The sequence below is a fragment of the Streptomyces rhizoryzae genome, assembly GCF_023155275.1.
Lineage (GTDB): Bacteria > Actinomycetota > Actinomycetes > Streptomycetales > Streptomycetaceae > Streptomyces > Streptomyces rhizoryzae.
On record NZ_JALMUV010000030.1, the window covers coordinates 1 to 55033 of the forward strand.

At 75.6% G+C, this 55033-nt stretch carries 57 protein-coding genes and 2 pseudogenes (1 of these 59 cut by a window edge); 38 read left to right on the plus strand and 21 right to left on the minus strand.

All coding sequences use genetic code 11. The features are described 5' to 3' along the window. Positions 1–64 precede the first annotated feature (64 nt). The gene (locus MUU72_RS22405) at positions 65–1135 is read right to left on the minus strand and encodes a DMT family transporter (RefSeq protein WP_248015149.1); all 1071 of its coding nucleotides are present in this window, start codon (positions 1133–1135) and stop codon (positions 65–67) included. A 74-nt stretch (positions 1136–1209) separates the two neighbouring features. On the opposite strand from MUU72_RS22405, the gene MUU72_RS22410 reads away from it, so the two are divergent. Further along, positions 1210–2142, plus strand: coding sequence for a LysR family transcriptional regulator (locus tag MUU72_RS22410; protein ID WP_248015150.1), 933 nt, complete (start codon positions 1210–1212; stop codon positions 2140–2142). A 525-nt stretch (positions 2143–2667) separates the two neighbouring features. Here MUU72_RS22410 and MUU72_RS22415 read toward each other — a convergent pair. The 3 genes and pseudogenes from MUU72_RS22415 to MUU72_RS22425 all read right to left on the minus strand — a co-directional run. Further along, positions 2668–4077, minus strand: a pseudogene (locus MUU72_RS22415) (carboxyl transferase domain-containing protein); the annotation flags it as partial. Further along, positions 4070–5575 carry an acyl-CoA synthetase gene (locus MUU72_RS22420; protein ID WP_248015151.1) on the minus strand — a complete coding sequence of 502 codons (1506 nt, stop codon included), beginning with the start codon at positions 5573–5575 and terminating at the stop codon, positions 4070–4072. The pseudogene MUU72_RS22415 and the gene MUU72_RS22420, both read right to left, overlap by 8 nt. 163 nt (positions 5576–5738) lie before the next feature. Further along, positions 5739–6239, minus strand: a complete 501-nt coding sequence (locus MUU72_RS22425; RefSeq protein WP_248015152.1) for a pyridoxamine 5'-phosphate oxidase family protein — start codon at positions 6237–6239, stop codon at positions 5739–5741. A 185-nt stretch (positions 6240–6424) separates the two neighbouring features. Between MUU72_RS22425 and MUU72_RS22430 the strand changes: the two genes are divergently transcribed. Further along, positions 6425–7069 carry a cysteine hydrolase family protein gene (locus MUU72_RS22430; protein WP_248015153.1) on the plus strand — a complete coding sequence of 215 codons (645 nt, stop codon included), beginning with the start codon at positions 6425–6427 and terminating at the stop codon, positions 7067–7069. Positions 7070–7100: 31 nt separating this feature from the next. Here MUU72_RS22430 and MUU72_RS22435 read toward each other — a convergent pair whose 3' ends face one another. Then, positions 7101–9275, minus strand: coding sequence for a S9 family peptidase (locus MUU72_RS22435; RefSeq protein ID WP_248015154.1), 2175 nt, complete (start codon positions 9273–9275; stop codon positions 7101–7103). Positions 9276–9653: 378 nt separating this feature from the next. Here MUU72_RS22435 and MUU72_RS22440 point away from each other — a divergent pair, with 378 nt between their 5' ends. Beyond that, on the plus strand, positions 9654–10619 hold the full coding sequence (locus MUU72_RS22440) for an Lrp/AsnC family transcriptional regulator (RefSeq protein ID WP_248015155.1): 966 nt from the start codon (positions 9654–9656) through the stop codon (positions 10617–10619). Here MUU72_RS22440 and MUU72_RS22445 read toward each other — a convergent pair. Further along, entirely contained in the window at positions 10585–11436 is an 852-nt protein-coding gene (locus MUU72_RS22445; protein WP_248015156.1) for a hypothetical protein, read from the minus strand. The two genes, MUU72_RS22440 and MUU72_RS22445, sit on opposite strands and share 35 nt — an antisense overlap. After that, positions 11433–12191, minus strand: a complete 759-nt coding sequence (locus MUU72_RS22450) for an AfsR/SARP family transcriptional regulator (protein ID WP_248015157.1) — start codon at positions 12189–12191, stop codon at positions 11433–11435. Before MUU72_RS22450 ends, MUU72_RS22445 begins: the two co-directional genes overlap by 4 nt. Before the next feature lie 473 nt (positions 12192–12664). On the opposite strand from MUU72_RS22450, the gene MUU72_RS22455 reads away from it, so the two are divergent. From MUU72_RS22455 to MUU72_RS22500, 10 genes are all read left to right on the plus strand, one after another. Continuing rightward, the gene (locus MUU72_RS22455; protein ID WP_282504458.1) at positions 12665–13993 is read left to right on the plus strand and encodes a beta-ketoacyl-[acyl-carrier-protein] synthase family protein; all 1329 of its coding nucleotides are present in this window, start codon (positions 12665–12667) and stop codon (positions 13991–13993) included. Beyond that, a complete protein-coding gene (locus MUU72_RS22460; protein WP_248015159.1) occupies positions 13990–15231 on the plus strand; it encodes a ketosynthase chain-length factor in 1242 nt (413 codons plus the stop codon). The genes MUU72_RS22455 and MUU72_RS22460 overlap by 4 nt, the downstream gene beginning before the upstream one ends. A 33-nt stretch (positions 15232–15264) precedes the next feature. Then, positions 15265–15525 carry an acyl carrier protein gene (locus MUU72_RS22465; protein ID WP_248015160.1) on the plus strand — a complete coding sequence of 87 codons (261 nt, stop codon included), beginning with the start codon at positions 15265–15267 and terminating at the stop codon, positions 15523–15525. Between the two features lie 69 nt (positions 15526–15594). Then, a complete protein-coding gene (locus tag MUU72_RS22470) occupies positions 15595–16563 on the plus strand; it encodes an SRPBCC family protein (protein WP_248015161.1) in 969 nt (322 codons plus the stop codon). Beyond that, a complete protein-coding gene (locus MUU72_RS22475) occupies positions 16563–17171 on the plus strand; it encodes a malonic semialdehyde reductase (protein WP_248015162.1) in 609 nt (202 codons plus the stop codon). The genes MUU72_RS22470 and MUU72_RS22475 overlap by 1 nt, the downstream gene beginning before the upstream one ends. Positions 17172–17276: 105 nt before the next feature. Further along, on the plus strand, positions 17277–18428 hold the full coding sequence (locus MUU72_RS22480) for an acyl-CoA dehydrogenase family protein (RefSeq protein WP_248015163.1): 1152 nt from the start codon (positions 17277–17279) through the stop codon (positions 18426–18428). Continuing rightward, positions 18425–19273: an aromatase/cyclase gene (locus tag MUU72_RS35645; RefSeq protein WP_248015164.1), complete on the plus strand. Its 849-nt coding sequence runs from the start codon at positions 18425–18427 to the stop codon at positions 19271–19273. The genes MUU72_RS22480 and MUU72_RS35645 overlap by 4 nt, the downstream gene beginning before the upstream one ends. Next, positions 19270–20022, plus strand: coding sequence for a cyclase family protein (locus tag MUU72_RS22490; RefSeq protein ID WP_248015165.1), 753 nt, complete (start codon positions 19270–19272; stop codon positions 20020–20022). Before MUU72_RS35645 ends, MUU72_RS22490 begins: the two co-directional genes overlap by 4 nt. Then, entirely contained in the window at positions 20012–20449 is a 438-nt protein-coding gene (locus MUU72_RS22495; RefSeq protein ID WP_248015166.1) for a lipocalin-like domain-containing protein, read from the plus strand. Before MUU72_RS22490 ends, MUU72_RS22495 begins: the two co-directional genes overlap by 11 nt. Before the next feature lie 75 nt (positions 20450–20524). Beyond that, entirely contained in the window at positions 20525–22084 is a 1560-nt protein-coding gene (locus MUU72_RS22500) for an FAD-dependent oxidoreductase (protein WP_248015167.1), read from the plus strand. A gap of 70 nt (positions 22085–22154) precedes the next feature. On the opposite strand, the gene MUU72_RS22505 is transcribed toward MUU72_RS22500, so the two are convergent. Beyond that, positions 22155–22991: an NAD(P)H-binding protein gene (locus MUU72_RS22505; RefSeq protein ID WP_248015168.1), complete on the minus strand. Its 837-nt coding sequence runs from the start codon at positions 22989–22991 to the stop codon at positions 22155–22157. Positions 22992–23156: 165 nt separating this feature from the next. On the opposite strand from MUU72_RS22505, the gene MUU72_RS22510 reads away from it, so the two are divergent. From MUU72_RS22510 to MUU72_RS22555, 10 genes are all read left to right on the plus strand, one after another. Further along, positions 23157–23648: an aromatase/cyclase gene (locus MUU72_RS22510; RefSeq protein WP_248015169.1), complete on the plus strand. Its 492-nt coding sequence runs from the start codon at positions 23157–23159 to the stop codon at positions 23646–23648. A gap of 135 nt (positions 23649–23783) precedes the next feature. Further along, positions 23784–24629, plus strand: a complete 846-nt coding sequence (locus MUU72_RS22515; protein ID WP_248015170.1) for an SDR family oxidoreductase — start codon at positions 23784–23786, stop codon at positions 24627–24629. A gap of 56 nt (positions 24630–24685) precedes the next feature. Further along, a complete protein-coding gene (locus MUU72_RS22520) occupies positions 24686–25747 on the plus strand; it encodes a methyltransferase (RefSeq protein WP_248015171.1) in 1062 nt (353 codons plus the stop codon). Beyond that, positions 25744–26970: a cytochrome P450 gene (locus MUU72_RS22525; RefSeq protein ID WP_248015172.1), complete on the plus strand. Its 1227-nt coding sequence runs from the start codon at positions 25744–25746 to the stop codon at positions 26968–26970. The genes MUU72_RS22520 and MUU72_RS22525 overlap by 4 nt, the downstream gene beginning before the upstream one ends. A 61-nt stretch (positions 26971–27031) precedes the next feature. Then, the gene (locus tag MUU72_RS22530) at positions 27032–27859 is read left to right on the plus strand and encodes a helix-turn-helix domain-containing protein (RefSeq protein ID WP_248015173.1); all 828 of its coding nucleotides are present in this window, start codon (positions 27032–27034) and stop codon (positions 27857–27859) included. 109 nt (positions 27860–27968) lie between these two features. Beyond that, positions 27969–29501: a methyltransferase domain-containing protein gene (locus tag MUU72_RS35650; protein WP_248015174.1), complete on the plus strand. Its 1533-nt coding sequence runs from the start codon at positions 27969–27971 to the stop codon at positions 29499–29501. Between the two features lie 53 nt (positions 29502–29554). Continuing rightward, the gene (locus tag MUU72_RS22540) at positions 29555–30136 is read left to right on the plus strand and encodes a nitroreductase family protein (protein WP_248015175.1); all 582 of its coding nucleotides are present in this window, start codon (positions 29555–29557) and stop codon (positions 30134–30136) included. Next, positions 30093–30419 carry a DUF6092 family protein gene (locus MUU72_RS22545; RefSeq protein ID WP_248015176.1) on the plus strand — a complete coding sequence of 109 codons (327 nt, stop codon included), beginning with the start codon at positions 30093–30095 and terminating at the stop codon, positions 30417–30419. Before MUU72_RS22540 ends, MUU72_RS22545 begins: the two co-directional genes overlap by 44 nt. Before the next feature lie 30 nt (positions 30420–30449). After that, positions 30450–31181, plus strand: coding sequence for a tRNA-dependent cyclodipeptide synthase (locus MUU72_RS22550; RefSeq protein ID WP_248015177.1), 732 nt, complete (start codon positions 30450–30452; stop codon positions 31179–31181). A gap of 205 nt (positions 31182–31386) precedes the next feature. Next, positions 31387–31593 carry a DUF2795 domain-containing protein gene (locus MUU72_RS22555; RefSeq protein WP_248015178.1) on the plus strand — a complete coding sequence of 69 codons (207 nt, stop codon included), beginning with the start codon at positions 31387–31389 and terminating at the stop codon, positions 31591–31593. A 99-nt stretch (positions 31594–31692) separates the two neighbouring features. On the opposite strand, the gene aac(6') is transcribed toward MUU72_RS22555, so the two are convergent. Together aac(6') and MUU72_RS22565 are read right to left on the minus strand one after the other, a co-directional pair. Then, the gene (gene aac(6') / locus MUU72_RS22560) at positions 31693–32166 is read right to left on the minus strand and encodes an aminoglycoside 6'-N-acetyltransferase (RefSeq protein ID WP_248015179.1); all 474 of its coding nucleotides are present in this window, start codon (positions 32164–32166) and stop codon (positions 31693–31695) included. A gap of 63 nt (positions 32167–32229) precedes the next feature. Then, positions 32230–32592, minus strand: a complete 363-nt coding sequence (locus MUU72_RS22565) for a hypothetical protein (RefSeq protein WP_248015180.1) — start codon at positions 32590–32592, stop codon at positions 32230–32232. 200 nt (positions 32593–32792) lie between these two features. On the opposite strand from MUU72_RS22565, the gene MUU72_RS22570 reads away from it, so the two are divergent. The 10 genes from MUU72_RS22570 to MUU72_RS22615 all read left to right on the plus strand — a co-directional run bounded on the left by MUU72_RS22570 (position 32793) and on the right by MUU72_RS22615 (position 38153). After that, positions 32793–33110, plus strand: a complete 318-nt coding sequence (locus MUU72_RS22570; RefSeq protein ID WP_372503241.1) for a gas vesicle protein GvpO — start codon at positions 32793–32795, stop codon at positions 33108–33110. A gap of 66 nt (positions 33111–33176) precedes the next feature. Further along, positions 33177–33614 (plus strand): gas vesicle structural protein GvpA, encoded by a 438-nt coding sequence (locus MUU72_RS22575; RefSeq protein WP_248015181.1) that lies wholly within the window; start codon positions 33177–33179, stop codon positions 33612–33614. A gap of 3 nt (positions 33615–33617) precedes the next feature. Next, positions 33618–34331 (plus strand): GvpL/GvpF family gas vesicle protein, encoded by a 714-nt coding sequence (locus MUU72_RS22580; RefSeq protein ID WP_248015182.1) that lies wholly within the window; start codon positions 33618–33620, stop codon positions 34329–34331. Between the two features lie 54 nt (positions 34332–34385). Next, positions 34386–34643 carry a gas vesicle protein GvpG gene (locus tag MUU72_RS22585; RefSeq protein ID WP_248015183.1) on the plus strand — a complete coding sequence of 86 codons (258 nt, stop codon included), beginning with the start codon at positions 34386–34388 and terminating at the stop codon, positions 34641–34643. 151 nt (positions 34644–34794) lie between these two features. Then, positions 34795–35391, plus strand: a complete 597-nt coding sequence (locus tag MUU72_RS22590; protein WP_248015184.1) for a hypothetical protein — start codon at positions 34795–34797, stop codon at positions 35389–35391. After that, entirely contained in the window at positions 35384–36205 is an 822-nt protein-coding gene (locus MUU72_RS22595) for an SRPBCC family protein (protein WP_248015185.1), read from the plus strand. The genes MUU72_RS22590 and MUU72_RS22595 overlap by 8 nt, the downstream gene beginning before the upstream one ends. 28 nt (positions 36206–36233) lie before the next feature. Continuing rightward, positions 36234–36632 carry a gas vesicle protein gene (locus tag MUU72_RS22600; RefSeq protein ID WP_282504469.1) on the plus strand — a complete coding sequence of 133 codons (399 nt, stop codon included), beginning with the start codon at positions 36234–36236 and terminating at the stop codon, positions 36630–36632. After that, positions 36629–37495, plus strand: a complete 867-nt coding sequence (locus tag MUU72_RS22605; protein ID WP_248015187.1) for a GvpL/GvpF family gas vesicle protein — start codon at positions 36629–36631, stop codon at positions 37493–37495. Before MUU72_RS22600 ends, MUU72_RS22605 begins: the two co-directional genes overlap by 4 nt. Continuing rightward, positions 37492–37761 carry a gas vesicle protein gene (locus MUU72_RS35655; RefSeq protein ID WP_248015188.1) on the plus strand — a complete coding sequence of 90 codons (270 nt, stop codon included), beginning with the start codon at positions 37492–37494 and terminating at the stop codon, positions 37759–37761. Before MUU72_RS22605 ends, MUU72_RS35655 begins: the two co-directional genes overlap by 4 nt. Positions 37762–37790: 29 nt before the next feature. Then, positions 37791–38153, plus strand: a complete 363-nt coding sequence (locus MUU72_RS22615; protein ID WP_248015189.1) for a gas vesicle protein K — start codon at positions 37791–37793, stop codon at positions 38151–38153. 26 nt (positions 38154–38179) lie between these two features. Here the strand turns inward: MUU72_RS22615 and MUU72_RS22620 are convergent, their stop codons facing one another. The 5 genes and pseudogenes from MUU72_RS22620 to MUU72_RS22640 all read right to left on the minus strand — a co-directional run bounded on the left by MUU72_RS22620 (position 38180) and on the right by MUU72_RS22640 (position 43245). Continuing rightward, positions 38180–38845: a response regulator gene (locus MUU72_RS22620; RefSeq protein ID WP_248015190.1), complete on the minus strand. Its 666-nt coding sequence runs from the start codon at positions 38843–38845 to the stop codon at positions 38180–38182. After that, positions 38842–40014 carry a sensor histidine kinase gene (locus tag MUU72_RS22625; RefSeq protein WP_248015191.1) on the minus strand — a complete coding sequence of 391 codons (1173 nt, stop codon included), beginning with the start codon at positions 40012–40014 and terminating at the stop codon, positions 38842–38844. The genes MUU72_RS22620 and MUU72_RS22625 overlap by 4 nt, the downstream gene beginning before the upstream one ends. 713 nt (positions 40015–40727) lie before the next feature. Then, positions 40728–41801: pseudogene (locus tag MUU72_RS22630) on the minus strand (RNA polymerase sigma factor); the annotation flags it as partial. A 27-nt stretch (positions 41802–41828) separates the two neighbouring features. Then, the gene (locus MUU72_RS22635) at positions 41829–42194 is read right to left on the minus strand and encodes a DUF1330 domain-containing protein (RefSeq protein WP_248015192.1); all 366 of its coding nucleotides are present in this window, start codon (positions 42192–42194) and stop codon (positions 41829–41831) included. 82 nt (positions 42195–42276) lie between these two features. Next, on the minus strand, positions 42277–43245 hold the full coding sequence (locus MUU72_RS22640; RefSeq protein ID WP_248015193.1) for an alpha/beta fold hydrolase: 969 nt from the start codon (positions 43243–43245) through the stop codon (positions 42277–42279). Positions 43246–43402: 157 nt separating this feature from the next. On the opposite strand from MUU72_RS22640, the gene MUU72_RS22645 reads away from it, so the two are divergent. Next, a complete protein-coding gene (locus MUU72_RS22645; protein WP_248015194.1) occupies positions 43403–43951 on the plus strand; it encodes a hypothetical protein in 549 nt (182 codons plus the stop codon). Further along, positions 43948–46203, plus strand: a complete 2256-nt coding sequence (locus MUU72_RS22650) for a M56 family metallopeptidase (protein WP_248015195.1) — start codon at positions 43948–43950, stop codon at positions 46201–46203. The genes MUU72_RS22645 and MUU72_RS22650 overlap by 4 nt, the downstream gene beginning before the upstream one ends. Before the next feature lie 15 nt (positions 46204–46218). Here the strand turns inward: MUU72_RS22650 and MUU72_RS22655 are convergent, their stop codons facing one another. The 5 genes from MUU72_RS22655 to MUU72_RS22675 all read right to left on the minus strand — a co-directional run bounded on the left by MUU72_RS22655 (position 46219) and on the right by MUU72_RS22675 (position 50155). Continuing rightward, positions 46219–46863 (minus strand): hypothetical protein, encoded by a 645-nt coding sequence (locus MUU72_RS22655; protein WP_248015196.1) that lies wholly within the window; start codon positions 46861–46863, stop codon positions 46219–46221. Between the two features lie 19 nt (positions 46864–46882). Next, positions 46883–47278, minus strand: coding sequence for a hypothetical protein (locus MUU72_RS22660; RefSeq protein WP_248015197.1), 396 nt, complete (start codon positions 47276–47278; stop codon positions 46883–46885). 246 nt (positions 47279–47524) lie between these two features. Beyond that, positions 47525–48283 carry a PE-PPE domain-containing protein gene (locus MUU72_RS22665; RefSeq protein WP_248015198.1) on the minus strand — a complete coding sequence of 253 codons (759 nt, stop codon included), beginning with the start codon at positions 48281–48283 and terminating at the stop codon, positions 47525–47527. Between the two features lie 94 nt (positions 48284–48377). Further along, positions 48378–49097, minus strand: a complete 720-nt coding sequence (locus MUU72_RS22670) for a DUF6585 family protein (protein ID WP_248015199.1) — start codon at positions 49095–49097, stop codon at positions 48378–48380. Then, positions 49094–50155, minus strand: a complete 1062-nt coding sequence (locus tag MUU72_RS22675; protein ID WP_248015200.1) for an AfsR/SARP family transcriptional regulator — start codon at positions 50153–50155, stop codon at positions 49094–49096. Before MUU72_RS22675 ends, MUU72_RS22670 begins: the two co-directional genes overlap by 4 nt. A 160-nt stretch (positions 50156–50315) precedes the next feature. Here MUU72_RS22675 and MUU72_RS22680 point away from each other — a divergent pair, with 160 nt between their 5' ends. Further along, entirely contained in the window at positions 50316–52742 is a 2427-nt protein-coding gene (locus MUU72_RS22680; RefSeq protein ID WP_248015201.1) for an NACHT domain-containing protein, read from the plus strand. A 65-nt stretch (positions 52743–52807) separates the two neighbouring features. Here the strand turns inward: MUU72_RS22680 and MUU72_RS22685 are convergent, their stop codons facing one another. Next, the gene (locus MUU72_RS22685) at positions 52808–53488 is read right to left on the minus strand and encodes an adenosylcobinamide amidohydrolase (protein ID WP_248015202.1); all 681 of its coding nucleotides are present in this window, start codon (positions 53486–53488) and stop codon (positions 52808–52810) included. Positions 53489–53706: 218 nt separating this feature from the next. Between MUU72_RS22685 and MUU72_RS22690 the strand changes: the two genes are divergently transcribed. Further along, the gene (locus MUU72_RS22690) at positions 53707–54264 is read left to right on the plus strand and encodes a PadR family transcriptional regulator (protein ID WP_248015203.1); all 558 of its coding nucleotides are present in this window, start codon (positions 53707–53709) and stop codon (positions 54262–54264) included. A 74-nt stretch (positions 54265–54338) separates the two neighbouring features. Further along, positions 54339–55033 carry the start of an acyl-CoA dehydrogenase family protein gene (locus tag MUU72_RS22695; RefSeq protein WP_248015204.1) on the plus strand. The gene runs 1027 nt beyond the window's last position, so 695 of the gene's 1722 nt are visible here — the first part of the coding sequence; its start codon is at positions 54339–54341; the stop codon falls past the right edge of the window.

The window sequence follows — 55033 nt, forward strand, 5'->3', positions numbered from 1 at the left end:
GGTCTGGAGTGGGTGGGGTGAAGGCGCAGGGGAGAGGAGGGGAGGGAGGGGGAGGGGAGGGGGGTTAGGGGGTGCGGGGTTTGCTTTGGGTGAGGGCGGCGCCGGCGAGGATGATGAGGGCGCCCACGGGGGTGTTCCAGGAGAGGTGTTCGTTGAGGAGGGCCACGCCGGAGGCGGTGGCGATCACGGGGACGAAGTAGGTGACCATCTGGGCGGTGGTGGGGCCGACCTCCGCGACCAGCCCGTACTGGAGGAGGAAGGCCACGCCGGTGCCGAAGGCGCCGAGGGCGAAGACGGCGAGCACCGGGAAAAGTGGGAAGGCGGTCGGGGCCGGAGTGAACAGGGCCGCCACGACGGCCAGTTGGGCGGCGGCGAGCAGGAGCTGGGTGCTCGACATGGAAAGGTGCGAGTGCCGGCTGCCGGCGAGGGTGCGGCGGACGTAGATCCAGCCGACCGGGTAGCTGAGGGAGGCGCCCAGTGCCATGGCGGTGCCGGTCAGGTCGGTGCCGGAGAAGCCCTGCCAGGCGCCGAGGACGGTGAGGACGCCCAGGAAGCCGATGCCGAGGCCCGCGACGCGCCGCCGGGTGGGCCGGTCCTCCGAGAGCGCCACCACCGACAGTGCCATGCCCCACAGCGGTGAGGTGGCGTTGCAGATGCTGGCAAGGGTGGAGGGGATGGTCAGCTCGGAGTAGGCGAAGAGGGAGAACGGCAGCGCGTTGAGGAGGAACGCGGCGACGGCGAGGTGGCCCCAGGTGCGGGGCGAGCGGGGGAGGCGTTCGCGCTTGATCGCGAGGATCGCCAGGAGCACCAGTGCGCCGAACGCGACGCGGCCGAGGGTCACCTGGAGCGGGGCGAATCCTTCGGTCCCGACCTTGATGAAGAGGAAGCTGAAGCCCCAGACCAGGCAGAGGAAGGCGAAGCGGAGCTGCCAGGCGACGGTGCGGCGCGGAGTGGCGGGCGGGGCCGTGTCCGGGGGTGCGGCGGTCGTTGCCCGTGCGGTCGCGGTCGCGGTCGCGGTCGCGGTCGCGGTCGCGGTCGCGGTCGCGGGCCGGGGTGGGGGACCGGTGGGGGGCGCCGGCACGGGTGCTGGGCTGGTGCTGGGGGAGGTGGCGGCGGGCGCGTCGGTGGAGCTCATGGGACCTAAGATGCATGCCGCAAATTCGTAGAACAAGCGAGTTTTCGTTCTAGATATCGCTTAGCATTGCTTACATGTTGAATCTTGATCGGCTAAGGACGCTGTCCGCGATCGCCCGGCACGGTTCGGTGAGCGCGGCGGCCGAGGGACTGCACGTCACGACCTCGGCGGTCTCCCAGCAGATCGCCAAGCTGGAGCGCGAGACGGGGCAGCAGCTGCTGGCCAAGAACGGGCGCGGGGTCCGTCTGACGGACGCCGGACGGCTGCTCGCCGACCATGCGGTGCGCATCCTCTCGCAGGTCGAGCTGGCGCAGGCCGAGCTGGAGGCGCACCGCGGTCAGCCGGTGGGCGAACTGCGGATGGGCGCCTTCCCCACGGCGGCGCGCGGGCTCTTCCCGTCCGCGCTGGCCGAGCTGCGGGCCGAACACCCGCAGCTGCGGCCGCGGTTGAGGGAGAAGGAGCCGGACGACTCGGTGCGCGGAGTGGTCCGCGGCGATCTGGATCTCGCGGTGGTGCTGGACTGGTACAACCGGCCGCTCTCCCTGCCGGACGGGCTGGCGAAAGCGCCGCTGCTCGACGATCCCTCCGATGTGGCGATGCCGTCGGACCATCCGCTGGCCGGGCGGCGGTCGGTGGAGCTGGAGGAGTTCGCGGATGACGAGTGGATCTCGTGGCCGCAGGGGGAGTTCTGTCATGAGTGGCTGATGTTCACCCTGCGCAGCAAGGGGGTGGAGCCGCGGATCGCGCATCTGGCGGAGGAGCATCACACCCAACTGGCGTTGATCGCCGCTGGTTTGGGGGTTGCGGTGGCGCCGCGGCTGGGGCGTGGGCCGGTGCCGGAGGGGGTGAGCGTGGTGCCGGTGCGCCATCCGATGCGGCGCCATGTCTACGCCATCTGGCGCGCGGACGCCGACCGCCGGCCCTCGATACGGGCTGCCGTCGCGGCGCTCCGGAGGGCCGGGGAGCGAGTGGAGGCCGGGATGGGCGGGGAGCCGGTCGGACGGTGAGCGGGGCGGATGGCGAGCCAGTTGGATGATGAGCGGGTCGGACGGTGAGCCGGTTGAAAAGGGAGTCGGTCGGGCGGTCGGTCAGGCGGCCGGTGAACCGGTTGGAGGCGAACCGGGCGAGGGGCGAACGGGCCGGACGGTGAGGGGGTGGGGGCGTCGGGGGCCCGGTGGGTGAGGGTCCGGTGAGGTGGGTCTCCGGGAGCCGGCCCCTTGAGCGGCCAACGTCAGCGTTGCTTCCAGCCCCAGCCCCAGCCCCAGCCCCATCTCTCCCTACGGCCCCCCTCCGGCGCCCGGTCCGGAGCCGGCCCCAGGCCACCGGTCGGCATCAGACTCGCCCCCAGCCCCACGCCCACCCCCAGGCTCGCCCCCAGTCCCAGTCCCAGTCCCAGTCCCAGACCCAGCCCCAGGCCCAGGCTCGCCCCCAGTCCCAGTCCCAGTCGCAGCCCCAGACCCAGCCCCAGGCCCGGCCCCACCCCCACCCCCAGGCCCAGATCCAGCCCCGACCCCGGTCCCGTCCCCGTCCCCCCGGCCGGTCTCAGGTTGTGTGATGCCGTGGATGAGGTTCAGGTGGAGCAAGTCCTGGGGGCGGATGTGGAGTTGGTTGGCGGTGTGTCGGGCTTGGGTCGGGGGGCGTTTGAGGATGGCGGTGGCCAGTTCGGGGGCGATGACGGAGAAGTAGCTGTCGGGGGTGGCCCAGAGGCGGTCGGGGGCGCAGAGCGCCAGGGCGCCGCCGGAGCCGCCCTCGCCGATGAGCAGGGAGGTGACCGGGACGCGGGCGGAGGCGAGCGCGGCGAAGGTGTCGGCGATGGCCGCGCCGGCGCCCGCGCGCTCGGCGTCCGCGTCGTTGGCGGCGCCCGGGGTGTCCACGAGGGTGAGGACGGGGATGCCGAGCCGGTCCGCGAGCCGTATCAGGCGGGTGGCGGTGCGGAAGCCGGCGGGGCGGGTGGCCGTGCCGCACTGGGCGGCGAAGGCGAGGGTGCGGCCGTCGCGGTGGCCGAACCCGCAGCGCATCCCGGGATCGCGGCCGCCGCACCGGTCGCCGCTGAGCTCCGCCCAGTCGTCGAAGTACGCCCGCAGATACGCCTCGGCGCGCGGCCGGCGGGGGTCGCGGGCCCGGCCCACCGCGTCCCAGCCGGTCTCCGGCAGCGCGGCCGTGCCCAGGGCCGGCGGTACGGGCGCGGGTGCGGCGGGCGGTGCCGGGGCGGGGGAGAGCAGGCGGAGCCAGTGGCGCAGGGTGGCCCGGAGGGCGTCGGCGGGGACCACGGCGTCGACCTGGCCGGCCGCGAACTGGCCCTCGGCGGAGTAGGCGTACGGATCGGCGTCCGGGGGCCGCACCCGTGAGCCGGCGAAGCCGACCTGGGCGTCGGGCAGGGCCAGGATCACATCGGCGCCGGCGCCCAGGGTCGCCCACCCGCCGCCGGTGGTGGGGTCGCGCAGAACGGCGATCTGGGGCAGGCCCGCGGCGCGGTTGAGCGCGGACTGCCGGGCCACGCGCTGGAGTTGGGCCAGGGCGCGCATGCCCTCCTGCATGCGGCTGCCGCCCGTGGCGATCAGGGAGACCAGTGGCAGGCGGCGTTCGCGGGCCGCGGTGTAGGCGGCGACGAGGCGGTCGCCGGTGCGTTCGCCGAGGGAGCCGCCGAGGAAGCCGAACTCGAAGGCGAGGATCACGAGGTCGGTGCCGCCGGTGGTGGCGAGCGCGGTGACCACCGCTTCGTCCTCGCCGGTGCGGGTGCGGGCGCGCTCCCGGGCGGTGCCGTAGCCGTCCCAGCCGAGGGGGCCGTCGGGCGGGTGGGCGCCGTCCGGTGCACCGGGTGGGCGGGGGGCGCCGGCGGGGGTGAAGGGGGTGGCGGTGTCGGTGACCGCGGCGATGGCCTGGCGGGCGGTGAGGCGGAGGCGGGGCAGGGGGGCGGCGCCGTACCGCGGGTGGTCAGGCATCGGGGGCGCCGGCCGGGGGCTGGGCGGGGCGGAGGTCCCGCTTGAGGACCTTGCCCATGTCGTTGCGGGGGAGGGCGGTGAGGAAGTGGACGGTGCGGGGGCGTTTGTGGGGGGCGAGCTGGCGGGCGACGTGGTCGGTGAGCTCCTGGGCGGAGGGGGCGGGGGCGGCGCCGGGGCCGGTCTCGGGCACGATCCAGGCGACGATCCGTTCGCCGAGGTCGGCGTCCCGTTCGCCGGTGACCGCGGCCTCGGCCACGCCGGGGTGGGCCAGGAGGGCGTTCTCGATCTCGCCGGCGCCGATTTTGTAGCCGCCGCTCTTGATGAGGTCGGTGGCCTTGCGGCCGACGATGCGGTAGTTGCCGGCCGGGTCGCGGACGGCCATGTCGCCGGTGCGGAACCAGCCGCCGTCGAAGGCCGCGGCGGTGGCGTCGGGGCGGTTGAGGTACTCGGTGAAGAGGTTGGGGCCGCGGACCTGGATCTCGCCGACCGTCTCGCCGTCGCTCGCCTCCACGGCCCGGCCCGCGTCGTCGACGAGCCGGACGTAGACCCCCGGGAGCGGTACGCCGACGGTGCCGGTGGCGTCGGGGCCGTCGGCGCGGACGCTGGTGTTCATGAGCGTTTCGGTCATGCCGTAGCGCTCGATGACGCGGCGGCCGGTGGCGGCGGTGAGCCGTTCGTGGTCGGTGAGCGGCAGCGCGGCCGACCCGGAGACCAGCAGCCGGGCCCGGGCCAGCGCCTTGGCCAGCGCCGGGTCCTCCCCGGCGGCGAGGGCCAGGCGGTGGTACATCGTCGGTACGCCGAAGAGCATCGTGCCGTCCGCGGAGAGTTCCCGGGCGACCGCTTCGGTGCTGAAGCTGCCGAGGTGGTGGACGCTGCCGCCGCGGCGCAGCGGGCCGAGGACGCCCAGGATCAGGCCGTGGACGTGGAACAGCGGCAGGGCGTGGACCAGGACGTCGTCGGCGGTCCACTGCCAGGCATCCGCCAGGGCGTCGAGGGTGTGGGCGAGGGCGCGCCGGGGGAGGACGACGCCCTTGGGCGGGCCGGTGGTGCCGGAGGTGTAGACGATCAGGGCCGCGGATTCGTCGCCGGGCTCGACGGGGAGCGGGCCGGGCGGGGTGTCCTCGCCGGGGGCGGTGGCGGCGGGGGCGAGGCGGGGGAGGGCGGCGAGCGGGCCGGGGAGTTCGGTGTCCGCTGCGGCGAGGACGAGGGCGGGGGCGCTGTCGGCCACGATGTGGGCCAGTTCGCGCTCGCCGATTCTGGGGTTGACCGGGACCGCGGGCACGCCGGCGAGCAGGGCGGCGACCACGCCGACGGCGGTCTCCGGCGTCGGCGTCGCCCAGATCGCGAGCGGGGCCCGGCCGCCGGGGGCCAGCTCGGCGATCCGCTCGGCGAGGGGGCCCGCCACCGCGGCGAGTTGGCGGTGGCTGAGCGCGCGGTCGCCGAAGCGCAGGGCGGGGGCCGGGGAGCCGTCGCGCAGTGCGGGGAAGAGCACGTTCACCAAGGTCTCCTTCGTCGTCGGGCGCCGGCCGGGGCCGGGCTGTCGCCGTCCGGCCCGCGCCACCGCGCGGAGCGGGCCGACGTACTCCACTCTCGCAGAGTCCGCCGGTCCCGCGTCCGACGCGCCGCCGGCCTGTGGACAACCCCGCCCGCCCCCCCCGCCCTCACCCCGGGATCTTGCGGAAGTCCCAGGTCACCACCGTCTCCGGAACGAGCCGGAGCCAGGCGTGCCGGCCGTCGTGCGGCATCGCGGCGAGCCCGAAGTACTTCGCCGCGAACAGCCGCTCCGGCGCGGCGAGTTCCGGGCACGGTTCGCCGGTGCGCGGTGCCTCGCCGACGGGCTCGGCGCGGCCGGTCAGTTCGGCGCCGCGCAGTTCGCCGTAGGTGTGGCCGTCGTCCACGAGGACCGCGGTGCGCGGGTCGCTGCGCAGCTGCGCCCAGCGCTTGCTGCGGGTGATCGAGTAGAGCCAGAGCGCCGTGCCGTCCCAGACGAACCACAGGGCGCCCAGGTGCGGTGCGCCGTCCCGGCCGATCGTGGCGACCCGGCAGGTGCGCCGTTCGGTCAGGAAGGCGTCCAGTTCGTGCGGGGTCATCATGATCCGGCGGCCGTGCCGCTGCGCCGCGGTCGCCCGGTGGGTGCCGGCCGTGTCCTGTGTGCCGCTCATCGCTCGCCGCCTCCCGTACGTACCTGACGGAGCGTCAGGAATGGTGGGGGAATCATCCGGGCTCTTCCGGCCGGACGCAATGGGGGATACCCTCGCGCCTCCCGGACCCGCCGCCGGCGCCGGGCCGCGCCGCCCGCGCCCGGCCCCACCGGCCGCCGGCGCGCCTGCTCCTGAAGGGACTGCCGATGCCTGCGGACACCCGGCCCGACGCGCAGCTGGACCCGGCCACCACGGTGCTGCTCACCGTCGAGTGCCAGCGCGGCGTGGTCGGCGCCGACAGCGCGCTGCCCGAACTCGCCGAGGCCGCCCGCACCTCGGGGGCGCTGGTGCGGATCGCCCGCCTGGTGGCCGCGGCCCACGACGCCGGCGTCCAAGTGGTGCACGCGATCGCCGAACGGCGCCCCGACGGCCGCGGCGCCAGCCGCAACGCCCGGCTCTTCCGGGCGGCCGAGCGGCTGCCCGTACGGCAGCTGACCGGCTCCACCGCGGTCCGGGTCGCCGAGCCGATACCGGTGTCGGAGGACGACCTGGTGCTGCGCCGGCTGCACGGGCTGTCCCCGCTCGCCGGTACCGGCGCCGACGCGCTGCTGCGCAACCTCGGGTGCCGCACGCTCGTCGTCACCGGGGTGTCGGCGAACGTGGCGGTCCCCAATGCGGTGTTCGACGCGGTCAACCTCGGTTACACGGCGGTGGTGCCCGCGGACGCCATCGCGGGGGTGCCCGCCGCCTACACCGCCGCGCTGGTCCGCCACACCCTCTCGCTGGTGGCCACGGTGACCACCACCCGGGCCGTGCTCGAGGAGTGGCGGCGGCCGCGCCGGGCCCGCTGACGGGCGCGGAACCGGCGCGGGCGCCCCGGGGTCAGGGCCCCACCGGGCCGTCCTGCGGGGCGGGCAGCGCGTCCCGCAGGAAGTCCCGCTGGACGCGCAGCAGGTTGGCGTTGACCGCGTCGTCGGCCGGCAGGTGGGTGGCGCCCGGCAGCGGCAGGACGGTGTGCGGCCGCCCCGCCGCCAGCAGCTCGGCGGAGAACCGCAGGGTGTGCGCGACGGCGACGTTGTCGTCGGCCAGCCCGTGGACCAGCATCAGCGGGCGGCGCAGCAGGGCGCCGTGGCCGGCCAGGGAGGAGCGCGCGTAGTGCTCCGGGTGCTCCTCGGGGTGGCCCAGGAACCGCTCCTTCCAGTGGGTGTCGTACAGCCGCTGGTCGGTGGGCGGCGCGCCGGCCACCGCGGCGTGGAAGACGTCCGGGCGGTGCAGGACGGCCGCCGCGGCCAGGAACCCGCCGAACGACCAGCCGCGGATCGCCACCCTGCTCAGGTCCAGGTCGCCGAACCGCGCCGCGGCCGCCCGCACCGCGTCCACCTGGTCCTCCAGCGCCGGCCATAGCTGGTCGCCGTGCACCGCCTTCTCCCAGGCGGGGCCCCGGCCCGGGGTGCCGCGCCCGTCCGCCACCAGGACCGCGAACCCCTGCTCGGCGAACCACTGGGACACGCAGCCCGTCCACCCCCGTCCCCGTACGGCCAGTTGCGTGCCCGGGCCGCCGTACGGGTCGAGCAGGACCGGCAGCTTCCCGGCGCCCGGCCGGTGCCCGGAGGGGAAGTGCAGCTGCGCGCGCACCTGCCGCTCCCCGAGGGAGAGGTGGAGCGGCCGCGGGGTCACCAGGGGCTCCTCGGCGAGCGAGGCGATGGCGCCGCCCGGCTGCGGGGCCGGGGCGCCGTCCCGGACGACGCGGGTCTCCGGTCCGTGCGGGGTCCGTCCGGTCAGGACGGTGGTCCCGCCGCGCCCGGTGCCCGTCCAGACGCCCGGGTCGGAGCTGAGCCGGCGGCATCCGGCCCCGGGCGCGTAGCGCCACACATGGGTCTCCTCGGGCTCCTCGCTCGCCGTGAACAGCACCCGCTCGCCCTCGATGCCCAGGACCTCGCGGAGTTGGAGTCCGGCGGGCGTCACCCGCCGCCCGCCCACGGCCAGGTGGCGGGTGCCGCCGTCGTCCTCCGGGACCACCAGGGCGCCGGCCGCCGTACGGGCCGGAGTGCCGGGCACCAGCTCCACCCAGGCGGGGTCGGTCCGCTCGTGCCGGAGTGCGGTGGCGCCGGTCGCCGGGTCCACCGCGAGTGTCCGCAGCACCCGCTGGTCCCGGCTCTGCACGGCCAGGTACGGGCCGTGCGCGTCCCAGCCGGCGGCGGTCAGGTACTCGTACGCCGCGCGGTCCCAGGCCACTTCGGTGCGGTCGCCGTCCACCGTGACCAGGTGCGCGGTCACCTCGGCGTTGGCGGTGCCGGCCGACGGGTAGCGGATCACCCGAGGGGGCCGGGACGGGTCCGCCGGGTCGCTGAGGTGGCGCCGCGCCACCGGGGAGGTGTCGACCCGCGCCACCAGGAGCCGCCGGCTGTCCGGTGCCCACCAGTAGCCGCGCGACCGGCCCATCGACTCGGCGGCGACGAACTCGGCGAGTCCGTAGGAGACGTCCGGGCCCTCCGCGCGGGCCAGTTGGCGGCCGCCGCCGCTCCCGTCCAGGCGGGTGACGTGCAGACCGCGCCCGCTCACGTAGGCCACGTACCGCCCGTCGGGCGACGGCCGCGGGTCGACCGCCGGCCCGGCGGCGGGCACCGGGAAGGGCGCCCCGCCGTCCGTCCGGACCGCCCACAGCGCACCGGACAGGGCGAACACCACCACCCGCGCAGCGGCGTCGGCGGCGTACCCCGTCACCCCGGTGGACCGGTCCCGGGCCCGCTCGCGGCGCAGCCGCTCCTCCTCGGGGACGTCCTCGGGGCCGGGCCCCACCAGGCGCGCGGGGTCGGCCAGCAGGTGCTCCCGCCCGTCCTGGTACTGCCACAGCCGCCCTACGGGGTCGCGGCCCGACCCGGTGCGGACGAAGAGCACCCGGCGCCCGTCGGGGGAGACGGTGAACTGCCGGGGGACACCGAGGGAGAAGCGCCGGGTGCGGGCGAACTGCTCGGGGAAGGCGTCGGAGTCGGCGGCTGGGGTGGGGGCGGCGTGTTCGGTGGGGTCGTCGGGCCGGTGGTGGGTGGGGTGGTGCACGGTGGCGTCCTCTCCGGGCGGCTGCTGGTATCAGGGGAAGGGGCAGGATCGGGTCAGGGGCGGGGGTGCTTCGGGTGCGGTGGTGCGGTGGTGCGTTCCGGGGGCCGGCGTTCCGGAGCCGGGCAGGGGTGAGCGTCCGGCCGCGCGGGGACGCGTCGGACGGTGCAGCGACGGGGGCGTCGGGAGGGTTGGGAGGCGGGGACCGCGGGGCCGGGGCGTCGGCGGAGGGACGCGGGGCGGCCGGAAGGGCGGTCCGGTGGAGCATAGCGGGTCGCCGCAAGTAGGCGGAAGGCGGGGCGGGTTGACCCCCGGGACGGGCTCTGCGCGGACTGGAACAGTTGTACGGGGTTCTGGTAGGGGGTGGTGTAGCGTGGAGCGGTGGACGATCTTGAACTGCGCCTTCTTCACGCTCTGAAGATCGACGGCCGGGCCTCCTACAGCCGGCTGGCGAAGGTGCTGGGGGTGTCGGACCAGACCGTCGCACGGCGTTACCGCAAGCTCCGGTCGGACGTGGGGATGCGAGTGATCGCCCGTTCCGACCCCCGGCTGCTGGGCAAGTCCGAGTGGTTCGTCCGGCTGCGGGGCGCCCCGGGGACGGTGGCGCGCGCGGCCGCCCTGCTGGCCCGGCGGGAGGACGCGTCCTGGGTGAGCGTCACCTTCGGCGGAGCCGAGGTCGTGAGCCTGGTCCGCTCCGGGAACGCCCACGGGGACCAGCAGGCCCTCGTCCACCACTTGGGCAGCCTGCCGCAGGTCCACTCGGTGGTCGCCCTCAACGTGCTGCACACCTTCGTCGGCGAGCAGGTCTTGTGGCCGGGGCTGGCCAGCGACCTCGGTGAGGCGCAGGTCCGGCAGCTGGCCCAGGCCCTGCCCGCGCCGGTGGACCCGGACGGCCTCCGGCTCACCGACGCCGACCTGGGGCTGATCGAGGCGCTGGGCGCGGACGGGCGGACCTCGCTCCAGCGGCTGGCGGTGGTCACGGACGCCGCCGAGAACACCGTACGCCGCCGCCTGGAGTACTTACGGGCGTCCGGTGCCCTCTACTTCGACCTCGAACTCGACTACCACCTCCTGGGGTTCGAGGCGCTGGCGCTCCTCTGGCTGTCGGTGCCGCCGCGGCGCCTCATACCGGCCGCCGAGGGCCTCGCGCGCCATCCGGAGGTCTCCTTCGTCGCGGCGACCACCGGGCCGACCAACCTCCTGGCGTCGGTCATCTGCCGCGACAACACCCGGCTCTTCGACTACCTCGCGGGCCAGGTGGGGGCGATGCCAGGCGTGTACCACGTCGAGGTCGCCCCCATCACCCGCATGATCAAGCGCGTGGTGACGCCGACGCACGCGGTCTGAAACCGGCCCGCGCACCGGCCTTGGGGCCCGCCGGCCCGGCCGTCGCCAGGGCGTAGACCGGCCCGTACCAGTTCCGGCCGGTGACCCCGGTCGCCAGGCCGAGGCCGGCGGCGGTGCGGGCCAGCGCCCCGGTCAGGCAGGTGCGGTCGTCGCCCGGCCGGGAGTGCGGGGGCGGCGAGGGCAGCCGCCAGCCGTCCAGGCACGCCGCGGCCAGGGCCAGCAGCGCGTACCGGTCCGCCAGCGCCCACAGCGCCGGATCGTTGTCCGGCAACCGCCCCCGGCCGCCCGGGAGTTCGGGCTGCACCGCCGGGGCCGCCCGCAGCACCGCCCGGCGCTCCTCCTCCAGCGCGCGCACCAGGCTGCCCAGCGGGGCCTTGAGGACGGTGGCGGGCACCACCGTCAGCGGCTGGGCGAGCCGGCCGTCGCCGGTGGCGAGCGCCGGGACCAGGGCGGCCACCGCGCGCAGCCGGGCGGCGGCGCCGGGCGCACCGGCCAGGGCGGCGAGCCGGCCGACGTGGTGCCGGTAGCCGGCCGCCTCCACCGGGTCCGCGGGCGCCGGGCCCGCCCAGGCCGCGGCCAGGCCGTCCGCGGCGTCGAGCAGCAGCCGCGGGGCGAGGTAGCGGGCCACCGCCGCGGCCGGCTCGTGCCCGGCCGCGGCCCTGGCCAGGCGGTCGCAGGCCCACAGGTCGGCGTGGGCGCCGGCGACCGCGGTCACGACCCGAACGGGGGGCCGGCCGCGGCCCCGGTGGGCCCGCAGATGGCGGACGGTCGCCGCCAGGGCCGCGCCGGCGTGGTGGAGCGGCGCGGCCGGGGTCATGGCGTCAGCTCCAGCGAGATGTCGCTGGCGAGGATCTCCTGGAGGAGCCGCTGCACGGACGGGGAGGGTTCCACGCCCAGTTCGCCGACCATGGACCGGCGCAGGTCGTGGAAGACCTGTAGCGCGCGGCCCCGGTGGCCGCTGCGGTAGAGGGCCAGCATGAACTTGGCGTGCAGGCCCTCCTCGAAGGGGTGGGCCTGGACCAGGCCGGCGAGTTCGGCCAGTGAGGAGTGGTGCAGGCCCAGGCGCAGCTGGGCGTCGATCCGGCGCTCCTCCGCCGACAGCCGCGACTGGCGCAGCGACGCCGCCTCGGCCCTGAGCAGCGGGCCGTGCTCCACGTCGGCGATCGCATCGCCCCGCCAGAGCCCTTCCGCACGTTCCCAGTGGCCCACCGCTTCCCGGTCCATTCCGGCCGCGACCGCGGCCTCCGCCCGGGCCAGGCAAATCCGGTATTCGTGCAGATCGAGGGCGCCTTCCGGCGTTTCTAATCGGTAGCTGGTGCCGCTCGTCTGGAGGACTTTCCGGCTCACCTCGCTTGACGGAATGCCCAGGCCGGCCGCTATTAATTTGCGCAGCTGCACGATGTAGGTCTGGACGGTGGTGACCGCACTTTTCGGGGGTTCATAGGCCCATAGTTCGCGGGTCAGCGAGGAAATGGAGACGTAGTGGGATTCGTTGAGGAGGAGGAGCGCCAGGATCTGTCTGACCTTGTGCGCCGGCGGCTTCACCTCGATCAGGTCGGAAGATACGTGCACCGGACCCAGAATAGAGAATTTCATTGACTCCCCCGTCCAAGAGAGAATGTCTCCATAGGTGTTGATTGCACATTGTTGCCCACCGGATCGTGACGGCGTCAAGTGCCAGATCACTTCTTTGCGTATGCTTTACCGGATTGGGCTTGACTTTGCCTTGGATTGTGAGACCTCACCGCCGGAATCCGCGCGGCCTTAACGCGGATTTGACGCGCCATGTGGTCGAGGCCGCCGGGCGGGTAATCACCGGTAAGCATTCTGCCGGACATTTCCCTGGGGGCCTGTGGTGTGTCTGCTTTCCGACGCTTTCCGGTCCCGCGGGACCGTTTTCCGACAGTCCCGCCGGTCGGTTGCGGTGTACTCGACCGTCACCTGACCGGCCCCGCCGCCCGGCCGCCGGCCCGCGCCCCGCACTCGGCCCAGACGCTGCCGCGGCTTGACCCGCATTCAAGGCGGGGGCCGGAAGGTCTCCAGTCATGCCCGCCCCGCGGCCGGAAGGAGCGAACCGGAATGCTTGGTACGACAGGACGCCGACGGTGAACCGCCGCGTCGTCATCACGGGTATCGGCGTCCGCGCCCCGGGCGGCGCCGGCACCAAGGAGTTCTGGGAGCTGCTGTCCGCGGGCCGCACGGCCACCCGCGGCATCACGTTCTTCGACGCCTCCCCGTTCCGTTCCCGGGTCGCCGGCGAGATCGACTTCGACCCGGCGGCCGAAGGGCTGACGCCGCGGGAGATCCGCCGGATGGACCGCGCCACCCAACTCGCCGTGGTCTGCGCCCGCGACGCCCTCGCCGACAGCGGCACCGCGCCCGGCGGACCGGACCCGCACCGCACCGGCGTCAGCCTGGGCAGCGCCGTCGCCTCCGCGACCAGCCTGGAGAACGAGTACCTGGTGCTCTCCGACGCCGGCGCCAGCTGGCTCGCCGACCCCGGCTACCTCTCCCCGCACATGTTCGACTACCTCAGCCCCGGCATGATGCCCGCCGAAGTCGCCTGGGCGGCCGGCGCCGAGGGCCCGGTCACCATGGTCTCCGACGGCTGCACCTCCGGACTGGACGCCGTCGCGCACGGCGCCCGGCTCATCCAGGAGGGATCCGCCGACGTCATGGTCGCCGGCGCCGCCGACGCCCCCGTCACCCCGATCGTGGCCGCCTGCTTCGACGCCATCAAGGCCACCACCCCGCGCAACGACGACCCCGCGCACGCCTCCCGGCCCTTCGACGGCTCCCGCAACGGCTTCGTCCTCGCCGAGGGTGCCGCGATGTTCGTCCTGGAGGAGTACCGGGCCGCCCGGCGGCGCGGCGCCCGTATCTACGCCGAGGTCGGCGGCTTCGCGACCCGCTGCAACGCCTACCACATGACCGGCCTGAAGAAGGACGGGCGGGAGATGGCCGAGGCGATCCGGGCCGCCCTCGACGAGGCCCGGATGGACCCCACCGCCCTCGACTACGTCAACGCGCACGGCTCCGGCACCCGCCAGAACGACCGCCACGAGACCGCCGCGTTCAAACGGGCCCTGGGCCCGCACGCCCATGCCGTCCCCATCAGCTCCATCAAGTCCATGATCGGGCACTCGCTCGGCGCGATCGGCTCCCTGGAGATCGCCGCCTCGGTGCTCGCCATCGAACACCACGTGGTGCCGCCGACCGCCAACCTCCACACCCCCGACCCCGAGTGCGACCTGGACTACGTGCCGCTCACCGCACGCGAACAGCGCGTCGACACCGTGCTGTCGGTGGGCAGCGGATTCGGCGGCTTCCAGAGCGCCATGGTGCTGCACCGCCCGGAGGTGGCGACCCGATGAAGCCCCCCGCCGCACCGTCGGACAACCCGGTGATCACCGGCCTGGCCGTGGTCACCCCCGTCGGACTGGACACCGAGACGTTCTGGAAGTCCGTCCTCGCCGGGACCAGCGGCATCACCCCGCTCGACCGCTTCGACACCACCGGCTACCCGGCCCGCCTCGCCGGCCAGATCCGCGGCTTCGACGCCGCCGAGCACCTCCCGGGCCGGCTCCTGCCGCAGACCGACGTCTCCACCCGCTACGCGCTGACCGCCGCCGACCGCGCCCTGACCGACGCCGGGGTCACCGCCGGAACCCTGCCCGACTACGACATGGGCGTGGTGACCGCCAACGCCCTGGGCGGCTTCGAGTTCACCCACCGCGAGTTCCGCAAACTCTGGTCCCAGGGACCGGAGTTCGTCTCCGTCTACGAGTCGTTCGCGTGGTTCTACGCCGTCAACACCGGCCAGATCTCCATCCGGCACGCCATGCGCGGCCCCAGCGCCGCCCTGGTCGCCGAACAGGCCGGCGGCCTGGACGCCCTCGGGCAGGCCCGCCGCACCGTCCGCCGCGGCACCCGCCTGGTCCTCGCCGGCGGTGTCGACTCCGCCCTCGACCCCTGGGGCTGGGCCTCCCAACTGGCCGGCGGCCGGGTCAGCACCGTCCCCGACCCCGCCCGCGCCTACCTGCCCTTCGACCGCGCGGCCGCCGGCTACGTGCCGGGGGAGGGCGGCGCCCTGCTCGTCGTCGAGGACGCCCGCAGCGCCCGCGACCGGGGCGCCCCGCGGATCCACGCCGAACTCGCCGGCCACGCCGCCACCTTCGACCCGCCCCCCGGCTCCGACCGCCCCGGCGGACTCCGCCGCGCCATCGAACTCGCCCTCGCCGACGCCGAAACCCCACCGGACGGCATCGACGTGGTGTTCGCCGATGCCGCCGGGCTCCCGGCCCTCGACCGTGCCGAGGCCGACGCGCTCGCCGCCGTCTTCGGCCCCCGCGGCGTCCCGGTCACCGCCCCCAAGACCCTCACCGGCCGGATGTACGCCGGCGGCGGCCCCGCCGACGTGGCCGCCGCCGTCCTGGCCCTGCGCGACCAGGTCGTCCCCGCCACCGCCGGCACCCGCGACGTCCCCGCGGACTACCGCCTCGACCTCGTCCTGGACCACCCCCGCGAACTGCCCGTCCGCACCGCCCTCGTCCTCGCCCGCGGCCGCTGGGGCTTCAACTCCGCCCTCGTCGTCCGCGCGCCCCGCCCCTGACCCCCCACCCACCGACCACCCAAGGGAGACCCCATGGCCGCCTTCACCCTCGACGACCTCCGCCGCATCCTCGTCAGCTGCGCCGGCGAGAACGACGGCGCCGACCTGCACGGCGACATCCTCGACACCCCCTTCCGCGACCTCGGCTACGACTCGCTCGCGCTCATGGAGACCGCCGCCCGCGTCGAGCGGGAATACGGCATCGACGTCTCCGACGACGACATCGCCGAGGTCGAGACCCCGCGCGGCCTGCTGGGCATCGTCAACGACGCACTCGGCGCCGACGCCGCCTGACACCCCGCCGCGCCCCCGCCCCGCCCGCCCCGCGCACCACCCGCAGCCAGGGGAAACGGAGATCCCGCCATGGCAGTCTTCCGCCGCTGCGCACCCCGCCGGACCGAGCACACCCGCGTCCTGCACGCCCCGCCCCGGGTCCTGTACGACGTGGTCGCCGCGCCCGGGCGGTGGCCCGCGGTGCTCGGCCCGGTCGTCCACGCCCGCGCCCGCCACCGCACCGCGCACCGGACCGGGTGCGAGGTCTGGGCCCGGGAGGACGGCGGGATCACCACCTGGCGCGGCACGCTGACCGCCGACCCCGCCCGGCACTACCTCGGCTTCCGCTGGGAGGCGGGCGCGCTGCCCGTCCCGGTCGCCGGCAGCTGGTACTTCCGCCCGCTGCCCGGCGACCGGACCGAGGTGGTCCTGCGCCACCGCTTCCCGCCCGGCGACGGGCCCCGCACCGACCACGGCCGGGTGCGCCGCATCCTGGAGCGCCGCGGCCGCGAGCAACTGGACGCGCTGGCCAAGATCGCCGCCCTGGCCGCCGCCGGGCCGCCCGCCCCGGTCCTGGCCTTCACCGACACCTTCCCGGTGCCCGGCACCGCCGCCGACTGCTACGACTTCGTCCGCCGCGCCGACCGGTGGGCCGAACGGCTGCCGCACGTCGTCCGCTCCACCACCACCGGCCTGCACCCGCAGGTCGACGCGGTGGAACTGGACACCGCCGGCGACGGGGGACTGGTCCGCCGCACCCGCGCGGTCCGGGTGTGCCACGACTCCGGCTGGATCGCCCACAAGGAACTGGTCACCGCCCGGCCGGTGATCGCCCACACCGCCCTGTGGACGTTCACCGGCGCCCCGCACGGCACGCTCGTCACCGTCGACCACACCGTGCTCCTCGACCCGGCCGCCGTACCCGGGGCGTTCGGGCACCGCGCGTCCCCCCGGGACGTGCGCGCCGGGATCCACCGGACGCTCCGCCACGCCGCCTTCGCGGTCCTGGCGGGCGTCCACCCGCCACCCCGCCCGCCCCGCACGGCAAAGGCGTCGTGATGCACCAGGCCGTCGAAGACCACCTCACCCTCGCCGCGGACGCCCGCGACCTGCTCTTCCGCACCGCCCGGACGGCGAACTCGTTCGCCCCCGACCCGGTGCCCGACGAGCAGGTCCGCGCCATCTACGACCTCGTCAAGTACGCCCCCACGTCGATGAACCAGCAGCCGCTGCGCATCGTGCTGCTGCGCTCCGCCGCGGCCCGCGCGCGGCTCATCTCCCGCCTGGCACCGGCGAACCGGGACAAGAGCACCCAGGCCCCGCTGATCGCGCTGCTCGCCGCCGACCTCAACTTCCACGAACGGCTCCCGGAGGTCTTCCCGCACGCCCCGGACGCCCGGGCGTACTACGCCGACCCCGCCGTCCGGGAGCGCTCCGCGGTCTTCAACGCCACCCTCCAGCTCGGCTACTTCATCCTCGGCGTCCGCGCCGCCGGCCTCTGCGCCGGCCCGATCGTCGGCTACGACGAGGACGGCATCAACCGCGCCTTCTTCCCCGACGGCAGCCGGCGGGTCCTCGCGGTCGTCAACATCGGCCGGCCCGGCCCCGCCCCCTGGCGCGAACGGCTGCCCCGCCTGCCCTACGAGGACGTGGTCAGCAGCGCCTGACCCGGATCCAGCCCGGATTGTGCCCGGTCTCAAGCGGCCGGCAGCAGGATCACCGGCGTGACGCGAACGGCTTCCTCCCCAGGGCCGGAAAGGACGGAATCGGCGATGCCCGGGCCCCACCCCAGCACCTCCCGCCTCTCGGACACCGCGGCGCTGCGCACCGTGGCCGGGAAACTGGCCGCCGAGGCCGACGCGCGGCGGCGGCTCTCCCCGCAGGTCGCCGGCGAACTGCTGGCCGCCGGCTTCGCCCGCCACTTCGTCCCGGCCGCGCACGGCGGCGCCCAGGGGACGTTCACCGACCTGGTCGGCGCGCTGCACGACACCGCCCGGGCCTGCGCCTCGGCGGCCTGGTGCGGGCTGATCTACGCCACGTCCGGGCGGATGGCGGCGTACCTGCCCGGCGAGGGCCGCGCCGCGCTGTGGGCGGACGGACCGGACCGGCCGATCGCCGCCGCCCTGGTGCCCGGCGGCACCGCCACCCCGGTCGCCGGCGGCTGGCGGCTGACCGGGCAGTGGCAGCCGCTCAGCGCCATCGACCACGCCGACTGGGCGCTGGTCTGCGTGCCCGACCCGGCCGGACCGCCGGCCGGGCCGTGGTTCATGGCGCTGCCCCGCGCGGACTTCACCATCGACGACACCTGGTTCCCGGCGGGCCTGCGCGGCACCGGCAGCAACACCCTGGTCGCCGACGGCGTGTTCGTCCCGGCCGGCCGCGCCTGCCGCCGCGCCGACCTGGCCGCGCCGGGCCCGGCCGCGCCCGCCGCCCCCTGCTACCGCGTCCCCCTCCAGGCCGTCGCCGGACTCCCGTTCGCCGCCGTCGCGGTGGGCGTCGCCCGCGGCGCCCTCGACGACTGGTCGGCGGGGGCCGCCGCCGGGCCGCTGCGCGACCAGGAGTCCGCGCAGCTGCTGCTGGCCCGTTCGACCGCCGACACCGACGCGGCCCGGCTGCTCCTGGACCGCGCGGCGCGGGCCGCCGACGACGTACCGGAGGCGCACGCCCGCGCCGCCCGGTGTGCCCTCGACGCCTGCCACGCCGCCCAGCTCGCCAGGACCGTCGTCAGCCGGCTCTTCGAGGCCGCCGGGTCCGCGGTCCAGCAGGAGGGCAGCGCGCTCCAGCGCGCCTGGCGCGACATCCACGCCGCGGCCTCGCACGCGACGCTGCGCTTCGACCGCCACGGGACCGCCTTCGCACGCGGCGCCTGGGCCCCCCGGCCGGCCACCGGCCGGGACCTACCGGACGACGGAGGAAGAACGTGATCATCCACACCCTGATCTACCGGTTCGCCGACTCGGTGACCGAGGCCCGACGGGAGGAGTTCTTCGCGGGGCTGCGGGACGTCGCCCTCGGCTCCGGGCTGATCACCCGCTTCGGCCACGGCCCGCACCACCGGCTGCCGGTCGACGACCACGCCAAGGGCACCACCGCCAACGCCATCGCCCAGTTCGCCTGCCCCGACCTCGCCACCCTCCGGGCCTTCTCCGAACTCCCGCACGTGCACGCCTTCATCTCCCGCTGGCGCGCCGAGATCGAGTACGAGGCCGCCTACGCCAACCACGAGGACGTACTCGGCCTGAGCACCACCCCCGCCACCCCCGAGGAAGGACACCGCATGCACCACACCGAGCACACCGTGACCGTCGACGCCCCGGCCGATGTCGTCTGGGCGGTCCTCGTCGACGTCGAGGGCTACGCCCGGATCTTCCCGCCCACCCAGGAGGTGGTGATGCTGGAGGAGTCGCCCGAGCACCAGATCGCCCGGCTCACCGTCGACGTCAACGGCGAGATCCAGTCCTGGGTCTCCCGCCGCGACATCGACGCGGTCCGCAAGGTCATCGCCTACCGGCAGCTGGAGAACGCCCCCATGATGGGCTACATGGGCGGCGAATGGCGCGCCCTGGCCATCGACGACGCCACCACCCAGCTGGTCCTCACCCACGACTTCAAGCCCCGCGACCCCGTGGACGGCAAGGTCGCCGGCAAGTTCACCTACGCCGAGGCCGACGAGATGATCAAGGCCGCGGTCGAGCGCAACAGCGTCGCCGACCTCGGCGCCGTCAAGGAGCAGGCCGAGAAGCACGCCGCCGGGGGGTCCGCGGCGTGACCCGGCTCCTCGACCTCAGCGTCGTCACCCGCCACACCCCGAGCGAGGCGACCCCGGTCACCGTGGACCTGCTCGACCACCGCACCGGCGCCACCGTCCTGGGCCTGACCCCCGAGGACTTCCCCGGCGGCATGGCGATCTCCAACGAGACGGTGACGCTGACCACGCACACCGGCACGCACATGGACGCCCCCCTGCACTACGGCCCCACCAGCGGCGGCCGGCCCGCCAAGAGCATCGACCAGGTGCCCCTGGAGTGGTGCTACGGGCCCGGCGTCCGGCTCGACGTCCGGCACGTACCGCCCGGCGACGGCATCACCGTCGCCCACCTCCAGGACGCCCTGGACGCCATCGGGCACCGCCCGGCCCCCGGCGACATCGTGCTGCTGTGGACCGGCGCGGACGCCCTGTGGGGCACCGCCGAGTACCTGACGACGTACCCGGGCCTGACCGGCGAGGGCACCGCCTTCCTGGTCGAGGCCGGCGTCCGCACCATCGGCATCGACGCCTGGGGACTGGACCGGCCCATGCAGTCCATGATCGAGGAGTACCGGCGCACCGGCGACAGCGCCGCCCTGTGGCCCGCCCACATCTACGGCCGCACCCGGGAGTACCTCCAGCTGGAGAAGGTGGCCGGACTCGGTGAACTGCCCGCGCCCACCGGCTTCACGGTGGCCTGCTTCCCGGTCGCGGTCGGCGGCGCCGGGGCCGGCTGGACCCGCGTGGTGGGCATCCTCGATGAGGACTGACCCCGAAGCGCCGGACCCGGCACCGCCCGCCGCCCCGCTCACCGCCGCCCAGCTCACCGGCAGCTGGCGCCTGCTGGCCTTCCACGAGACCGACGCCGCCGGCACCGTCACCGGCGAGGGGCCGCTCGGCCCGGACCCGCGGGGCCGGCTGGTGTACCTGCCGGACGGCCAGGTCTCGGTGCACATGATGCGCTCCCCCGACGCCCCCGACGGCACCCCGTCCTACATGGGCTACGCCGGCACCTGGCGCCTGGTGGACGGCCGCACCGTCGTCCACCGGATCACCCTCACCCCGCGCCGGGACTGGATCGGCACCGAGCAGACCCGGCGCGCGGCGCTGGCCGGCGACCGGCTCACCCTGCACGCCGCCACCCGCATCGGGGGACGGCCCCACCACCGGGTCCTGGTCTGGCAGCGCCTCCGGTGAGCCGGGTCCCTTCCGTACCGCGCGGCGGGCGCTGCCCGGCCCGCCGCGCCCACCCCGAGTCGAGAGGTTGCGAACATGGCCGGCACCCCACGTGACGAGTACATCCCGGCAGTGGTCGCCGGAGCGGGCCCGGTCGGCCTGATGGCGGCCTGCGTCCTGCGGCGGGCCGGGATCGACGTCGTGGTCCTGGAGCGCCGCGGCGAACCGGACCGCGTCCTGAAAGCGGGCTCCCTGGGACCGCTCGCCGTCGAGGCCCTGGAACGCCTCGGCCTGCGCGAGGAACTCGCCGCCGTCGAACGCCGCACCATGGCCGGCTACGCGCAGATGGCCGAACGGTCCGCGGACCCCGCGCCCGGCGCCCCGGGCCCCGCCGAGCGCGAGCACTTCGCCGGCCTGGAGAAGATCGAACCGTCCCGGCGCTCGGAACCGGCCCGCCGCCGCATGCGGGTCCCGCAGCCGGACCTGGTCGCCCTCCTGCGCCGCACCGCCGAGCGGACCGGCGTCCGGGTACTGCCCTCCCACGAGGTCACCGGGCTGGAACAGGACGCCGACGGGGTGACCGTGGCGGTCCGCACACCCGCCGGGGACACCGCGTTCCGGGCCCGCTACCTGCTCGGCTGCGACGGCGGCGGCAGCGCCGTCCGCACCGCCGCCGGCTTCCCGTTCCCCGGCACCGGCCCCACCATGCTGGGCCGCCAGGGCGTCGTCGAACTCCTCGACCCCGGCCAGATCCCGCCCGGCATCCACGACGTCCCCGGCGGCGTCCTGGTCTACGGCCTGGGCGTGGACCGGGTCGCCGCCCTGGAGTTCACCCCGCCGCCCGACACCGACCAGGGCCCGCTGACCGAGGAGGAGCTGCGCGCCGCCGTCACCCGGGTCTCCGGTATCGACCTCGGCGTGCGCCGGATGCGGGCCGGCGGCCGCTTCACCGACGAGGCCCGGCACGTGCCGGCGTACCGCCGGGGGCGGGTGCTGCTGGCCGGCGACGCCGCGCACATCCACGCCCCGGTCGGCGGCCAGGGCCTCAACTACGGCCTCATCGACGCCGTCAACGTCGCCTGGAAGCTCGCCGCCCGGCTGCGCGGCTGGGCCGCCGACGACCTGCTGGACAGCTACACCGCCGAACGCCGCCCGCAGGCCGAGCGGCTGCTCCAGAACACCCGGGCGCAGATCGCCCTGATGCGCCCCGACACCCACAGCCGGGCGCTGCGCGAACTCTTCGCCGACCTGATGGACCTGGACGAGGTCAACCGCTACCTCGGCGACCTGATGGCCGGGCTCACCACCCGCTACGACCTCGGCGACCCCGATCCGCTGGTCGGCACCCTCTGCCCCGACCTCAAGCTCGTCCCGCTCGACGACCGGGACGGCACCGGCGCCCGCCGCCTGGCCGAACTCCCCTGCGACGGCCAGGGGTTGCTGCTGGTGTCCGACGGCCACCCGGCACCGGCCCGGGCCGCCGCGCCCTGGGCCGGCCGCGTCCGGGTCCGGCACGCCACCACCGGGCGGGACGAGGTGTCCGCCCTGCTGCTCCGGCCGGACAGCTGCATCGCCTGGGTCGCCCGCCGGGACACCGAACCCGACACCGAGGCGCTGACGGGGGCCTTGCGGCGCTGGTTCGGCACCCCGCGCTGACCCGGCGGGGCCGTGCGGCACGGGGCGGGCGGCGGCGGGGACACCCGCCACCGCCCGCCCCGCGACCGCCTCAGCGGAAGTCGGCGGCGTGATCCTGCGCCCACTGCGCGTAGCTGCGCCCGGGCCGGCCGGTCAGCTCCTCGTACACCGGGGACACCTCGGCCGGGCGGCCGTCCGACTCCACGAGGTGCCGCACCAGGGTGTCGACCATCTCCGCGTCGCCCCACTGGCTCAGCGTCGCGCGGTACTCCTCCGCGGTGATCTCCTCCAGCCGGATCCCGCGGCCGGTGGCCTCGGCCAGGCAGTCGATCTGCTGCTGCTGGGTCACCGACTCCGGGCCGGTCAGCGGGTACGCCCGGCCCTCGTGCCCGGCACCGGTCAGCGCCAGCACCGCCACGTCGGCGAGATCCGCCTCGTGGACCGACGCCGCGTGCGCCTGCGGGTACGGGGCCCTGACCACACCGGTGGCGCGGATCGCCGGCGCCCACTGGAGGGTGTTGGTCGCGAACGCGCCGGCCCGCAGGAACGTCCACGGCAGGCCGGACGCGCGCAGGGCGCCCTCGGCCGCGCGGTGCATCCGCACGATCGGGTCGTTCGACGGATCGCCGGTCTCCACCCCCAGCGCCGACAGCAGCACGATGTGGGGGGCGCCGGCCGCCTCGGCCGCCGCGATGAACCCGTCGATGCCCTTGGCGTCCGCGTACAGGAAGACCTTCTCGACCCCGTCGAGGGCCGCGGGCAGCGTGCCGGGGTCGGACAGGTCGACCCTGACCGCCTGCACGCCGTCGGGGACCTGGGCCGCCTCCGGGTCGCGGCTGGCCACCCGGACCGGCTGACCGGCCGTCAGCAGACCGTCGACCACCGCACGCGCCACCTGCCCGCGCCCACCCGTCACCAGAATCGTCACAAGAACTCCTTCCGCATTGCGTTGTGCGCCCTCAGTTTTTCCGCCGCGGGCCGCCGGCGGGAGGGGACTGCCAGTCCTACTCCGCACGCAGCCGATCCTCAGGCGGATCACAGTCCGCCCTTCCTAGCGTGAGCCGCGGGAATTCCCCGGGAGGAAGGAAAGTACGTGCATCACGTTGAGCACACGGTCACCGTGGCGGCGCCGGTCGACGTGGTCTGGGACGTGCTCCTCGACGTCCGCGGGCACGAGCGGATCCTCGGTTCGGTGCACGCCGCCGAGGTCCTCGCATCCAGCGGCACCCACCAGCTCGTCCGGCTGACCGTCGAGGTCAACACCGGTGTGGTGCACACCTGGGTGACCCGCCGCGACATCGACGCCGACGCCCGTGTCATCGCGTTCCGCCAGGTCGAGGACCTGGCGCCGCTGGTCCGCCACATGGGCGGCGAATGGCGGGCGTTCCCGCTCGGCGCGGACCGCACCCAGCTGGTGCTGACCCAGGACTACGCCGCCCGCGAGCCCGTGGACGGCCTGGTCGCCGGGCGGTTCACGCCCGAGGCCACCGAGCAGATGCTGCACGGCGTGACGGAGCGCAACGGGACCGGCGACCTGGCCGGCGTGCGCGCCGAGGCCGAACGCCGCGTCTCCGGCGCCGGCTGACGCCCCGCGCCCCGCTCGCCCCCGCACCACCGCGGCTCCGGCCGCGCCGCGGGCCGGGCCGCCGCCGGGCGGACTTTTCATCGAGCCGAACAGACAGTGCGCGGGCGAACCGGCCGTGCGCGAGGAGGAGTTGTTGTGACGATTCTGGTGACGGGTGGGCGCGGGCAGGTGGCGCGTGCGGTGGTCGACGGTCTGCTGACGGCCGGTCAGCCGGTCCGGGTGGCCAGCCGCGACCCGGAGGCGGCCCAGGTCCCCGACGGCGTGCAGGCGGTCAGGGTCGACCTGTCCGACCCCGGCACGCTGCCCGCGGCCCTCGACGGGGTCGAGAAGGTCTTCCTGTACGCGGACGCCAAGGGCATCGACGGGTTCATCGCGGCGGCCGAGGCGGCCGGCGCCCCCCACATCGTGCTGCTCTCGACCAGCTCCCTGACCCGCGCGAACGCCGACCGCAACCCCATCGCGCAGATGCACGTCGCGGTGGAGGACCGGCTGCGGGCGTCCGGCCTGCCCTGGACGTTCCTGCGCCCGGGGACCTTCGCGACCAACACCCTCCAGTGGGCGCCGGCGATCCGCGCCACCGGAGTGGTCAAGGCCCCCTACCCGCAGGCGCACGCCTCGGCCATCCACGAGGCCGATATCGCCGACATCGCGGTCAAGGCGTTCACCGAGCCCGGCCACGAGGGCCAGGCGTACCTGCTCAGCGGCCCGGAGTCGGTGACCCAGCAGGAGCAGGTCGACTGCCTGGCCGAGGCCACCGGCCGCAAGATCCGGCTGGAGGAGGTCAGCCCCGAGGAGTACCGCGCCACCCTCAGCCGCTGGGGCGGGGACAACTTCATCGACCAGCTGCTGGAGTACCTGGCGATGTGGGACGGCAAGCCGATGCCGGTGTGCCCCGCCTACACCGAACTCACCGGCCGGCGCGGCCGCACCTACGCCCAGTGGGCGCGGGACCACGCCGCCGACTTCCGCCCCGCCGACTGACCCGGCCGGCAGCCCGCCGGCCCGCCCGACCACCCCTCACCTGGAGGAACAACCCCATGACCCAGCAGTCTGCCCCGGTGACCCCCGGCCCCCGCACCGGGTGGATGCCCGCACCCGTGGGCGAGCTGATGCCCCTGGTCACCGGCCTCGGCGCCGGCCTGGTGCTGTGCACCGCCTGCGAACTCGGCCTGCCCGACGCGGTGGACGACGACCCCACCCCGGTCGAGAAGATCGCCGACCGGGTCGGCGCCGAACCGGACCTGGTCGCCCGGCTGCTGCGCGCGCTGGCCGCCTTCGACGTCTTCCGGCCCGCCGGCCCCGGCCACTTCGCCCACACCCGGCTCTCCTCGATCCTGCGCACCGGCGCCCCGGAAGGCGGCGGCGTCTTCCTCCAGACCGTCCGCGACGAGTGGATGGGCGGCAGCTGGACCGGTCTGACCGAGGCCGTGCGGACCGGCCGGCCGGCCCTGCCCGCCCGCCACGGCAAGACCATGTTCGAGTACTTCGCCGAGGACGCGCCGCGCGAGGGCGAGACCTTCAACGAGGCCATGACCCTCATGGTCGGCAGCATGAACGACGTGCTGGCCGAGCACATCGACGTCGGCGGCGCCCGGCGCTACGTCGACGTCGGCGGCGGCCAGGGCACCATGCTGCGCGCCGTGCTGCGCCGCAACCCCGGCCTGCACGGCGTCCTGTTCGACCTGGCGCAGGCGCTCACCGAGGTCCACGAGGACCTGCGGACCGGTGACCTGGCCGACCGCTGCGAGGTCGTCCCCGGCAACGGCCTGGAGGCCGTCCCGGAAGGCGCCGACATCTACCAGATGCGCACCGTCCTCCACATGTGGGACGACGACACCTGCGTCCGCCTGCTGCGCAACTGCGCCCGCGCGGCCGCCCCCGGCGCCCGGATCATCGTGATCGACCAGCTCCCCGACCCCGAGCACCCCGAGCCGATGTCCACCCTGATGGACCTTCAGATGTTCCTGATCGCGGGCGGGCGGGAGCGCAGCGAGCAGGAGTTCGCCGCGCTCTTCGAGCGGGCCGGGCTCCAGTTCAGCCGGGTCGTCCGCACCCCGGTCCTGCTGCACCTCATCGAAGCGACCGTCCCCGCCCCATGACCACCGCCACCGACCGCCGCCCGGGCGGCGCCCCGGACCTCCCGGCCCGGGCCGCCGCCTTCTGGGACCCGCACACCCCGGTGCACTTCGACGCCGGCCTGGACACCTGGCACGTCTTCAGCCGCGCCGACGTCCTGCGGGTCCTGGACGAGAAGGAGACCTTCTCCGCCGGCTACGGCCTCACCGACGCGGAGCGGCGGCACGCCCACCCGTCCCTGGCCGGTATGTGGGCGGCGGAAGGGGCACGCCACGACGACCTGCGGGCCGCCGTGGCCGACCCCTTCCGCCGCACCGTCCTCGACCGCCTCACCGAGGAGGTCCGCGCCCTGGTCACCACGCTGCTGGACGGGGTGCTCGCGGCCGGCACCGGCACCCTGGACGCCGTCCGCGCGCTCGCCGACGAACTGCCCAGCCAGGTCATCTGCCGCCTGCTCGGCCTGGACGTCGCGCACGCCGCGAAGATGCGCGCCTGGGTCGCGGAGCTGTCCCGGCACGCCCGGACCACCAGCGAACTCCCGCCGCAGCCCGAGCTGGTGCGGTTCTTCCGGGAGCTCATCGCGGCCCGGCGGGCGGCCCCCGGCACCGGGCTGGTCGACGAGCTGATCGCCGCCCAGCGGGCCGGCTACCGGGTCGCCGGCCGGCCGATGACCGAGGCGGACCTGGTCGGCTTCTTCGCCATGCTGCTCAGCGCCGGGGTGGACACCACAGCCACCAGCATCGGCAACGCCTTCCTCTTCCTCACCGAGTACGGCTGCTGGGACCTGCTGGGCCGGGAGCCCGGCCTCGTCCCGCACGCCGTCGAGGAGACCCTGCGCTGGTACCCGGCGTTCCCCGCCGTCCGCCGCTACGTGCTGGCCGACACCGCGTTCGGCGGGCAGCACGTCCGCGCCGGGCAGTGGGTCACCGGCTGGCTGACCTCCGCCAACCGCGACCCGGACCGCTTCCCCGACCCCGACCGGTTCGACATCCGGCGCCGCCCCAACCCGCACCTGAGCCTGGGGCACGGCCGGCACCACTGCCTGGGCGCGCCGCTGGCCCGGCTGGAGTTGAAGGTCCTGGTCGAGGAGGCCACCGCCCGGCTGCCGGGGCTGCGCCGCGACCCCGCGCACCGGCTCGTCCGCCGCCAATGGATCGTCGACCCGCTGGAGAGCCTGCCGATGACCTTCGACCGGGCGGCCGGGCACCGGCCGCCCGCTGCCGCCGGTGCCGCGGACCGGCGCTGACCCCGGCGGCGTGCCCCGGCCGTCCTGGCCGGGGCACGCGCCGATCCGGCATCCTTGGGGCATGAACGCCGCAGAACTCGCCGGTTTCCTCCGCACCCGCCGGGCCCGTGTGCAGCCGGCGGACGTGGGGCTGGAGCACGGCGGCCGCCGCCAGACCCGCGGGCTGCGCCGCGAGGAGGTCGCCGGCCGGGCGGGCGTCTCGCTGGACTACTACACCCGGCTCGAACAGGGCCGCCGGCTGCGCCCCTCCCGGCAGGTCCTGGTCGCGCTCGCCCGGGCCCTGGAACTGTCCGCCGACGAGTGCAACTACATGCTCGGCCTGGTCGGCGAGGCCGCACTGCCCGCGCCTTCGTCCCGGCAGACCCAGGCCGGTGCGCTGCGGCTGCTCGGCCGCCTGGACGACCTGCCGGCCCTGGTCCTCAACGCCCGCTACGACATCCTCGCCTGGAACGCCATGGCCACCGCCCTCATGGGCGATCTCGCGGCCGTCCCGGAGCGGGAGCGGAACACCCTGCGCTGGCTGTTCTCCGGCCAGGCCCGCGGCATCGGCCGGCACGACCGCGCCCAGCTCGGCCGCCGCTGCGTCGCCGACCTGCGCTCCACGGGCCGGTACCCCGACGACCCCGGCGTGCGCCGGCTCGTCGACGAACTCGTCCGGGACAGCGGCGAGTTCGCCGCCCTGTGGGAGCGCCACGAGATCGGCGTCAACCGCGCCATGACCAAGCGGATGCTGCACCCCGTCGCCGGCCCCCTGGAACTGGACTGCGAACTGCTCACCGTCCCCGACTCCGACCAGCGGCTGATGCTCTACACCGCCGCCCCCGGCACCGCCACCTCCCGCGCCCTGCGCGGGCTGCGCGAGACGGCCGCGGAGCGCATCGGCTGCTGACCGCCGCCCGGCCCACACCCAGCCCGCTCCCAGCCGATCTTCAAGCCCGGCCCGCCACGATCAACGGCGTCGGACCGGAGGGACCGGACCGGGTGGAGGTGGAAGGCGCGTGCCGGAATCCCAGGGTGACGCCGAGCTGGAGTTCGCAGCGTTCCGTCGGGCTGCCGCGGCGGACCTGCCGGACGCGTTCGCAGCGCTGGTCCGCGCCGTGTGGGCGGCGGGCCGGCCCACCGCCCGGGCGGCGTCCTGGGCGCGCAAGGCGACCGCGAACCTCGACGAGGGCAGCACCGCCCACCAGGCGCGCACCGCCGTCCTGCTGGGCCTGCTCGCCGAGACCGCCGACCCGGCCGCCGCCCCCGGCGTCCGGGACGCCGTCCGGGAGGGCCTGCCCAACTGGCTGTCGCTGCTCACCGCGCACGCCGCCCGCCCGGCCCCGGACCCCGCCCTCACCCTCGCGCTGCTCTACCTGCTCGCGCACTTCCCCGAGGACGCCGCCACCCTCCTCGACCGCACCCGGCACCTGCCCCTGACGGCCGAGGACCGCTCCCGCTTCGAACGCTGCCTGGCCCGGCGCCCGGCCACCGACCCGGCGCTGGGCCGGGTCTGGCCCACCCCCGCCGGCTGGACCCTGACCGACGAGGAGCGCGCCACCGACCGCGCCTGGGCCGCCGGCCTCGACGACGCCACCGCCGCCGCCTTCTGGGACAAGGACACCCGCTCCCTGCTCGCCTACGCCGGCGCCAAGGCGTACGGCGCCCTCACCGTCGGCCTGAGCCCCCACGAGCCGTCCCCGCCCCCGGCCGCGCCCGCCGCCGACGGCGCCGCGCCGCCCCCGGCGGCCGGGCCCCTCGGCCGGCACGCCGGGGTGATCCGCTGCCCCGCCTGCCGCGGCCGGCTCACCGAGGAGGCGCCCGGCGCGCGCTGCACCGCCTGCGGTGCCCGCTACGCCGCCCGCCGCGGCTACCTCGACCTGACCGGGGCCGCCGACGGCGCGGCCGACGTCATCGCCGTCAACGCCCCCATGTACCTGCCGCGCTACGAGTCCCTGCTGCGGCCGGCGTTCCTGCGCGTGCACGGCCTCAACTGGCACGACGACGTCAGCGTGGCGGCCGAGCACCGCTATCTCGCCGAGCACGTCGCCCCGGCCGGCGGCCCGGTCCTGGACCTGGCGGCCGGCGCCGGCAACTGGACCAGGACCCTGGCCCGTACGGCCGGAGCCGGCCAGGTCATCGCCCTGGATCTGGCCACCGCGATGCTCGACCGGCTCACCGCCACCCTGCCCGGCGTCCTGGCGCTGCGCGGCTCGGCCACCGAACTCCCCTTCGCGGACGCCTCGCTGGGCGCGGTCAACTGCTGGAACGCGCTCCAGGCGATGGACGACCCGGGGGCCGCGATCCGCGAGGTGGGCCGGTGCCTGCGCCCCGGCGGCACCTTCACCGTCCTGACCTTCCGGCCCGCGCCGGACCCCGTCTACCGGCACTTCCAGACCGTGATCGAGGAGTGCCTCGGCGTACGGAGCTTCGACCCCGACGCGCTGTCCGCCGCCCTCGCGGACGCGGGTATGACGATCCGTCACCTCGCGGACCCGGGAACGTTCCTCCTCCTCACCGCGGTACGCGCGGCACCACCCCGTACGGCGTGACCCACCCTGCCCGGCCCACCGGCCGGGCGGCACCGGCGAGAGAAAGGGAAGACATGCCTGCCGGCGACCCTCCGGGCACCCTCCCGGAGACCCTGCGCGTGATGTGCTCGCGCACCGTCCTGCGCAACTACGCGCCCGAACCCGTCGACGACGCCCTCGTCGAGCAGTTGCTCACCGGCATGCTGGCGGCCCCGACGGCCTCCAACAAACAAGCCTGGTCCTTCGTCGTGGTCCGCGACCCGGCCCGGGTCCGGCGGCTGCGGGCGTTCGCCCCCGGCATCATCGGCAGCCCGGCGCTCATCGTCGTCGCCTGCGTCGACAAGCGCCGGATGACCGGCGTCTCGGCCGGGGTCTCGCAGAAGATCTACGAGACCGCCAAGCTCTGCGTGGCCATGGCGGTGGAGAACCTGCTGCTCTCCGCGCACGCGCTGGACCTCGGCGGCTGCCCGGTCGGCAGCTTCCGGGAGGAAGCGGTCCGCCTGCTGCTCGGCCTGCCGGACTTCATCGAACCGATGCTGACCGTCCCGCTCGGCCACCCCGCCCACCAGCCCACGCCCTCCCAGCGCCGCGACCGGAACGAGGTGATCAGCTATGACATCTGGGGACACCAGGACACCGCAGGACAGGCTGCGTGAGGAACTCGCCCTGCTGGCGGCCTACTTGCTGAGCAGCGGCCGCGGCCTGCTGGACGAGCCCGCGGACTACGGCGCGTTCCGCTGCACCGACGCCGCCCGCCGGGTACTGCACATCCTGGCGGAGGACGGCCCCCTCGCCCCCGGACTGGCCGAAGTCCAAGGCCGCCTGGACGACTTCATGTTCGCCCCCATGGGAGGCGACGCCGACATCGCCGGACTCCTGGACGAGACCTGCCTGCGGATGGCCGTCGCGCTCCAGAACGGACACGAGAAGCCCGCCTGAGCGGGCCCCGAAGGGACCGGAACACACGGCATGGAACCGGCATTACACGGCACCGACCCCGGCGGCCCCCTGCACGCGGAACCGCTCAGCGAGGACTGCCGGCTCATCTGGAAGCGCGGTGACCACGCGCTCATCGGCGTCAGCGGGGGGAACAGCTACTTCAACCAGGACCGCCTGACCGCGCTGCTGCGCTGGGCGGGCGACGCCTTCACCGAGATCGACGTGGTCTACGTCGACACGCACATGGAGGAGATGCTGGTCGCGGACGGCCACACCCCCGAACGCGCCGCCCGCTCGGTGCGCAGCACCCTCAAGGACGTCCGCCGCCGCATCCGGCGCTCCCTGGAGCGGCTCGGCCCCGAGGCCAAGCGCTTCCGCGTCCGGCCCCTGTCCGAGGTCATGGAGCTCCCGGCCTACCGGGCGGTCCGCGACCGGGCCGAACAGGGCCTGCGCACCGACCCCGGCTTCCGGGACGCCTGCGACCGCATGGTCCGCCAGGTGGTCGAGCACCGCACCCGCACCACCGCGCCCGGCACCCCCGAGCCCGCCACGACCGCGGCCCACCGCACCGCCGGCCTGCACTACGTCACCGCCGAGGCGCCGCTCTTCCTCGACTCCCCGGCCATCTTCGACGTCCCCTCCTCCACCCTCCTCTACCACCTGATGACCCCCGTCACGGAGTTCCTGGCCGGCCGGCAGACCGGCTTCCGCGCCGGCCCCGGCCAGGGCTACGTCGTCATCGCGCCGCCCTCCGCCCGCTGACCCGGCGCCGCCCGCGGCAGGCCCCGCCCGTCCCGCGTGCGGGGCCTGCCGCGCCGTGCTCGCCGGGCGGCATCCGGGGGCGGGCCTGATACGGGACGGGACGGGCAGCGGGGGCGGATCCTGCGCGCGACAGCGCGCGCCCGCGCGCACCGGCGCGCCGAGGCGCCCCCCGCCCGCATCCCCGATGAGGCGAAGGAGGACCACCATGGCCGGGAAGAGCGAGGGCGGCGACCCGATCAAGCTCCAGAAGGCGCTGAAGAACGCGCACTACCCCTCGTCGCGCGATGACCTGGTCTCGGTCGCCCGGCACAACAAGGCCGACGGCGAGACCGTGCAGCGGATCTCGGGCATCGACGACAAGCAGTACAACGGCCCCGGCGACGTCCAGAAGGCCGTCTACGGGTCCGGCTGATCCGCTCGGCGCCGCGCGGCCTGCGAGGCCCGGTCCCGTGCCGCCCCGCGGCCGCGGCCGGGCCTTCGCCGCGCGAGGGGGCCTGCCCGCCAGGGCGGTTCAGGTCAGTTCGTCCGCGAGCAGGTCCATCAGCAGCCCGTCCTCCCACCGGCCCGTCCCGTGATCGCGCCAGTACGCGCGCATCACCCCCACCGGCTTGAAGCCGACCTTGCGGTAGCTGCGGATCGCCGCGGTGTTGGCCGCGGCCGGGTCGATGGTCAGCCGGTGGTGGCCGCGCTCCCGCACCAGCCAGCGGGCCAGGGTGCGCACCGCGTCGGTCCCCAGTCCCTGCCCGTGCCGGCGCGCCGTCAGGAAGACGTCGATCCCGGCGTGGCGGAACTCGGGGTCGTCCTCCTCCGAGAACTGCACGGCCCCGATGACCTCGTTCCCGTGCACGACCGCGAGCATGTCCGCGTAGTCCTCCGGGGGCGACCACCAGGCCGCGACCTCCGGCTCCCGCACGATCCCGTCCAGGATCTCCCGGTCCCCGGCCGACACCGGCCGCAAGTGGACCCTCTCCCCGCGCAGTTCCATGCCCACCAGTATCCGCGCCCACCCGTGTCCGCGCCGCGGTGGGCGCCGGGACCGGCCAACGGCTCAGGGCCCGCCCGGCCGGTCCGCCCCGAGGCCGCCCGGCCGGGTCGCGCGCCAGGCCAGCAGGGCGCCGGCCGCGCCGTACGCCATGAGCAGCACGCCCTCCCCGGCGTCCCGCCGCCGCTGGAGCGCCTGGTGGTTCCGCTGCTCCTCGTACGTCCGGGTCGCCACCGGGAGGGACCCCTCCAGCACCGAGCAGCCGGTGTCCCCGGGCCGCATCGGCCCCGGGTGCTCCTCCCCGTCCGCGCGCACGTTCTCCCCGGGGCACACGACCTCCGGCGCGGCGCCCAGCGCACCCGCGAGGCCCGCCGCACCCCACGCCACGGGCGCGAGGAAGAGCGCCACCAGCGCGGCCCGGTAGCTCACCGCACCCCCTGACGACTCGGTACCCGGGCGTCCCCGGGCGGTCCGGCCCGGCCCGGACGGGTCCCACGGTATACCGGCGGCGCCCGCGCCCTTCATGCATGCGTTCGAACTCTCGGGGCACGCGGGGGTGTACCGGCCGGGGCGCACAGCCGGGAGTCCGGCCCCCGCACCGGCTCGGGACATGCCCCTACGACGCACCGATGGACGGGAAGATGGCGACCACCGAGAGCACCGAGAGCACCGAAGGCCCGCGGGAGCCGCAGCGCATCGGCGCCCCGGCGGCCATGCGCCACGCGGCCGGCCAACTCGCCCAGCTCCTCGGACGCGAGCCCGGCGCGGTCTCCGCGCTCAAGGCCACGGACGAGGGCTGGTCGGCGGACGTGGAGCTCGTCGAGATCGAACGGGTCCCCGACACCGCGAGCGTGATGGCCTCGTACCGCGTCCAGCTCGACGCACAGGGCGAGCTGCTGGGCTACGAGCGGCTGCGCCGCTACGCCCGGGGGCAGCTCGACCGGTGAGCGGAACCGCGCTCACCGCACCACGTACGGAACATGACCCCAACCGGCCGACTGGAAGGGAAGACCATGTCTGTCGTTCAGCAATCCAACGCACCGAGCAGCGGAAGCGGCTCGGGAAACCTCTATGACGTCCTCGAACTCATCCTCGACCGGGGGCTGGTCATCGATGCCTTCGTCCGGGTCTCGCTGGTCGGCATCGAGATCCTCAAGATCGACGTACGGGTCGTCGTGGCCAGTGTGGACACCTATCTGCGGTTCGCCGAGGCGTGCAACCGGCTGGACCTGGAATCGGGCCGGAAGCAGCCGAGCCAGCTCACCGACCTGGTCGGCGAGGCGACCGAGAGCGGCGCCAAGGGCAAGTCGAAGGGCGCGCTGACCGGCGCGGTCGAGGCGTTCACCGACTCCCTCCAGAAGGGGCACGACGACGCCGGTGAGGAGGAGCGCCCGGCGCGCAAGTCCTCGTCCAGCACCAGCCGCCGTACCGCCCGCCGCCGGGAGGAGTGACCCATGGGGACCTACGTCTACGCCATCACCGCCGCCGACCACCCGCTGAACCTCGACGGCATCGCCGGCGTCGGAGACCCCGCCGCGCCGCTGCGCACCGTACGGGCCAAGGGCCTGACCGCGGTCGTCAGCGACGCCCCCGAGTCCCTGCGGGCCAAGCGCCGGGACCTCCTCGCCCACCAGGGCGTGCAGAGCCGGCTGATGGCCGACGGTGCCGTGCTGCCGATGCGGTTCGGCCTCGTGGGCGGCGACGACGAACAGGTCGCGGCCGTCCTGGAGGAGCAGCACGACAGCTACACCGCGCGTCTGGAAGAGGTCGGCGGCCGGCTGGAGTACCACCTGAAGGTGGCGCGCGAGGAGGACGACCTGCTGCGGGAGATCATGCGGGAGTCCGACGAGGTCCGGCGGCTCAACGACCGCACCCGCCGGAGCCCCGGGGCGCACCAGGACAAGATGGCGCTCGGCGAGCTGGTGGCCCGCGAGGTCCAGGCGCGGCAGGAGCGCACGGGCTCCGAACTCGTCGAGCGACTGGCCCCGGCGGCGGAGCGCAGCGCGGTCGCCGAGCCGACGAAGACGCACTTCCTGAACGTGTCGTTCCTGGTCCCGCGGGAGCGGGCCGCCGCCTTCTCGGAGGCCGTGCACAAGGAGGCCGGCCGGCGTGGCGACGCCTACACGTTCAGTCTGCACGGCCCGCTGCCGCCGTACAGCTTCGTCTGACCTCCGCAACGGTCCGTCCGCGTCCGCCCGGACCCCACGAGGGGAGTTCCCTCCATGGGCCTCATCACCCATCTCCTGACCCTTCCGCTGGCACCGGTGCGCGGCACCGTCTGGGTGCTGGACCAGGTCCTGCTCACCGCGGAGCGCGAGTACTGCGACCCGGAGCCCGTACGCCGTGAACTGGCCGATTTGGAAAGGCAGTTGACGGAAGGACGCATCGGGGAGGAGGAGTTCGACCGGCGCGAGGACGAGCTGCTGGACCGCCTCGCCCAGCTGGAGGCCCACCAGCGGCGGCTCGGTCCCGGCTCCTGACGGCGCCCGGCACGAGGCGTACCGCCGAAGGGCCACGGACCGCCGGTGCCCCCGAGGCCACGGATGCCGGCGACGACACCGACGACAGCGACGACAGCGACGACACCGACGACAGCTACGACACCGAGGAGAACGAGGTGTACGCAGGATGATGAACGGCGCCAAGATAGGCGTGGCCCTCGCCGGGGGCTACGTACTGGGACGCACGAAGAAGGCCAAACTCGCCATCGGCCTGGGCATGTACCTGGCCGGCAAGCGGCTGAGCCCGGATCCGCAGCAGCTGAAGAAGCTGGTGGCCGACTCGCCCCTCTTCGGCCAGCTCAACGACCAGGTCCGCAGGGAACTGCTGGACGCCACGAAGTCCGCCGCGGCCACCGCGCTCACCCGCCGCATGTCCGGCCTCGCCGACTCCCTGCACGAACGGACCCGGGAACTGGAGGGCGGCCGGCCGGACGCCGAGGCGGACGAGGACGAGGACGGGGCGAAGGACGCGCCGAAGGGCGAGGACACGGAAGAGGACGGGGAGGAGGACGCGGCGGCGGAGAGCTCCGGCCGGCCGGCACGGTCCGGCCGTGCCGCCCGGTCCTCGAAGACCTCGTCCCGGGCCAAGGCCGCCGCCTCGTCCAAGCCGTCCAGGTCCGCCGAGCGCGGTGCCCGCACGGCGAAGTCGGGCGCCCGGAAGAGCACGTCGGGAGCGCGGAAGGCCGCCGCGCGCAAGGGTTCCGGCCGGGGAGGCAGCGATGAGTGAGTCCACGCTCGGCACGGTGAAGGACGAGGTGGTGGGGAGCCCGGCCGCCGCGGAGCTGAAGGAGGAGTTCCAGCGGTACCTGCGGGCCCGCGCGGAGCACACCGTCACCGGCCTCGGCCACCGGCTCGGCCGGAGCATCGCCCGGCTGGGCGGGTCCGCGACGGGCGGCGGCGGACTGGCCGCCGGCACCTCGCAGGTCAAGGACGCCGTCAAGGACGCGGTCAAGGGCGCCGTCAAGGACGCGGTGACCGGCAAGGCCAAGGGCCTGCTCGGCACGGAGCGGTCCGGCAAGGGCCGCAAGGGCGGCGGCGCGGCCCGGAGCGTGACGATCGTCGAGGACATCGACGTGGGCGTACCGGTGCGCGAGGCGTACGACCAGTGGACCCAGTTCCAGGAGTTCAGCACCTTCGCCAAGGGCGTCGTCAGCGTCGAGCAGACCGACGACACCACCAGCAACTGGACGGTGAAGGTCGCCAGGTCGACCCGCAGCTGGCGGGCGAACGTCACCGAGCAGATACCGGACGAACGCATCGCCTGGACCACCGAGGGCGCCAAGGGCACGGTCAAGGGCGTGGTGACCTTCCACCGCCTCACCGAGGACCTGACCCGGGTGCTGCTGGTGCTGGAGTACTTCCCCCGGGGGCTGCTGGAGCGGACGGGCAACCTCTGGCGCGCCCAGGGCCGCCGCGCCCGCCTCGACCTCAAGGAGTACCGCAAGTTCCTGATGCTGCGCGGCGAGGCCACCGACGGTTGGCGGGGGGAGATCCAGGACGGCGAGGTCGTCGTCCCCCACGACGAGGCCGCAGAGGACTGATCACGTGTCCGATTCACTGGCCGGCCGGATGGGGCCCGGCACGCCGGCGTCCCCGTACGGCGGGCAGGGTTCCTCCGCCAACCTGGCCGACATCCTGGAGCGGGTGCTCGACCGGGGGGTGGTGATCGCCGGCGACATCCAGATCAACCTGCTCGACATCGAACTGCTCACGATCAAACTGCGGCTGCTGGTCGCATCCGTCGACAAGGCCAAGGAGATGGGGATCGACTGGTGGGAGCACGACCCGTCGCTCTCCTCCCGGGCCCGCCCGCCCCAGCAGGTCGCCGGCCCGCCCGAGACCACCCCGGCCGGGCAGCAACTCGCCCTGGAGAACGCGCGGTTGCGCGCCGAACTGGCCGAACTGCGGGCCGCCGCCCGGCCGCAGGACCTCCCGCACCCCGACCCCGCCCGTGAGGAGGAACGGTGACCACCGACGTACCGGCCGCCCCCGCCACCGCCACCATGTCCTACGTCTACGCCGTCGGCCGGGCGGGCCCGGCCCTCGACGCGGCCGCACGCGGGCTCGCGGGGCCGGCGGACGGTCCGCTGCGCACGGTCGCATCGGGGCCGCTGGCGGCGCTGGTCTCCTCGGTGCCGGCCGACGCCTACGGCGAGGAGGGCCTGCGGGCCCGGCTCGCGGACCTCACCGAACTGGCGGCGCTGGCCCGCGCGCACCACGCGGTGGTCGACGCCGCGTACGCCCGCACCACGGTCCTGCCGCTGCGGCTGGCCACCGTCTACCTGGACGACGCCCGGGTCCGGGCAATGCTCGACGAGCGCGGCCCGGCCTTCGCCCAGGCGCTCGGACGGCTCGAAGGCCAGGTGGAACTGGGCGTGAAGGTGTACGCCGATCCGCGGGCGGCGGCCGCCGCGGAGCCCGAACCGCAGGCCGCCGAGGACCCCGCGACGGCCGGCCGGACGCCCCCGGAACCGGGTGCGCCGGGCCCGGGCCGGGCCTACCTGCGGCAGCGCCGGCAGCAGCGGCGCCGGCACCAGGACGCGTACCGCGCCGCCGGGGCCGTCGCGGCGGGGATCCGGGACCGGGTGGCCACCATCGCCCTGGACCGGGTCGCGCACCGGCCCCAGCAGGGCGAACTGGCCGGTGCCGCCGGCGAGAACATCGCCAACGACGCCTACCTGGTCCCCGCCCGGCGGGTGCGGGAATTCCGCCGGGCCCTGGCGGGCGCGGCCGACGGGCTCCCCGGCGTCCGCGTCGAACTGACCGGCCCGTGGGCCCCGTACTCCTTCGCCACCCCGCCCCCGCCGGCCGCGCCCGGGGAGCCGCGGTGACCGCCCGGCCCCCCGGCGGCGCGGCCGGCCCCCGGCCCGCGCCGGGCTCGCCGCTCCCCGACACCTCCGGGATCACCGACCTCTTTGGGGAGGAGGCGCTCGCCGGCCGCCAGGTCGCCCTCATCGACCTCCTGGACCGCCTGCTGAACGGCGGCGCCGTGCTCACCGGTGACCTGGTGCTGTCGGTCGCCGACGTGGACCTCGTACGCATCAACCTGCGGGCGGTCATCCACGCGATCACCCCCGACGACCCCGCGCCGTGGTGACCGCCCCGCCCCGACGACACGGAGGACTCATGACGCCACACCAGGCAGCGGAACCGGCGTTCGGCCTCGCCCCGGCCCGGGCGGGGGAGCACCGGCCGGGCAGTGCGGCGGCCCAGCGCCTGGGGACCGACCCGGACACCGTGGAGCGCGACCTCATCAAGCTGGTGCTGACCCTCGTCGAGCTGCTGCGGCAGCTCATGGAGCGCTCCGCGCTGCACCGCGTCGACCAGGGCGACCTGAGCGAGGAGCAGGAGGAGCGGATCGGCCTGACGCTGCTGACCCTCCAGGACCGGATGTCCGACCTCTGCGCCCAGCACGGCCTGACCCTGGCCGACCTGAACCTGGACCTCGGCCCGCTGGGCTCCCTGCTGCCCCGGAACGACGGGGCCTGACCGGCCGGGCCCCGCACGGCGCGGCGTCAGGTCCCGAGCCGCCCGGGGACCACCAGCCCGGTCTCGTAGGCGGCGATCACGGCCTGGACCCGGTCGCGGAGCCCCAGTTTGGCCAGGACGTTGCTGACGTGCGTCTTCACGGTGTGCTCGCTCACCACCAGCGCCGCGGCGATCTCCGCGTTGGACAGGCCGGCGCCGAGCAGGCGCATCGTCTCGCGCTCGCGGGCGGTGAGGACGTCCAGGCGTTCCCTGCGCAGTGGCGCGGCGGCGGCCCCCGAGATGAAGGCCGCGATCAGGGTGCGGGTGACGGAGGGGGCGAGCAGCGAGTCGCCCGCGGCGACCACGCGGACCGCGTGCACGAGATCGTCCCGCCGCACGTCCTTGAGCAGGAACCCGCTCGCGCCCGCGGCCAGGGCGTCGAAGAGGTAGTCGTCCTGCCCCCACGTGGTCAGCATGATCACCCGGCAGTCCGTTGCGCCGCAGATGACCCGGGCCGCCTCGATACCGTCCATCCCCGGCATCCGGATGTCCAGCAGGACGACGTCGGGGCGGTGGGCGCGGGCGGCGCCGACCGCGTCGAACCCGTCCCCGCTCTCCGCGACGACCTCGATACCGGGCTGCGCCGCCAGGATCATCACGAACCCGGCGCGCACCAGCTCCTGGTCGTCGGCCACGAGCACCCGAATGGTCATGCCACCACCCCCACGTCCGGCGCGGACAGCGGGAGCCGCGCCCGTACCTCGAAGCCCGGGAGGCGGTCCTCCCGGGGGCCGGCCGTCGCGGTCCCGCCGCAGGCGGCGGCCCGTTCGCGGAGGCCGATCAGGCCGTTCCCGCCGGACGGCAGGCCCTGGCCCGCACCCCGGCCGTCGTCGGTGACGCGGATCTCCAGCCCGTCACCGCACCAGCGCAGCCGCACCTCGGCACGGCCGGCCCCGGCGTGCTTGACGACGTTGGTCAGCGCCTCCTGCACGATCCGGTACGCGGCGGCCGCGCAGTCGGCGGGCACCGGACGCGGCGCGCCCTCCGCCGTACTGGCCACCTCCAGGCCCGCTCGCGCGACCTGGCGGAGCAGCCCGGGCAGGTCCTGGAGGGTCGGCTGCGGGGTGCGCGGGTCGTCCCGGCCCTTGAGGACGGCCAGCATCCGGCGCAGCTGGTCCAGGGCGTCGCGCCCGGTGCCGGCGATCGCGCCGAACGCGGCGGCGGCGCGGGCGGGTTCGGTCTCCAGCACCACCGGGCCGGCCTCGGCCTGGACGACCATCAGGCTGATGGAATGGGCCAGGACGTCGTGCATGTCCCGGGCGATCTGGGCCCGTTCGCGTTCGGCGGCGCGCTCCTCGTCCACCCGGCGGTCGCGTTCGAGGCGGGCGGCGCGTTCGGCCAGGGCGGCCGCCGCGGCGCGGGAGCCTGCAAAGGCCCGGCCGAGCGCGTACGCGGCGACGTACAGGACGACACCGCGCGCCGCGGTGTCCGGTGAGCCGACCGAGGCCAGGCCGGCCGCGCAGATCGCCAGGTACACCGGTACCCGCACCCTCGGCGGGGAGCCGGACGCCATGCCGTGCAGCGCGATGAGGGTGCCGTACCAGAGGGGCTGCGGGGCGAGCGGGGCGGCGAGGTCGTAGAGACTGGCGAACGCGGCGCTGACCAGCAGCGCCGCCGCCGGTGCCCGCCGCCGCACCACCAGCGGGAGCGAGGCTCCGACCGCGGCGGCGTATCCCCACCAGTGCCAGGGGCGTCCGGTGTCGCTGGGCACGAACAGCAGGGGCGCCAGCTGGGCGGCGGTGGTGAGGCCGGTGAGGAGGACGTCCGACCACGGCGAACCCGCCAGCCGGCGGAGCGCAGGGGGCAGGGGCAGTGCGGACATAGAGGTCGGATTCTTCCACAGGGGGTGTCGCCGGGCTCTCACCCGTGCGCAGCGGCAGGAGCGCTGCCACGCCGGGGGTACGGGGCGAGTCCGGCGCACAGCAGCAGGCCCACCGCCGGCAGCGCGTCCGGCCCCAGGAGGGAGACCAGCACGGCGAGCCCCACCGCCACCGCCCGCCACACGGGTACGGCCCGGACCCGTGCCAGGTGGCAGAACGAGGCGAGCAACCCCACGTACAGCAGCACCGGTCCCGCGGTGTAGACGACGAGGTCCACCCCGGGGACGCCCTGGATGCGGGCGAACATCGCGCGCATGGCCTCGTGGTCCGCGGCGAGGGCGCCGACGGCCAGATCGGCGGAGATCTGCGCCATCGCGCAGACGGCCCCGACGAGGCCGACCCCCGCCGTCGCCGTCGCGAACGGACCGCGGCCCGCGAGCCGGCGCAGTTCCCACAACACCGGGACGAAGAGGACCAGCGCCGCGAGGAATGCCAGGTGCCCGGCCGTCCAGGCCGGACCCGGACCGCGCTCACCGTCCAGGCCGTCCAGCACGCGGAGCCCCGCGTACCCGACGACCAGCAGCGGCGCGGCCGTGAAGACGAACGTTTTTGCCATGCCGCGATCCTCACCGCGTCGCGCCCTGTGCACATCGCCGACGCGACCCATCTCCCGCTCCCCCCTGGGAGGGAGGCCCCGCACGGCCCGGCGGCCGTTCTCCAGGCGCTGGGCGCGGTGGGTGAGGTGGCGGCGTTCGGGGGCGCTGTGGGTGCGGGCGGCCGCCGCGCGGTAGGCGTGTGCGGCGGCTTCGTCGTGGCCGAGCAGGTCCAGCAGGTGGGCGCGGGTGGCCAGGAGGCGGTGGTGGCGGGCCAGGCGGGGGTCGCTCTCCAGCCGCGCCAGGAGGTCGAGGCCGGCGGCCGGGCCGTGGACCATGGCGAGGGCGATGGCGCGGTTGAGGCTGATCACCGGGTTGGGCCCGAACCGCTCCAGGAGGGTGTAGAGGGTGAGGATCTGGGGCCGGTCCGTGGCGTCGGTGTGCTCGGCCTCGTCGTGCACGGCGGCGATGGCGGCCTGGAGTTGGTAGGGGCCGGCCTGCCCGCGGGGCAGCGTGCGGCTGATCAGGTCCACGCCCTCGGCGATCAGTTGGCGGTCCCACAGACCGCGGTCCTGCTCCGCCAGCGGCACCAACGCGCCGTTCGGCCCGGTACGGGCGGGGCGGCGTGCGTCGGTCAGCAGCATCAAGGCGAGCAGCCCGGCGGTCTCGGCGTCCTCGGGCACCAGGCGGTGCAGCAGCCGGGTGAGGCGGATCGCCTCGGTGGAGAGTTCCGGCGCGGTCAGAGCGGTGCCGCCGGTGGCGGTGTAGCCCTCGTTGAAGATCAGGTACAGCACGTGGCGGGCGGCGGCCAGCCGTGCGGCACCGGCGGAGCCCCCCGGCCGGGCCAAGGGGGTGCCGGCCGCCCTGAGGGCCCGCTTGGCCCGGCTGATGCGCTGGGCCATCGTCGCCTCGGGTACCAGGAACGCCGCGGCGATCTGCGCGGTGCTCAGGCCGCCGGCCGCGCGCGGCGCCTGGGGCACCCCGGTCTCCGGCCACTGCAACGCGGCGGCCAACAGCGCCTCCTGGACGGCGTCCTCGGCCGCGTCGAAGGACCCGTACCGGCGGACGAGCGCGCCGAGGACCTGCGGCGCCAGCGCGCGCAGCAGGTCCTCGACGCCGTGGTGGGCGGTGCTTCCCGCGCGCCCCGTCGGCGCGCTCTCACCCTTCGGTCGGAACAGGAAACCCGCCCTCGACATCCCGCGACACCGTTCTCCGACGTTTCTTCAGCCCCTCTGCCGCCTCCCCGGAGCAGCTTCCTCCGCCCGGAGCTTCGCCGCCCGCTCGGACGGGTCGTAGGCGGGGCCGACGCCCTCGACCAGGACGAGGTCCCCGTCGATGTGGTCGGTCCGCAGCCGCAGGATGTCCTGGTAGGCGGGGGACGCGTACCACGCGCGGGCCGTGGCCAGGTTCGGGAACTCGATCAGCACCATGGTGCCGGGCCAGTCGCCCTCCACCACCTCGGCCGGCGGGCCGTGGATCAGGAAGCGGCCGTGGAACGGGTCGAGCGTGCCTTGGATCCGTGCCAGGTACTCCAGGATGTCGGGGTGGTGGCGGCGGCCACGGAGATGCGCAAAACCGTAGGCGGACACGCGCGGTTCCTCCATTCGTTCCGGTACGGCTCGAACGTAGCCCCGCGCGCCGCGGGCCGCGATTACCGGCGAGGTAAGCGAGTCAGCCCCGCAGCTCCGTGAGGAACTCGACCAGCGCGGCGGTCACCTCCGCCGGCCGCTCCTGCTGGGTCCAGTGGCCGCAGCCCGGCAGCACGAGCGGAGCGCGCCGCAGGTCGGGCAGCAACTCCGGCAGCCGTTCGATGAGTTCGGGGGTTCCGGGGAAGGACGCGACCAGGTCCCGGTCGCCGTACACGTACAGCGCGGGCGTGGACACCACGGCGCCGTGCCAGGGGGCGGTCAGCTCCCAGTTGCGGTCCAGGTTGCGGTACCAGTTCAGCGCGCCGGTGAAGCCCTGCGCGTAGGAGGCGGTGAGCTCGTCCAGGTCCTCCTCGGTGAGCCAGCCCGGCAGCTCCTCGGGGTCGGCCATGTCCGCGAGCCAGCCCCGTGCCGGGTCGGACACCAGGGCCCGGTCGGGCCGGCCGGCGCCGGGGGCGTCACCGGAGCCGGAGTAGAGCAGTTTGCGCAGCCCGGCGCGGGTGTCGCGGGCGAACTCGGCGTCCGCGGCCCCGGGTTGGTTGAAGTAGTTCCAGTAGAACCGCCCGCCGAACCGCTCCTGCATGGCCGCCAGCGGCGGGTGCTCCCCCCGGAACGGCGGCGGCACGCTCAGTCCCGCCACCCCGCGCACCACATCGGGCCGCAGCAGCGCGGTGTGCCAGGCCACCGGCGCGCCCCAGTCGTGCCCCACCACGAACGCCTCCCGCTCGCCCAGGGCGTGGATCAGCCCGACCACGTCCCCGACGAGGTGCAGGATGCTGTACGCCGCCACGTCCTCCGGGTGGTCGCTGCGGCCGTATCCGCGCTGGTCGGGGGCGACGACCCGGAAGCCGGCGGCGGCCAGCGGGGCGAACTGGTGGCGCCAGGAGTGCCAGGACTCGGGGAAGCCGTGCAGCAGCACGACCAGCGGCCCCTCGCCCTCCTCCGCGATGTGCAGCCGGATGCCGTTCACGTCGATCATGCGATGCTCAACCATGCGGCGAACATACTCCTGCGCGCGTACCGGGAACGGCTCAGGTGCCCGGCCGCGCCGGTCCCGACGTGCTTGACCGCGGGGCGCGCGGGAGGCCGATACTTCCGGTACTTTCGGTGCTTCGCGCGCAGGGTTCGGCGCGCGGGAGACGGGGGCTGCGGTGGGTGGAGCACAGGACGGCGCGGCGGAGCGGGCCCGGGGGCTGGCCCGGGAGGCCGTGCGGCAGCTGGCGCCGGAGGAGTTGGCGCTCTTCGAGGAGACGGCCGCGGCGTACTTCGACGATCCGCGGCAGGAGGGCCGCCGGACGCGTCCGGAGCCGCTGGGCATCGGCATCGACGCCGTCCTCATCGGGACGCTGACCCAGTTCGCGCTGCCGGTCGCGGCGGCCGTCGTGAGCAACATCGCCACCGACGCGCTGCGCCGGGAGGGCCGGCGGGGCCGGTGGTGGCGCCGGTCGCGGCGCACCGGCGGTGCGGAGGGCGGCGGGGGCGGCGGCGGGGACAATCCGTTCGCCGCCCCGGGCACCGGGCCCGCCGCGGTGGCGGGGCGGCCCCCCGGCCCCGGGGAGCTGGAGCGGCTGCGGCGGATCGCCCACGACCGGGCCACCGCCCTGGGACTGCCGCCCGCGCAGGCGCAGTTGCTGGCGGACGCCGTCATCGGCGGTCTGCTGGCACCCCCGGCCCCGGACGAGGAGGAGAACGCCTCATGAGCGCCGCGCCGGCCCCGGCAGCCGGCGCTCCGCCGGGCATGCCGCACCCCTTCCGGATGCCGTCCGGAACCTCGCTGCGGTTCGCGCTGCTCATCCTGAGCACGTCGACGGCGATGGCGGTGGCCCTGGGCGGGGCCGTCAGCACGGCGGCGTACTTCGGCCTGGGCGGCGGCGTGGACGGCCTGGCCGACGCCCTCCGCTGCACGGCCGAGCACTTCCCCGACACCGCCGCCGACCCCGGCCGGCTCTCCCGCATCTGCCCGCTGCCGGACCTCGGCAGCGGCACCGCCGTCGAACTGCCCGCCCTGGCGGCGCTCTGGCTGGCCGTCGGCGCCGTCTACTGGCTGCTGCCCGCCTACCGGGTCCGCCGGCGCCGGCTCCGCCCCCTGCCGGACACCCTCACCGGCATCCGGAGCACCCTCGCGGAACTGGTGGCGCTCGCCGGACTGCGGTGCCGGGTGCGCTTCGTCGCCGACTGGCGCGACCCGGCCCCCACCGGGCTCGCGTTCGGCCGCGTCGGCCGCCGCCAGGTGATGCTCAGCGGCGGTCTGCTGCAACTGCACCGGCAGGACCCCGAGGCGTTCCGCGCGATCGTCCTGCACGAACTGGCGCACCTGCGCAACCGCGATGTGGACATCGCCTTCCTCACGCTGATCTGCCAGCGGCTGTTCGTCACCGCGCTCGCGCTCCCCATGGCCGTCACCGCGCCGTTCGCGCTCCTGGTCGCCGTGGTGCTGATGCCCGGCGGCCTCCTCTACCAACTCCTGCTCATCGTCACCCAGTGCGCCCTCGCCGCCACCGTCGTCCTCACCGGCACCGCGGTCCTGCGCAGCCGCGAGCTGTACGCGGACGCCCGGGTCGCGGTGTGGACCGGGGGAGCCCACGCGCTGCGCCGCATGCTCACCGCCCAGCAGCACCTGGACCGGCCCGGCCGCCGCCTCCCGCCCGCCCTGCGCCCGCACCCCGCCGCCGCACGGCGGCTGGCGGCCCTGAGCGACACCAGGCTGCTGTTCGGCTTCGGCCCGTGGGAAGCGTTCGGCCTGGCGCTGACCTGCTCGCTCGTCTACCAGCAACTGGCCCGGTGGACCGAGGAGGCCGCCCGCCTCGGCAGCTCCGGCAGCCCGCTGTCCGCGGCCGTCCCCGCGGTCCTGCTGGGCGGTGGCGTGGCGATGGGCGTCTGGCGGGCGACGCTGGCCGCCCGGCTGGACGGCGACCGGTGGCGCGGCGCCCACCGCACGGGGCTGGCCATGGCCGCCGGGCTCGTCATGGGAACGTTCGGGGACCAGGTGCGCAGCACGGCGCTGGCCCTCGGCCTCGCCGACTCGCTCCCCGTCCAACTGGCCTGGTGGCTGGTCCTGGGGGCGGTCGGCTACGGATACGTGCGGTGGAACGCGGCGACGGCCCGGCTCTGGGCCCCCGCCGTGCTGGCCGCCCGCCGCCCCCTCCGGCTCGTCGCGGCCGGCTGCGCGGCCGGCGTCGCGCTGCTGAGCGTCTGGCTGGCACACGCCTACGCCGCGGGCAGCCCCGGCTTCGACCTGCTCACGCCGCCCCGCCCGCTGAACCTCCTCCCCACCCCGCTGGACTACCTGGGGTACGTGTTCTCCACGGCCTTCGTCCTCCCGCCGCCGGCCGGGGTGCTCGCGCTGGTCCTGCTCACGGCCACGCTCCCGCTCGCCGCGCCGCTCGCCGTCCGGCTCTCCCGCCGCAGCCGCGTCCGCGTGCCCGGTACGGGGCCCGAGCGATTCCTGCTCCGGCCGCTGCCCGCCGCGCACGCGGCCGCGCTGCTCGCACCGCCGGTGCTGCGTCCCGCGCGGGCCGTCGTGCAGGGCGCGGTGTTCGGCGCGGCCGCCGGGCTCGGGCTGTGGCTGTGGCACCTGTGCTGCGCGGTGGTCCTCCCCGGGCCGATCGTCCGGCTCGGCGCGGTCGTCACCTTCTATCCGGTGGCCTTCGCGGTGCTGCTGCAACTCGCCGTCGGCTTCGTCGTCGCCTGGCGGCAGGCGACCGCTGAACTCCGCGCCGTCCACGGTGTCCTGGGCACCCTGGGCGCCGGCCTGCCGCTGCCCCTGGCCGCCTTCACCGCCCGCGCCCACTTCGCCTGCCTGCACTGGGGCTCCGGCCACCTGGCCTGCCGCCCGGCGCCCGACCTGGAGCTGGCGCTCACCACGACCCCCCTCATCACGGTGTGGACCACCGCCCTGGCCCTCCTGCTCCTCCCCGCCTGGACCGGCCTGCGCGACCGTGCCCGCCGCTGAGCGCCCGCCGGCGGACTACCCCAGGCACGCCTCCACCCGCCCCGCGAAGTCCAGCACCGCCGCGGCACCGGGGGACCAGCCGCGGGCGGTGGGGCGGTGCAGGGTCTGGACGAGCAGGACCGCGCCCTCGGGGAGCGGTTCGATCACCAGCCGCCGGGCCACCTGCCAGGTGTGGTTCCGGTCGGGACCGGCCGTGGTGGGCGTCAGCGCCCGGGCCGCGTCGGTGAGGCCGCTGTCGTGGTTCAGGCGGTCCGCGGTGGCGGGGTCGCCTGTGAAGCGGGCCGGGGCGGCACCGCCCGGCGCGCTCAGCTCGACGGCCGCGGGCACCGGGGCGGTGGCCAGCGGTACCGCGTAGAGGAGGGGGCCCAGCCCCAGGCTGCGGCGGAGCCCGGCGCGCCCGGACAGGACCCCGGCCCGGAGTTCGAAGCGCCGGGGGGCGGTGGCGTCGACGTAGAGGAAGCAGTGCGTCGGCGCGGGCATCCCGCTGAACCGCGCACGCGGCGGGAGCAGGCTCCCGGCCGGGACGCCGGTGCTCCCGGCGGGCAGTGCCGTGGCCAACGGCGGCAGCGCCAGGCCCAGTTCGGCTCCCAGGGCGGCGGTGAGGTCGGCGGCGGCCTGCTCGGCGGTGGCGTTCCGGCCGGCCCAGATCGCGGCGGGCATGGTGGGTCTCCTCGCTCGGTCAGGAAAGGCCGGCGGCTTCCCGGCGGACCTGGGCGGCCTGCTGGTCCTGGCCCCGGGCGTCCAGGAGTTCGCTCAGCCGGCCCAGTGCCGCCCGGCGCTCGGCCTGGAACCGTCCCGGCCGGGCCCGGGTGAGCGCCCGCCAGGCGTCGGCGGCCTCCCCGGCCCGGCCCAGGGCCTCCGACTCCCGGCCCCGGGCGGCCAGTTCGTCGCGGTCGGCGTCCAGCTGCCGGGCCTGCCGCAGCAGCGCCTGCGTGGGGTCCTCGACCGGGGCCGGCGCGGCGGCCTCCTCGCGGGCCACCCGGCGCCGGCGGACGGACACGCTGAGATACCCCACCAGGGCGATCAGCGCGCCGGTGAGGACGGCGGAGACCAGTTTGTGCAGAAGTTCGTCCATGGGGATACCCGTTCACTCGCTGCGGACGCGCACCCGCCGAGGCACGCGGGGGCGCGGCGGGCGCCCGAACGGTCCGTTCGGCGCCCCGTCCCGGCCACTGTCGCCGCAGGCGCTGAAATGCCGATGAAACCCCGGTGGGGCGCGGGACGGTGGCGCCGGGGGAGGGCCGGAGCACGGCGCCGCGGGACGGCCGGCGAGGCGTCGTACCCCCTCGCCGGCCGCCCCGCGGCGCGCGTGGCAGGCGCCCTACCGGGCGTCGTACCAGGTGATGCCGTCACCGCCGTCCTGGGCGATGGTCTGCGTCATGATGTTGCCCTCCTGCCAGTACGTGGGGTGCTGGTTCACGAAGCCGGGCACGGACCGCAGGGACGTGGCGTCGCACGCCAGGTCGGTGCGGATGCAGAAGCGCCGCACCGGGACGCCCTCGTACGCGGCCGGCGCGGCCCCCGTGGAGGTGAACCCCAGCGCGCTCCAGCCCTTGGGGACCCGCGCCCACACGCCGGTGCCGGGCTGCATGGGGTCGGCGTAGAGCATGCCGTTCACCTGCGAGCGCGGTATCGCGGTGCGGCCGGCGGCGATGGTGGCGAGCACCTGGTCGGCCACCTGGGCGCCCTGGGAGTAGCTCACCAGCGTGAGGCGGGCGGCCGGGTCGCGGCGGTGGGTGGCCTCGGCGGCGGCCAGCAGGTTGCGGTACCCCTCGCGGACGCTGGCGTCGTAGCTCGGGGCGTTGAGGTCGGGCGCGTTGTGGCCGTTGAGCCAGGGGCCGGCGCTCGCCGGGTAGCAGACCGGCACCGGAATGCCGCCGTCGAGATGCTTGTTGGCAAAGGCGTACGTGGAGGTGCAGTCGGGCGCGGGCGCCGCCGAGCCGGTGCCGCCGACCTCCAGGTAGTAGTGGTGCACCGGAGCGGCGTGGGCGACGGAGGGTGTCGCGGCGGTCAGGGCCGCCAGGGCCGCCGCCGCTCCGGCCGTGCCGATCGCCTTCTTCCATCTGGTGCGCAGGGTCATCGCTGGGCTTCTCCTCGAAGTGCGGTGGGGCACGTGCGTGGTTCCGCGCCGACGTTAGCGGCGGCCGTTGGAATGGCGATGAAACGCAAGGCGGTCAGCGGACGTCCCCGGTGCGGCACTGCTCCGCGAGCGCCCGGAAGACGAAGAGGTTGGGAATCCCGGACACCGCCGGCCCGAGCCGGTGCCGCTGCCCACCGAGGGTGAGCACGACGAACCCCTCCTGCACGCCGATCCGCCGCACCCGCTGCCACGGCGCGCACAGCGCTCCGGCGCCGACCCCCTCCCGGGTCAGCCAGATCTCCCCGAAGCAGACCCGCTCCCCCCGGCGCAGCGCGGCCAGCGCACCGGGCAACTGGGCCCGCAGGACGGCCCGTGGGAGCTCGTGCTCCCACGGGCGCGGGTCGCCGCCCGCCGGGCCGCCGACCAGCACCAGGCGCCGGTGCTCGACGTCGGTGAGCGTGTGCAGGACGGCGGCGCCGGCCGGGGACCCGCCGCGCGGCCGGGCACACTGCCGGAACACCGCGGTGGTGGCGTAGCGGACGACGTGGATCCGGCCCTGCACGGCGACCGTCATCCCGTGCTCGTAGAGGTCCAGCCGCGCGTTCGGGCTCGCCCGCGCCGCGGTGGCGCGGCCGTACGGGACGCGGGCCGGCCGGCGGCCGAGCACCCGGAACAGGCCGGTCCGGGCGCGCGGGCGGTACGCGGTCGCCGGGTGGGTGGCCAGCCGCCGGCCCAGGCGTGCCCGCCCGGCCGCCGCGGAGACCCGCGCCAGCAGCAGCTCCTCGCCGCGGGTGCGCGGCGCCGGGCCGGTCACGGCGCGCCCGGCGCGAGGCCGGCGTCGCAGCCGCCCAGGATCGTCCGGTGCGCCCGCCGCAGCAGCGGGCTCGGCGGCACCCCCAGCTCGTCGGCCAGCCGGCGCCGGGTGCGTTCGTAGACGCCCAGCGCGTCGGCCTGCCGGCCGCTGTGGCACAGCGCCCGCATCAGCAGCGCGGCGACCGGTTCGTCCAGCGGCTGCGCCGCGGCCAGCGCCCACAGCTCACCGACCGCCTCCGGGTGCCGGCCCAGCCGCAGTTGCAGCTCCAGCTTGCGCAGCGCCAGGGCGGTCCGGCGCTCGGTGAGCCGCAGCCGCTCCAGCTCGGCGAACGGCCCCGGCAGCCCGGCCAGCGGCTCCCCGCGGAACAGCTCCAGCGCCTGGGCCAGCACGCGGACCGCCTCGGCCGCCTCGCCGGCCCGCTCGGCGGCACCGGCCGCGGTGACCCGCTCCTCCAGGCGCGCCACGTCCACCTCGACCGCGTCCGGGACCAGCCGGTAGCCGCACCGGTCGTGCCGGATCACCGACTCCGCGCCGTGCTCCGCCTGGAGGACCTTCCGCAGCCGGTAGATGTAGACCGGCACGACCTTGGTGAGCGGCGGCTCCATCCCCCAGACCGCGTCCAGCAGTTCGTCCTTGCCGACCGCCCGCTCCCGGCACAGCGCCAGTGCCGCGAGGACGGCCTGCTGGCGCAGGTGGCCCAGGTCCACCGGCTGCCCGTCGCGCCAGGCCCGCAGCGGCCCGAGGACGGAGATCCGCACCCGCGGTCCGCGGGGCCGGCGGACCGCGGTCCGCGGCACGGGCGGGGCCGTGCCGCGCGGGCCCCGGCCGGGCACCACCAGCCCGCTGTCGAAGGCGTGGACGATGGCGGCGGCCCGGTCGCGCAGGTCGAGCTTGGCGAGGACCCGGCCGAGGTGGACGCCGACGGCGTTCTCCGGGAGGGCGAGGGTGCGGGCGATCTCCGTGTCCGTCAGGCCGCAGCCGACCGCGCGGAGCACCTCGCGCTCCTGGCGGGTGAGCGGGGGATCGGTCGGCCGGCCGAGGGTCGCGGTCGTCGGCATTGCGGGCTCTCCTGGTGTGTGGGGGGGACGGGCGGTCGGTCCCGACGCTGGCCCCGGGGCGGGCGAACGGACAGGCCAGCAGACCGGCCGTATCCGGCCGGTGGCCGCGCTAGAGTCCCTCACCTGGGGAAATCGACATGCCGGGGGAAGGCCGAGACCCGTGACCAGTGAGTTCAGCGCCCTGTTGAAAAGGCTGCGGCGCGAGGCGAACCTGACCCAGGAGGCGTTGGCGGAACGCGCCGGAGTGGGCGTCCGCACCATCCGCGGCCTGGAGACCGGCGAGCGCGCCGACCCGCGGATGACCACCGTGCGCTTCCTGGCCGACGCGCTCGGGCTGAGCCCCGAGGCGCGCGAGCGGCTGCTGGCGTCCGCCGTCCGCCGCAGCGCGGACGACGACCGCCCGGCGGAGCCGCCCGCCTCGCTCGCCCCCGCCCCGCCCGCGGGCGGCCCGCCGGGCTCGCCGCTGCACACCACCCTCGCCGACGTCGCCGATCAGGTCGCGCAGGCGGTGGCCGCCCGCTGGCGGCGCGAGGAGGAGCAGCGGCAGGTCCACGACCCCTACCCGCTGCCGGTGCGCTGGCGGCCGGTCGCCGAGGAGCTGACCGACCACTGGGCCAACATCCGCCGCCTGCCCCCGGGCAGCCCGCACGCCCCGCTGGACCTGAGCGGGCAACTGGACGCCGTCGTCGAGGTGTACCGGCGGATACCGTCGGGGCGGCTGGTGGTGCTGGGCCGCTCGGGCTCCGGCAAGACGATCCTCGCCGTGCGGTTCGTCCTGGAACTCCTGACGGCCCGGGGCCGGGCCGACGCGGTGCCGGTGATCTTCAGCATCGGCTCCTGGGACCCCACCGCCATCACCCTCCGGGACTGGCTCGCCGCCCAGTTGACCCGGGACCACCCCGGCCTGGCCGCTCCCGGGCCCGGCGGTACGCCGCTGGCCGGCGCGCTCGTCGAGACCGGCCGGATCCTCCCCGTCCTGGACGGCTTCGACGAGATCGCCGACGGGCTGCGCCGCCCCGCGCTGGAGGCCCTCAACGCCACCACGCTGCCGCTGCTCCTGACCAGCCGTCCGGCCGAGTACGCCGCCGCGGTGGCCGAGACCGACGTGCTCACCTCCGCCGCCGCGGTCGAACTGACCGACCTCACCCTGGACGACCTGGCCGACTACCTGCCGCGCACCACCCGCAAGGCCCGCGGCGGCCCCGGCCGCTCGGCGACCGCCTGGGAGCCCGTGCTGACCGCCCTGCGCGAACGCCCGCTGCGCCGGGCCGGCGCCACCCTCGCCGCGGTGCTCACCACACCGCTGATGGTCACCCTCGCCCGCGCCGTCTACAGCGACACCCCCGGCAGTGACCCGGCCGCCCTGCTCGACACCCGCCGCTTCGGCACCCCCGGGGAACTGGAGGACCACCTTCTCGACAACTTCACCACCACCGCCTACCGCCCCCGCCCCGAACACCGCCCCGGCGGCGGGCCGCTCCGCACCTGGGACCCCGAACGCGCCCGGTACTGGCTCGGCTACCTGGCCCACCACCTGGACCGGCTCGACACCCCCGACCTGGAATGGTGGCGCCTGGGCCACGGCATGGGCCGCCTCACCCGCACCCTGGTCACCGCGCTGGTGGTCGCCGTGGCCATCGCCCTCGCCGACGGCGTCGTCGGCATCCCCTTCGACGCCTTCGCGTACCAACTGGTGGACGGACTGGTGGCGGGGCTCCTGGCGGGGCTCCTGTTCGGGCTCGCGTACTGGTTCATGGTCGCGGCCAAGGACACGGCCGTGGAGCCGTCCGCGGTCCGCATGCGGCTGCGCGGCAGGGAGCGGAGAACGGGGCGGCGCCCGCTGCGCCGCCTGGCGGTCGGCGTGCTCTGCGGCCTGGTGTTCGGCGCCGGCTACGGCATCGTCCACGGGGCGATCAACGGTGCCGTGCACCACGCCGGCCTCCCGGTCATCCTGGCCGGCAGCCTCGGCGACGGCCTCATCTTCGGCCTGATGTTCGCGCTGGCCGCCGGCCCCACCCTCGGCCTGCTGACCCTCTTCGAAACCCCCCTCGACATCCGCTCCGCGGTCAACCCGGTCAGCCTGCTGCGGACCAACGGACGCACCGTCGCCGCCCAACTCCTGGTCTGGGCACCGGTCTTCGGCCTGTTCGTCGGCCTCGCCTCGATGGCGGTGATCCGCCCGGTCTCGATGCTCCTGGGGCCGGTCGTCTGGAACCTCACCGCCGCCCTCAAACTCGGCCTCATCAGCGGCCTCGGCGGCGCCCTCGGCTACACCTTCAGCCTGACCTCCTGGGGCCAGTGGGCGGTCTTCTCCCGCATCTGGCTGCCGCTGACCGGCCGGCTGCCCTGGTCCGTCGTCGCCTTCCTCGAAGACGCCTACCAGCGGGGCGTGCTCCGCCAGGCCGGCGCGGTCTACCAGTTCCGTCACGCCCGCCTCCAGCACCACCTCGCCCGCGCCTACCGCTCCCCACGCCCCAGCACCGCGGAACGGCCCCCGGGGAGCCCTGACCGCCCCGGCAGCCCCGACAGTCCGGGAAGCCCGCACAGCCCCGGAACCCCCGAGTCCACCGCTCCCGGCGCCCCGTAACGCGCCCGGCGGGCGGCCCGGAGGCCCGCGCCGGAGCCCCACGGAGCGCGTGACGCCCCGGCCCGTCACGCGCCCGCCGCGGCGCTCCGTACGGCGCGGTGGACGGCCCGGGCCAAGCGGGCGCCCCACAGCGAGCGGGGGCCCGCGAAGGCGTGCGGCTCCTCGCCCGCACCCGGCGTCCGCGCGGCCACGCACACCGCGTCGGTCGGCGTACCGGAACAGTCGTGGCCGGTCTCCAGCAGCGCCTGGACCTTGGCCTCGGTCGCCGTGGCCACGGCGTTGACCAGTGCGGCGTCGGTCAGCGCCACGGGAAGCGCGGCGATGATGTTGACCGTGCCCGGGCGGGCGGCCGTGAGCGTGCCCCGGGCCGGGGAGGCGGCCCACCCCCGCACCCCCAGCCCCGCGGTGGCGGCGGCCTCGGCGCCGCCGTCCGCCCCGTGGCCGTACGCCCGCACGTCCGCGGCCGTCATGAGCCCGACCCCCGGCCCCCGCGCCCCCGCGGCGGCGGCCAGTCCGGCGAGGTGCCGGTCCGGGTCGGTGCGCCGGTAGCCGTGCGACACCTGGGCGTTGAGCACCCAGGAGCGCTCGCCCAGCCCGCCGCCGAGTACGGCGCTGCTGATCATCCGCCAGCCCGGCCCGGCCCGCCACAGCAGCGCGTGCAGCTGCTCCCCGTCCTCCTCGCGCGTGAGCTGACCCGGCGGCAGCAGACCGGTGACGGCGCGGGGCGGCGGAACGACGGCGCTCACCGGGACAACGACTCCTCGACCGACCGGAGGGGCCGCGACCGGCCCCGGGGACCGGCTGATCGTACGCGCGCCCCGCCCGCACCGGCCGCACGGGGCCCGGCCGCCTCCCCCGGGGCGGGCGGCGGCCGGGGACGCGGGCGGCGTCCGCCCGGGTGACCCGCGTCTCACCCGCCCTGCACCGCTTGTCTATGCAACGAGTTGCATAGCAGGATCGAGGCATGGCGCTCGAACACGCGATCCTCGTCTCGCTGCTGGAGAAGCCGGGCTCCGGGTATGAGCTGTCCCGGCGCTTCGAGCGGTCCATCGGCTACTTCTGGACCGCCACCCACCAGCAGATCTACCGCGTGCTCAAGCGGATGGAGCAGGACGGCTGGATCGACGTCCGCGACGTGCCGCAGCAGGGCCGCCCGGACAAGAAGGAGTACTCCGTCGCCGCCCCCGGCCGCGCCGCCCTCTCCCGGTGGCTGCACGAACCGGTCGAGCCCGAGAGCGTCCGGCACGACCTCGCCGTCAAGATCCGCGGCGCGGTCTTCGACGACCCGGCCGCCCTCATCCAGGAGGTCGAACGGCACCGCCGGGAGCACGCCGACCGGCTCGCCCACTACCTCGCGGGGGAGCGGCGCGACTTCACCGGCCCCGCGGCCGGCGCCCCGCTGGACGCCGGCCGGGAGCTCCAGCACGTCGTCCTGCGCGGCGGCATCGCCTACGAGCGGATGACGATCGCCTGGCTCGACGACGTCCTCGCCACCCTGCACCGGCTCCGTCCCGCGCCCTGACCCGCGGGCGCACCGGCCCGCCCCTTCGCCGCAACCCCCCACCCGATACCACCGAGCCACGAAAGGCGCCCCTCATGGCGGATGCCCTGCTGTTCAACCCCCGCACCTACGACCCGGCGCACTTCGACGCCGAGACCCGCCGCCTGCTGCGCGCCACCGTCGACTGGTTCGAGGCGCGCGGCAAGCGCAGGCTCATCGAGGACTACCGCTCCCGTGCCTGGCTGTCCGACTTCCTCGCCTTCGCCGCGGAGGAACGGCTGTTCGCGACCTTCCTCACCCCGGCCGCCGCCGCGGACGGGCAGCCGGACAAGCGCTGGGACACCGCCCGGATCGCCGCCCTGAACGAGATCTTCGGCTTCTACGGTCTCGACTACTGGTACGCCTGGCAGGTCACCATCCTCGGCCTCGGCCCGGTCTGGCAGAGCGACAACGCCACCGCCCGCGCCCGCGCCGCCGAACTCCTCGACCAGGGCGAGGTGTTCGCCTTCGGCCTCTCCGAGAAGGCCCACGGCGCGGACATCTACTCCACCGACATGCTGCTGGAGCCCGACGGCGACGGCGGTTTCCGCGCCACCGGGTCCAAGTACTACATCGGCAACGGCAACGCCGCCGGCCTGGTCTCCGTCTTCGGCCGCCGCACCGACGTTGAGGGCCCCGACGGCTACGTCTTCTTCGCCGCCGACAGCCGCCACCCGGCCTACCACCTGGTGAAGAACGTCGTCGACTCCTCCAAGTACGTCAGCGAGTTCCGCCTCGACGGCTACCCGGT

What these genes read in the sequence shown, in the direction of transcription:
- MUU72_RS22405 (WP_248015149.1), bottom strand. Translation starts at nt 1,135, where the DNA reads ATGAGCTCCACCGACGCGCCCGCCGCCACCTCCCCCAGCACCAGCCCA.
- MUU72_RS22410 (WP_248015150.1), top strand. Translation starts at nt 1,210, where the DNA reads ATGTTGAATCTTGATCGGCTAAGGACGCTGTCCGCGATCGCCCGGCAC.
- MUU72_RS22425 (WP_248015152.1), bottom strand. Translation starts at nt 6,239, where the DNA reads ATGAGCGGCACACAGGACACGGCCGGCACCCACCGGGCGACCGCGGCG.
- MUU72_RS22430 (WP_248015153.1), top strand. Translation starts at nt 6,425, where the DNA reads ATGCCTGCGGACACCCGGCCCGACGCGCAGCTGGACCCGGCCACCACG.
- MUU72_RS22445 (WP_248015156.1), bottom strand. Translation starts at nt 11,436, where the DNA reads ATGACCCCGGCCGCGCCGCTCCACCACGCCGGCGCGGCCCTGGCGGCG.
- MUU72_RS22455 (WP_282504458.1), top strand. Translation starts at nt 12,665, where the DNA reads ATGCCCGCCCCGCGGCCGGAAGGAGCGAACCGGAATGCTTGGTACGAC.
- MUU72_RS22460 (WP_248015159.1), top strand. Translation starts at nt 13,990, where the DNA reads ATGAAGCCCCCCGCCGCACCGTCGGACAACCCGGTGATCACCGGCCTG.
- MUU72_RS22465 (WP_248015160.1), top strand. Translation starts at nt 15,265, where the DNA reads ATGGCCGCCTTCACCCTCGACGACCTCCGCCGCATCCTCGTCAGCTGC.
- MUU72_RS22470 (WP_248015161.1), top strand. Translation starts at nt 15,595, where the DNA reads ATGGCAGTCTTCCGCCGCTGCGCACCCCGCCGGACCGAGCACACCCGC.
- MUU72_RS22475 (WP_248015162.1), top strand. Translation starts at nt 16,563, where the DNA reads ATGCACCAGGCCGTCGAAGACCACCTCACCCTCGCCGCGGACGCCCGC.
- MUU72_RS22480 (WP_248015163.1), top strand. Translation starts at nt 17,277, where the DNA reads ATGCCCGGGCCCCACCCCAGCACCTCCCGCCTCTCGGACACCGCGGCG.
- MUU72_RS22495 (WP_248015166.1), top strand. Translation starts at nt 20,012, where the DNA reads ATGAGGACTGACCCCGAAGCGCCGGACCCGGCACCGCCCGCCGCCCCG.
- MUU72_RS22500 (WP_248015167.1), top strand. Translation starts at nt 20,525, where the DNA reads ATGGCCGGCACCCCACGTGACGAGTACATCCCGGCAGTGGTCGCCGGA.
- MUU72_RS22520 (WP_248015171.1), top strand. Translation starts at nt 24,686, where the DNA reads ATGACCCAGCAGTCTGCCCCGGTGACCCCCGGCCCCCGCACCGGGTGG.
- MUU72_RS22525 (WP_248015172.1), top strand. Translation starts at nt 25,744, where the DNA reads ATGACCACCGCCACCGACCGCCGCCCGGGCGGCGCCCCGGACCTCCCG.
- MUU72_RS22530 (WP_248015173.1), top strand. Translation starts at nt 27,032, where the DNA reads ATGAACGCCGCAGAACTCGCCGGTTTCCTCCGCACCCGCCGGGCCCGT.
- MUU72_RS22540 (WP_248015175.1), top strand. Translation starts at nt 29,555, where the DNA reads ATGCCTGCCGGCGACCCTCCGGGCACCCTCCCGGAGACCCTGCGCGTG.
- MUU72_RS22545 (WP_248015176.1), top strand. Translation starts at nt 30,093, where the DNA reads ATGACATCTGGGGACACCAGGACACCGCAGGACAGGCTGCGTGAGGAA.
- MUU72_RS22550 (WP_248015177.1), top strand. Translation starts at nt 30,450, where the DNA reads ATGGAACCGGCATTACACGGCACCGACCCCGGCGGCCCCCTGCACGCG.
- MUU72_RS22555 (WP_248015178.1), top strand. Translation starts at nt 31,387, where the DNA reads ATGGCCGGGAAGAGCGAGGGCGGCGACCCGATCAAGCTCCAGAAGGCG.
- MUU72_RS22570 (WP_372503241.1), top strand. Translation starts at nt 32,793, where the DNA reads ATGGACGGGAAGATGGCGACCACCGAGAGCACCGAGAGCACCGAAGGC.
- MUU72_RS22575 (WP_248015181.1), top strand. Translation starts at nt 33,177, where the DNA reads ATGTCTGTCGTTCAGCAATCCAACGCACCGAGCAGCGGAAGCGGCTCG.
- MUU72_RS22580 (WP_248015182.1), top strand. Translation starts at nt 33,618, where the DNA reads ATGGGGACCTACGTCTACGCCATCACCGCCGCCGACCACCCGCTGAAC.
- MUU72_RS22585 (WP_248015183.1), top strand. Translation starts at nt 34,386, where the DNA reads ATGGGCCTCATCACCCATCTCCTGACCCTTCCGCTGGCACCGGTGCGC.
- MUU72_RS22590 (WP_248015184.1), top strand. Translation starts at nt 34,795, where the DNA reads ATGAACGGCGCCAAGATAGGCGTGGCCCTCGCCGGGGGCTACGTACTG.
- MUU72_RS22595 (WP_248015185.1), top strand. Translation starts at nt 35,384, where the DNA reads ATGAGTGAGTCCACGCTCGGCACGGTGAAGGACGAGGTGGTGGGGAGC.
- MUU72_RS22600 (WP_282504469.1), top strand. Translation starts at nt 36,234, where the DNA reads ATGGGGCCCGGCACGCCGGCGTCCCCGTACGGCGGGCAGGGTTCCTCC.
- MUU72_RS22615 (WP_248015189.1), top strand. Translation starts at nt 37,791, where the DNA reads ATGACGCCACACCAGGCAGCGGAACCGGCGTTCGGCCTCGCCCCGGCC.
- MUU72_RS22620 (WP_248015190.1), bottom strand. Translation starts at nt 38,845, where the DNA reads ATGACCATTCGGGTGCTCGTGGCCGACGACCAGGAGCTGGTGCGCGCC.
- MUU72_RS22625 (WP_248015191.1), bottom strand. Translation starts at nt 40,014, where the DNA reads ATGTCCGCACTGCCCCTGCCCCCTGCGCTCCGCCGGCTGGCGGGTTCG.
- MUU72_RS22640 (WP_248015193.1), bottom strand. Translation starts at nt 43,245, where the DNA reads ATGGTTGAGCATCGCATGATCGACGTGAACGGCATCCGGCTGCACATC.
- MUU72_RS22650 (WP_248015195.1), top strand. Translation starts at nt 43,948, where the DNA reads ATGAGCGCCGCGCCGGCCCCGGCAGCCGGCGCTCCGCCGGGCATGCCG.
- MUU72_RS22655 (WP_248015196.1), bottom strand. Translation starts at nt 46,863, where the DNA reads ATGCCCGCCGCGATCTGGGCCGGCCGGAACGCCACCGCCGAGCAGGCC.
- MUU72_RS22660 (WP_248015197.1), bottom strand. Translation starts at nt 47,278, where the DNA reads ATGGACGAACTTCTGCACAAACTGGTCTCCGCCGTCCTCACCGGCGCG.
- MUU72_RS22665 (WP_248015198.1), bottom strand. Translation starts at nt 48,283, where the DNA reads ATGACCCTGCGCACCAGATGGAAGAAGGCGATCGGCACGGCCGGAGCG.
- MUU72_RS22675 (WP_248015200.1), bottom strand. Translation starts at nt 50,155, where the DNA reads ATGCCGACGACCGCGACCCTCGGCCGGCCGACCGATCCCCCGCTCACC.
- MUU72_RS22690 (WP_248015203.1), top strand. Translation starts at nt 53,707, where the DNA reads ATGGCGCTCGAACACGCGATCCTCGTCTCGCTGCTGGAGAAGCCGGGC.